We start from the raw sequence: 57,671 nt of genomic DNA, 5'->3' as shown, positions 1-57,671 counted from the left end.
GTACGGTATCGCTTGACCTGACGACTATTCCAAATACCGCTTTAGTGCCCAGCCGTTCAACACAACTGGATTATGGTCTTGATCTTGGCCTTATGAAGGGGAAATATTCGCTGACTTTTGATTATTATTATAAACAAAGTGATTTCCAGCTAAGTACCAGGAACCTTGCTAACCATAATGTTTTTACGAATATCAGTACCAATGAAACCAGCGTAGTTACCAAGGGTTACGAATTGGATTTAAGCTTTAGGCCATTAAATTCCGAAAGTAAGTGGAAATGGACTTTTTCCGTTAATGGATCAATCATAAGGGATTACCTAGCTGCGCTGCCAGATGAGGTACGCCAAATTATTACCAATGGCGGCGATCTGGGACAACCCATAGTAAACCGTTTGGGATCTAATTCGCTGTCTAATTTTTTGCTTAACTACAATGGTGTTTACAGTACAGATAAGGATGTGCCGGTAGATCCATTGACCGGCCTCCGTTACCGTGTTGGCGGAACCGCCAGTAAGGGCAGTTATTTCAGGGCGGGCGATCCGATCTGGACCGATTTGAATGGTGATTACATTCTGGATAACAATGATTTTGTAATTACCGGCAATTCGCAGCCAAGGTTTGTTGGCGGGTTTAGTTCTTATCTGCAGTATAAACAATTTTCTATGAACATCTCCATGTCGTATACCATTGGCAGGGATGTACTCAATAACGCCACTGCCAGCTTATTTCAAAACTATTCAAACCCACTAAGCCAGAATGCACTGGTGCCGATTTCGCAATATAATTTTTGGACTAGTCCTGGTGATGTAGCAACTTATCCAAACCCGTTTGACTACACCAGAAGCGCGCTGGTCAGGCCGTTTCAATATATACAAACACTGTTTCAGGAGGACGGATCCTATTTGAAAATCAACAGCATTACCTTGTCATATAACCTAAATCCGGCTTTTAGTAAAAAGTTCGGCATTACCTCCTGCAGGGTCTACGCTACCGGAAGCAACATCGCCACTTTCAGCAATTACAGCGGTCCAAGTGCTGAGCGTGTAGACGGATTGGGCAGGGATAATTCGGGTGGTTATCCGCTGAGCCGGAACTTTACATTTGGTTTAAACATTCAATTCTAACGGATATGAAAAAAGTAATTTGTCTGATCATTATTATACTCTTGTGCACAGGGCTGGAAGGTTGTAAGAAATTTTTGAACGTGGTGCCAATTGACAACCTTTCCGGGAATAATTTCTGGGAAACGAAAGCGGATGTTGAAGCTTTTACCGGCGGCATATATAACCTGCTTCGTAATGCGACAATGCGCGATAGCCGTTTTTTTGTCGCCACAGGCGACCTGCGCTGTGCTCCGGCCAATATAACCTCCGAACATTCTTCCGAATTATATGTGAGCTATCTTAGAAAGAACGATTTAAAAGGATTGCTTTCCAATACAAAATATCTCAAACCTACTGATACCTTTTGGGCAATCACCTTATGGACAAACTTTTTTAATGTTGTTCAAAATGCGAATATATTGTATGATCAGGTTGAGAAAATGCCGGAGTCGGTGCTTTCTGCTGAGGATAAAAAGAGTTATCAGGCAGAGGCCGTTTTCCTGCGCTGCATCAGTTATTTCTTTATGGTTCGCGTATTTGGCAATGTTCCTTATTATACGAATGCGTTTAATTCAGAAGCATTACCCCGCACCAATATGATAACGGTGCTTAAAAACTGCAATGATGAATTAGCTGCAGTTAAAAATGACCTGCCCTGGACTTATGCAGATATAGCAAAGGTTGCCGTACGTGCCATGCGGGGCAGTGTTATCGCCCTGATGATGCATATTAACATGTGGGAAGCTGGATTTGATCAGGCCAATCAGCTCGGATATTATACCACCGTTGCTGCACTTGGCGAAGAAATCATGACGCAGAGCGGTGGCGCTTATCAATTGTTGCCTTTGATCAATACATATGATATTTTCCGCGGAAATTCTAAAGAAGGATTATTTGAAATCGTTCAGCAAGCCAATTCCGCTGAACAGTTCCTGCCGAATGCCGTATATTCCAACTACGTACTGCTCAAACCCTATCAGCCTTTCTTAACTTCGACGATTTGGTATGATGCAGCCTTTATGGCCAGGGTATACCCGACCAATGTAACGGATAACCGGAAAACGCAATGGTTCGATGCAAACCTTTACGCTGCTGACGGAACCCAGCAGATGCTCAAGTTTGTAAATATTAAACAAGGTCCATCCACAGGTTCCCTTCAGGTAGGGAACCAGGTGGTCTTTAGATACGCCGATGTGGTACTGCTTCGTGCCGAAGCGCTGGCTAATCTGGGCCGCGATAACGACGCACTGCCGGTATTAAATCTGATAAGGCAAAGGGCCGGGGCACCGGATATTGCATCAAACGGAGATGCGCTGAAAAGCGATATCTACTACGAGCGTGTTCGCGAACTGATGGGAGAAGGCCATTACTTCTATGATCTGGTCAGAACCCGTAAGGCGATAGATGGTAATTTTACTTTTTCACCAATCACCGCTGACGGCTTTGCCCGTGGCGCATGGACCTGGCCGATAGATGTAACGGCTACGGCCAATAACCCCTTCATGACCCTTAATCAATATTGGAACTAAAAGAAATTCATATGAAGAAATATATCATTTATATCCCCGTTTTTCTGTTGATCGCTATAGTTGCCGTTTCTTCCTGCAAAAACAACAATTATTATATCGATTCAGGAGTAGGCAAAGCACAATATGAAGGCACCATTCTGACCTATCTGGCTGACAAACCAGCTTACTTTGATACGCTGTCGCGTGTTATTACGCTGGCCGGAATGCAGGATGTTTTTTCCAGGGATACGATCACCTTTTTTGCGCCACCAAGTTCTTGTATCTATAAGGCAGTTAAAAACCTCAATAAATACCTTTATGGCCGGGGGCAGGATACTGTAAAGCAACTCAATCAGATAGATCCGAAAGTATGGAAGGATATGTTATCGCTTTATATCGTAAAAGGGAAGTATTTACTTAAGGATATTCCGCAACTGGATACTACCCAGTTAAGTACTTTTGGCGGCCAGGGTTATATTAGCAACGGGGGCAGGCCAATGAATATCGGTGTTTTGTACAACGATGTAAACGGAGTAAAATATGCCGGATACCGTCAATTATACTATTCGTATATCACCGATTTTACCAATAAGATAGGTTCAATGGTCAATGTCCCGGTGGCATCTTCCGATATTCAGCCATATAACGGGGTGGTACATGTGCTGGTTTATCAAAGGCACGTATTTGGATTTCAAACCAACAATTTTATTCTGCAGGCCATTGCGGCTGGTATTAAGCCGCCATTGTAAACTGTAAGAGATAACCTAATGAATAAAAATATGAGAAAGCAACTAAAATATCCATTTTTCTTAACGGCAATTCTGATCAGCTCGCTGTTGGCAACTTGTAAGAAGTCAGCCATTATTGGTGAGGATCCCTATGCCGGAGGGAAGGCACCCTTAGGTGTAACTTTTGGAACCGCTTCACCATCACCTGCCTCAGGACCCGCAGGTAGCACCGTGGTTTTTCAGGTAAAAGGCTTGCTAAAATATGGGAGTAATTTCGACTTCTTGATCAGTAATCAAAAAACAACAATACTCAATGTAACCGATACCACCATAACGATTAAGGTTCCTACCGATATCAGTTCTGGAATATCTTCTATAAAGTTAGGCGGACAGGTGTTTTTCGGTCCGAGGTTTGCCATTACCGGAAATATTTCCATTGATGCAGGTTTTGGTGCCGGCAATGGCACTGATGGGCCGATTTATTCAGCTTATGAGTTCAATCAGGGCTATATGATACTGGGCTCATTTCTGCGCTATGAAGGATCATACTATCCGGGGATTGCCTTCGTGAACTCCCTGGGAGGCATCGGAAACTTGAATACGAGAGATGGAATGAATTTAGGCGGTTCACTTTTAAGCGTGGCACGTTTAGCAAGCGGGAAGTTTATCATTGCCGGAAATTATAACCTTTATTACAGAAAAGGCGGTATTGGTAATATTACCCGTATAAATTCAGACGGGTCTTTAGATGCAGTAACGGTCAATGTAATTAATCAGATACCCGAAATACCAAGTAACGGACTCGATACCGTTCCGGCGTTTAACGGTGCTTTCCGTGGTCAGCAAACCATCATCAAAACATTCGTAACCTCAGACAATAAAGTAATTGCAGTGGGTAATATCAATTCTTATACTACGATCGATTATACTAAATCTACGCGGCTGTCCAGGGCTTATACCTTTAAAAACATATTCACCGTGGCCCGTATGAATGAAAATGGTATACTGGATGAAACCTATAATTATGGCCCGACGAGTACCGGTGCCAATGCGCTGGTGAATGATGCCTTTATGCAGACTGACGGCAAAATTGTACTTGTTGGGAATTTTACAAAATTTAATGGTGTAAACGCCAATTATATTGTCAGGTTAGACAAAAACGGCCAGCCTGATGCCACTTACCAGACCGGGACAGGCGCCAATGGCAACATCAATACAGTCCAATACAATTCTACTTCGCGCAGGATCATGGTGACTGGCAATTTTACTACTTTCAATAACAAAGCCTGCCCGGGAATTGCCATGCTCATGGAGGACGGATCGCTTGATGCCAATTTTAAGTTCGGCGATGTCACCGGAGGGAATGTCAATTTTGCCCGATCGCTCAAGAACGGAAAGGTACTTGTTGCCGGAACGTTCGATCAGTATAATGGTGTATCGCGGCCTGGATTTTTATTACTCAATGCAGATGGTTCAGCGTTACAGACCTTTAATCACCTGGGTACTTTCTCCGGGCAGATCCAGCAGGTAATAGAAACGACTTCTACTATTGGTGCACCGGCGATTATCCTGTTGGGGTATATCCGGAAATTCGATGATAAAAACGTGAATAATATCGTTAAGGTGGAAATTAAAAATTAAAGATGATGAAAACTTCATATCAAAATTCGGCCGCATTAATGTTTAGATACATGACCTGTATCTGCAGTGCCGTACTGATGGTCTCCGTTCTATTGGCTTCATGCAAAAATGAAAACTTTCCGAATTTGCTCAAGTCAGAGTATGGCGGGACCCCAGCCAGCTATGGCCATGCCAAAGTGCTTTACATTATCATTGATGGTGCACGGGGCAATGCCATAAAAGCGATTACACCACCCAATTTATATAAGTTGACAACAAACGCACTTTATACCTATAACGCATTGGTGAATAATGGCACACAAACGGTAACCAATGCCAATTCCTGGGCAAATCAAATGACCGGGGTTGAAGGGGCAAAACATTTTGTGACTTCGGAAGACTTTGCGGGTAATAACCTAAGCAACTATCCTTCATTTATAACTTTGTTAAAAAAAACGAATAGTTCTTATAAAACCGCGGCATTTAGTGCTTCAGCAGCGTTTGCCGATCACTTTACGCAAGCGGCCGACATCCGTGAAACATTTGAAAACAACGATGGTAATGTTAAATCGGCAGTGGTGGCAGCATTAAAGAATGATAACCCGGATCTGGTATTGGCTCAATTCCATTCCGTGGAAACGGTGGCTGCTACCGTTGGTTATGAAAGCACCACGACGGCCTATGTCAATGCCATCAATCAGGTGGATGCGTATATCGGTGAAATTATGACCGCCCTGCAGAGCCGCCCTAATTATAACGCTGAAAATTGGCTGGTGGTGATCACCTCAAATAAGGGAGGGAAAGTGGCTGTTAATCTGCCGCCAAATTCGACAATTTATGATGATGCGATCCGGAATATATTCACGATCTATTACAGTTCAAAGTTCGCGACCAAGTATCTTCCACAGCCTGCTACAACCGCGGTAACCTTTGATAGTTATGCCGTACGCTATACCTATGCGAATAATAACTTTGTTAATGCAACGCTGGGCGATGTGAATCTGTACAATTTAGGAACCAATTTTTCTACAACGATCCAGTTCCTCATCAAAAACAGCTTTACGGGAAGTGCCGGTTATCCGACCGTGCTATCAAAACGGGCCGCCGATTTTAACGGATCAGCAGGCTGGATCATTTTTCTCAAAGGAAATGGTTATACGGTAAATACCTCTATTTCAGACGAGATCGCCGGTGGAAATGTAAGCGATAACCAATGGCATGTCATTACTGTTACGATGAGCCGATTGAATGGGGTAGCTACTGTAAAAACCTATACCGATGGTAAATTCAATAGTTCCGGAACCCGCACAACCTCTGAATCCATCGATAATGTGAGCCCTTTGCGTATCGGACGCATACCAACAAATGGCGATGCGAATCCGAATTTATTGATTTCAAACTTACAGATCTACAATGTGGCTATGCCGGATGCAGATATCACGAGGCTATCCTGCCAAACAAACATAACGGAAGCGCATCCTTATTATAAAAATCTGATCGGATACTGGCCTGGAGATGAATCAAGCGGGCTGGTGCTGAAAGAACGTACGGGAACTTATGGCACGACCGCAAATTTTAAGCTTAGCGGCCCTTATGTGTGGAATGAATTTAGCAATTACAGTGCAAATCTTTGTCCGCCCGTAACAGATGCCTTTTATCATGTCGTACCCAATGCGGTAGATGTTCCCTATCAGATCATGCAGTGGCTGGGTGTCAATATCGACGTTAGCTGGCAGCTTAGCGGCAGAGCGTTTTCACCGGTGTATTCAAATGTTAACCCCTAAAAATGATTCGTATGCAGTTTTTAAATCATAAACGGCGAATTAATCGCACAATCAAACCCATCGCCATCATCATGATCGGCCTGGTGACGGTATTTACTGCTTGTAAAAAAGGTGATAAGACTTTTGAAAATGGTTATGATGATTATTCCGGTAATCAGCCATCCGACTATTTTAAGAATGATTCACTTGGCGTTGACAAGAGTTTCTATGGACGTGCCCGGATTTTCCCAGGGCTGGTTAGTGATGCCCAGCGACGAATAGCAGATACAGTTATTACCTTAAACATGAAATATAGCTATGTTCCGGCCGCTACGCTGGGCGTAAATGCGGTACCGCAACCGATCTTCAGTACGGGTCTTTATGCGGCGCCTGGTGAGCTCATTGAGATCGATGTTCCCGAAAATATCCTTGGCCTAAACGTATATGTAGGTTCGCATCTCGATAATTTGACCGGACAGACCTCGACACGGCGCGACGCATTGATCAGTACGGTCAAAGCCCTGTTTCCTGGCGTTAATACGGTCCGCAATCTTTACGGTGGGTATATTTGGATTAAAGCCGCAAACAGTATCGCCAATCCGGTAACTTTTCATTTCAAAAGGGTGGTGGCAACGAGCGACTACATCTTAGGAACAACAACTGATGTTGCTGCCTGGCAACGCAAGGTAATGGCCTCGGGGGTTCCCTGGCTTGAACTCCGCTCGCAACATGTGGCTTTGTCTGTTTCGCGCGATTGGGTTTTGCAGGGAATCCAGAACGGCACGCTTAACAATATTGATCAAACGATGGCGGAATGGGACAAGGTTATGGTAGAAGACTATTATAAATGGTTAGGATGGACCGTCGGAAATGCCGATGCAACGCATCGTGCACCCGAACTTCCCGAACGAGCCGTAATGGATGTACAAATAGCAGGCAACTCGTTGATTCATAATGGTCAGCCGATTATGGCATTAACCTCTGCTAATATTTTCGACGAATGGGCTAACTACACCACATTATCATCTGGAAATTCTGTGATTACCAACCATGAATTGGGGAGAAATTATAAAATGTCCGCACCAAACTTTTGGTGGAAGTCTGTAGCAGAAAGTGAAACGGTGCAGAATTTTAACTTAATGAAAACAGCATCTCGAAACAATTTGCCTTTTCCCGCCCTGGCGTCTTTAGGCCCTAATAGCCTGAGCACAGTTGGGCCGGTTGCTTTGGCTTTTGCTAACCGCCCGGCAGGAAAATATATGGATAATGATCCGACCCTGGCAGGTGTAGGTACAACGTTCAGGTTGATGATGTTTCTTCAGATTTTCGCAAAATCTGTTAATCCGGCAACTGGTGAAAATGGATTAGGCTTAATTCCATATGTGACTGCCAGGGCACAAACCATCAATAACTGGTCAGTCGATGATCAGACCAAGCGAAATTTCTTTTTTACAGCGCTTTGTGATTATACCCAAAAAGATTATTCAAACTTTTTTGATGCCTGGGGCATCCCACTTAGTACGATCACCCGGGGTAATGTTCAGCAAAAATATCCGCTGTTGGCAGACCCCATCTGGACCTACGATCCGATTAAACAAGTATATGTGACAGATAACTACCCGGTCAGGACAAAACGTATTTACACCAACCGCAGTAACTGGATTATTACCGCAAGCGATAACGCTTCCCAGGAGGGATCAATTGCCGCCATGATAGACGGTATTCCGGAGACCTATTGGCATGCCTGTTATTCGGGTTGTACACCTTTGGCCAGTCCAGCCCCTGTTCCCCATGTGATCAATATCGACATGGGCAGCGTTTCCAAAATAAGCGGGTGTTTCATGGCCTCGCGCATGAGTGGCAGGCAGGTAACGCAGTTTGTGTTTTCTTACAGCAACGACAATATTAATTTCACTACTGTAGGCACTTTTCCGATGCTGAAAATAAACTACAATCAGGAGTTTACTTTCGCAACTGCTGTAAACGCCAGGTATGTCCGTTTTACAATAGATAAAAACAGTTATGACAACACGGCCTTCTCTGCTGTTGCAGAATTAGGAACATTTTATGATGGTAATTAATGCATTACGGCAATTAATCAAAGACATATGAACATGCAAAAAAAAATAAGGCTTAGCATTGTGGCTGCCGTGTTGCTGTTGGGCGCTTGTACGAAATACAATAATCCGGCTGCTAATTTTGAGTTGGACAAGAAAACATCCGATTCTGCTATTGTAAAAAAGGTTTTATTAATCAATATTGATGCCGCTCCAGGCTCGGAGGTTAAGGCCGTTATGCCAGCCACCATTGCATCCTTGCTGCCGAACAGTAAATATTCGTGGACTGGACTAAGCGATTTGCGTACGAATGATGCAACAACCTGGGCAAGTATGGCAACCGGTGTCAATATAGGGAAACATCAAATTACTGATGCCACATTCCAACCGACCAGAGATCCAAATAACCCTTCAATCAGCGCATCGTTTTATCCGACGTTTTTTTTTCGGATCCTGCAGTTAAGACCGCTATATAAGACCCTGTCGATCAGTAGCTGGTCTGCGCTGAATAGCAATCTAATGATCCATTCGGATGCGCAGATCACTCCCGCCAATGATAAAGCCGTTAAAGATTCGGCTGTTGTACATTTACAGAATGACAACCAGATTTTGACCGTTGTCGACTTTCGTGAGGTGGAAGCGGCGGGCCTGAATTCTGGTTTCTCGGCGACGAACCCTGAGTTTGCTAATGCCTTAAAAACAACGGATGGTTATATCGGCGAATTACTTGCAGCACTGAAAAAGCGCAAATCTTATAATAAAGAAAACTGGCTGATTATTATCACTTCAAATCACGGTGCAACAGGTAAAACTTTTGGTGGCTCTTCCGATCCGGAAAGAAACCTGTTCACATTATTTTACAATACGAAATATAAAGGCCTGGAACTAAAGGGGAAAACATTGAACTCACCCAGGTTTAAAAGTGATGTATCAGCCACACTTACAGGCGATCCAACCGGTCTTTATAACATCGGCAGCGGCTCCATGACCGTACAAATGAAAATGAAACTGAATCCTTTTTCCGATGGTACTTATAATGCCGGCGGTAGCTTTTACTTTATGTTAGGAAAAATGACGAATGGCGGTAAACGTGGATTTGGTTTGTTCAGGCAACGGCTGGCTTTATCGGTATATATGACCGATGATTCAAATCATGCCACCCAGCTGGATGTATCCAATACGCTAACTGATGGTTTGTGGCATTCAGTAATCATTACCATGACCACCGACCTTGCCAAACTCACACGGACCATTAAGCTCTATATGGATGGCGCCTTAACAGGATCACTGACAGACATTAGTCTGGGGACCGTTGCCACAATAACAGATACTTCTCCGTTGCAAATTGGCGGGAATAATGCTACTGATTTCAATCTGACTGACCTGCGAATTTACAAACGCATACTCAGCGATGGCGAGATCGCTAATGATGCCTGTTCGCTTGGCAATCCAAATTTAAACGGGTTAACAGGCTACTGGCCATTAACAGATGGTGGCACCACCCTGGCCAATGGCATTTCGGGCAATCCGGATTTTAAAGTAACGGGTCCGATTGCCTATTCTGTTACGGCAAATTCATTAAGGTGTAACCTGGGTGCAGATAACGTAAGTGTACAGAACGTCACGATCGCTCCACAGATATTTTACTGGCTGGGTATACCGATCGACCCTACCTGGGGATTAGAGGGTAGTATCTTTTTGTCAAATTTTGAAACAGAGTTGCAATAATTCAGACCTGACCAGTATACTGATTAGCAAAAATAATTTAGATTTTAAACAGCCGCTATTATTGTACACATGACCATATCTTCCATTCAAAGCAACCATTTCAGGAATCGCATATTTTGCCTTTTACCTATTTTAATATTTTTCGGGCTGCTAAATATTAACAGCCCGGCTTTTTCCCAAATCAATGATCATATATTTCCGCCCGCAGACGCCGCTAAAAAATTCATCAGTTTTGATGCTAAAGGTTTCCTGTTAAACGGAAAACGTACTTTCCTGGTTTCGGCAGGCATGGAGTATGCCCGTATCCCTCACGAACTTTGGTATGATCGCCTCCTTCGCTTGAAAAGAGGTGGCTTTAATTGTGTCGAAGTTTATACGTTTTGGAATTTTCATGAGCCCTTTGAAGGAAAGTTTGACTTTGCGGGAGACCGTGATCTCGAAAATTTTTTAAAAATATGTAAACAGCTTGACTTGTATGCCATTGTGCGGGTAGGGCCTTATTACTGTGGTGAGTGGGATAGTGGCGGTTATCCGATATGGCTACGTTTTAAGGATAACCTGCAAGTGCGTTCTCCAAATGCACCTTTCGAAAAATATATGGATCGGTTTCTTGATCATTTGATGCCTATCGTCAGCCGTCAGCAAATCCATCTTGGCGGCCCGGTTATATTGGTCCAACTGGAAAATGAGCATCCTTTATCCTGGGGAACCAATATACCGAATACCTATTTTAAACATCTGCAGGAAAAAGCATTAGCATTGGGCCTGCAGGTACCGTATTTTTTCAGCGGTCTCAATCATGGTGGCGACCCGGCCGGAAATAAGGTTTCACTGGACGACCCCAAACGACCAAGCCCTTGGTTTACCACCGAATTCTGGAGTGTTTGGTATGATCGTTATGGTTCTACTAAAGCCGACGCAGATACTTTTGGCAGACGAACCTGGAAAATTATTGCCCGCGGTGGCAATGGTTATAATTACTATATGGCCCATGGCGGTACCAATTTCGATTACAGCTTCAGTCACGAAGATGCGGCCTGTTATGATTATGGCGCTGCTGTAGGCCAAACCGGCGATTTGAGGCCTATTTATTATCAGTTTAAACGAAATGGTCTCTTTGCACGTAGTTTTGAACAGATCCTGGAGAACAGTACGGCCGGCCAGGTTCAACAACTCAAGGGTATTGGCAGCAGTTATACGATCAACTCACGCATAAGCACTGCGGGTACCATTTCATTTATCGACAATTATGGTAAAGGGATATTGCCTTATTCAGGTCAGGGACTGGTTGGTGCTAAAGGAAATTTTACAATCAATCTGGAGCCGGGTGAGATTTTGCCGGTTGTCCAAAATTTCAATCTGACAGACAAGGTAACCTTGCTGGGTGCCTATACACGGGTGCTGGGTATCGCCCGGAATGGAAAAACCACTACGCTTGTCGTATATGGTCGCCCAGGCTCACAAGGCTCCTTAAGTTTGCGCATAACAGGCCAAACCAAAAGTGTTGGCCACTTAAAACACCTTTCCAATGGAAAATTACATAATCTTCAGTTAAGCTATGGCAAAGATGCACCGCTTGTGCAGGATTTAATTACTGGTGGGCAAACGCTGCGCATATTGGCACTGAGCACCGAACTGGCAGACCGTTCGTGGTTTGTAGAAGAAAAAAAACAGCAATTTGTGGTGGTTGGGCCGGAATATGTAGCTGATTTTCATATTTCAACCAATCAAGCCATCACGCTAAACACCGAGTATTTCTGGAAGGAAAATAAAAAATTCCCGGTTTGGGTATTCGGCGATCAATTAAAAAAACATATCGTTCCCTCCAGAAATCTGATCTCCAGACCAAATGCAGTGCTTAATAATAACTGGTTAGCAAAATCGGCTTCAGCAGCAGCCTTACCTGATTTTGATGATCGCGAATGGCTGGCAAGCGATAAACCCCTTGAAATGGGAGCCGATAAAGATATTTCTGCCAATGCCTGGTACAGAACCCATATTAAAATCCAAAAAAGTGGCCGCTACAAACTCAACATCAGTAGCGGTGTTGGTCGCTACATTGTGTTCGTTGATGGTAAACGTGTTACAGCTGGTTATAGTGATCAACTTCAGTTTGATGTCGAAACCGGTGACCATATGCTTGCGATTTATGCCGCGCACGATGGCCGGGATAAGCTTTATAACTTTATTGGTTATCTCAGTGAGGTTGACAAGAAAGGCATTGCGGGCGAAGTCATTATGCATCGGGGGGCACCCGGACTCGTTGATAACTGGAAGATGGTTAAACTTGCCGGCGAACGCCATGACGAAAACCAGCCTGTTCCTGATTTTACAAATGCCGAAAGCTATAAAATTGGAGCTGATCCCTTCGGCCAAAAAGCCGGCTTCGCCTGGTTTCAGGCCATAATCCCTATAAAAGATGGTCGTGTGCCGACAGAATTCCGGTTTCGGAGTGTTGATGACAAGGCCGTTGTGTTTATTAACGGTAAGCCCGTAGCCCGGGCAGATGACTGGAATAAACCTTTTACAGCGGTTTATCAGGATGACGGTACCAATAAACCGATTGTGCTTTCCGTGTTCCTGGAGAACCATTATGGGGCCGGTGGCATCGATAAGCCGGTGGAAATTATTTATAATGATGACCTCAAATTAAAGGGTTGGAAAATGAAAGGCGGTCCTGGTGATATGCTTTCTGCTGATGGATGGTCAGTAATCGGATCAACAGAAAAATTTAACCGTCCTTACTTTTATAAAAATACTTTCCGGCTGGAAAAAACAAAGCCCAATAACCATCCCATGTGGCGCATTTCTTTTGAAGGATTAAGCCATGGGTTTATCTTTATTAATGGTCATAACATAGGAGGTTATCCGGAACGTGTACCCATTAACGGTCTTTATATCCCCGAATGCTGGTTGAAAGCAGGCGATAATACGGTAATTATTTATGATCAATATGGTAACCGGCCAGATGCTGTACGTATTACACCGGAAAGTGCCGCCAGCCGGGAAACCGCTACCATCAGGATCAAGTGACGTTTGTGAAAAAAATAATCTCCCTGACAAATGAAAATGTAAATGTGGTAGTTATGCAGTGGTGGTTGGTGATCTCGATGTGGTGGTGCTGGATATCAATAATAGAATTATTTTTTCGGACTGCATCTTGTTGATTGTCAGAAAAATGAATGTTAACGGCTAAAAAAGTCTCTATTTTTTTAAATAATTTTAAATCCTTTTTTTGGATTTGGGAAAAAGAATACTACATTTGCAATCCCAAAAGGGGGTGCCATAGCTCAGTCGGTAGAGCAAAGGACTGAAAATCCTTGTGTCCCTGGTTCGAATCCAGGTGGCACCACTTATAAAACAAAAGCCTTACAGAAATGTAAGGCTTTTTTGGTTTTTGAGTATGTTTATTTAGGTCTCTACATGATATTCATTGTGTTTTTCGGCTATTTCTTTAACCTTATCTAAAGCTTTTGGCCAGGTTTTTTCGAAATAATCTCTCCACTCATCGTTAATATCCATATCAATAAGGAGTTCTGTTTTGCCATCTTTTTCACTGAGGGTATAATTTTCCAGTGTTTCGCCCCAATCCCCGCTTAAGTCTTCCTTACCATCTTTTATTTCGCCCAGGTGTTGGATAGACATGTACCGGTTAGGGATATTTTCTTTAATAACCGCTACCATTCCATCTCCATTATTACCCAGAAACAAGGCCTTGCTTCCTTTTTTCCAATCTGTTTCTACTCGCGATCCTTCCATAAAAGCAGCTGTCCACTTAGGGTAGGTTTCCACGCCAAAAAGCGCATCCCAAACTTTTTCCGCTGTGGCGTTAATTGTGGTTTTAAATTCGATCTTTTTCATGGTTCTTAGATTTTTAAATCAAATAATTAAGTATAACAAATTTGCAGCGAATTTGATTGACTTAAGCGGTGCAAAGGCGACAATATGTGGGGGCAAAAGGACTATGACCCTGACATTGGTTTAATCTAATTATGTTAAAATTTATTAAATATCTCAGCGAAAAGTAATTTAATCGGTAGATTTACGTAATTGACCGATACATATGTTCAAGAGCACAATATTTTGAATTAAATTTAGTTTGTTGGTAGACAAAAGTTTCTTTCCGAACAACTTAACTATTGCCCAATACGTATATAAAAGATAATATTATCACAATTTAAATGAGAAATAAGATATTCCCTTACCTGGCTGCGCTGGGTTTTTTAAGCTTTGGGGTCATTACTGGCTGCAAAAAGAGTAACCCTGTGCCTGATGAGCCCGTATCTCCGCCAGTTGTGACAACGCCTAGCGGAACGCGGGAAGAATTGACTAAAGATTCTATTTTTTTATACGGTAAAGAACTTTATTACTGGAATACTTCGCTGCCAACCTATGAGGTGTTTAATCCGCGTGCATTTAGTTCGAATGAAGCTGAATTATATGCCATGACACAATATTCTTTGGATCCGGCAACGGGAAAACCATATGAATTTGTAAGCACTTCTTCTGGCGAGCCTAAATATTCGTTTTTCGATTATACGGCAGCTACATCGGGGAAAACAGGTGCACTTAAAGCTGATGTAAATGGCTCAGCCAATGATTACGGTTTTTCTGTTCAGTATCAGTATAATAGCACTACCGATTTAAGGGTAAAATATGTTTATCCTAACTCACCGGCAGCAGTACAGGGCTTAACACGTGGTTGTAGGATAACCAGTGTAAATGGAAGGACAGATCTGACCTATCCTGGTGCCGTTAATTTTTTAAATAATGCCATTTTTGGTACAAATGCAACGGTGACTTTGGCTTTTAATGATATTGATGGCAATCCAAAAACGGCTGTTATATCTAGCAGTTTGTATACGGTTAATCCAATATTGTTTACCCATGTTTATACGGTTGGCACCAAGAAAGTGGGTTACATTGTATTTAATAGCTTTACCAATAATGCCTCTACGGCCATAAATACAACCTTTTCTAATTTTGCAACCCAGGGGGTAAGTGAATTGATTATTGATTTACGCTATAACGGTGGTGGTTATGTTTCAACAGCTACCCAGATGATTAATTTAGCCGCACCAGCAGGAGAAACAGGGAATACGATGTTTACTTCTTATTACAATGCTTATCTGCAATCGATCACGAGTGCGCAGCGCAAAGCTTCCGTTTTGGCACACCAGCCATTGTTAGATGATGCAGGTAAATTACAAACCTTTACCACGGGGGTAAACGGAAAGTATGCCACTTATGCCGACTTAAATTATTCGCCTACAGCTGCTGATAATATTGAGAAATTTGCAAAATCAGGTAGTTTAAACTTAAACAGGGTTTATTTTATAGTAACCGGATCTACGGCATCTGCAAGCGAGTTAACCATTAACAGTTTGAAACCGGTAATGGATGTAAAGCTAATTGGCAGAACAACCTATGGTAAACCTGTTGGTTTCTTTCCGATCAGAATAGATAAGGTGGATATGTATATTCCCGAATTTGAAACCAAAAATAAACTCGGAGTTGGTGGCTATTATTCTGGTTTGACGGTTGATAAAGAATCAGCAGAAGATTTAAGCAAAGCGTGGGGAGATGAAACAGAAACTTTATTGGCTTATGCTTTGTTGTATGCCAAAAACGGGAATTTTGTGACTACAGCAGCTAAAACAGCTAGCTTAAGTACCACTACAACAGCACTGCCGCCAAAACTTTCGGTCGCAGAACTGAGGGCGCTGGATGAAAAACTGGATCCTAAAGGAATTAAGGGAATGATTATGACACCTGATAAAAGATTTTAATCAAGTTTTTAACGAAAATGCCCGCTTAACATGTTTGTTAAGCGGGCATTTTTATTTGTGGTGGTATTTACAATAATATTTTACTGCTGATATCTTTGTTAATGGTAATGTAACCTGGATATTTAACAGGCGTATTGCCGAGCATAAAGGTTGGCTTTATTTTAATGGTTAATAAACCTAGCTTTTCATCTTTTGAAGATGATCCTTTCTGAGCGGCTTTGATAATATCGTTAAAAACGTTTCCATTAGATACTAATCCATAAATATTGCTTACCAGCTGCACCGGAACAGTAACCGTTTGACCTTGTGCAATACTTACATTTTGATTAACGATGCCTTCTGCCAGATCGGTGTTATTAACCAATATTTTATATTCGAACTGGTTGATGGCTGCCAAATTGCCTGATGGGTTGGTTATTTCTAAATTCAGATTGGCCCTAAGTGGAATGTCTTTTCTTAGCAGGCCAAGGGCAACCCCCGGTAAACTGGTTAAGCTAAAACTTTGCTGGTCCATTAATTTTTTAACGTCTGTGCCTGCAATCGATACCTGTTGTACACCTGTAATTTTATAAGTGCAGTCTTCCAGGGCTTTTATCTGCTGGGCCTGCCTGTTTATTCCGCAACCGAAAAGGCCAACAGTTAATAGGCATACTAATAATCCATGTTTCATTTTATGTGTGTTAGGTGATTGTATAAGTACCCAAAAATTTGGATATTGATATACTGCAAACATAACGCCAAAATAATAAATCTATTTCAGAACGCTTAGGTTAATTCAAACTGATTGGTTTCAAAGTTTGGTTAATCGGGTAATTGTTTAAACCGGTTAACTGAAGATCAAATCATAACAATTTAACAGTCTATCAATTTAAACAATTAACCTAACCGCGCAAGAATTAACCTAAACCATTAACTTTACAAAAAAAAATAAAAAACATGGCCATTACCATCCGGAAGATAACTGCAGCAGATAATACGGCTACGGCTGAAATGATCAGGACGATTTTAAGAGAATTTAAAATAGATAAGCCGGGTACGGTTTATACTGATCCGACAACCGATGAGCTGTCTACAGTTTTCGAACACCCTCAATCGGCTTACTGGCTTGCCGAAGAGGATGGACTTATTATTGGCGGCTGTGGCATTTATCCAACCGGAGGTTTGCCGGATGGTTGTGTTGAGCTGGTTAAATTGTATACCTCGGCATCTTCACGCGGAAAAGGTATCGGCAAAATGCTCATGGAAAAAAGTATAGAATCGGCCCAGCATTTTGGCTATAATGAGATTTACCTGGAATCGTTTCCTGAACTTACCCGGGCAATTGCTATGTACGAAAAAGCAGGATTTAAAAAACTCGCTGCACCACTCGGTAATTCAGGGCATTTTGCCTGTAATGTTTGGATGCTGCTGGTGCTTTAGTTTTTCTGATGGTGTAATATCGTCGAAATGATAACTGTTTTTTATGGATATGGCTAATGGCGCAGAACCCTGTCCATTTTCCATCTTACATTTTCCATCATCATCACCTACTCTTTAAGATTTATTAATACTAAGGGAATATTGGGCCGCTAGCTTTGCTTTTTATAAAGCGGCATCCTTTGAGCAATTCATTACTTTCATCTTTACAGCACGGAAACCATCAGGCTATGGAAGAAATCTATCGTAGCTATTGGGAAGATGTTTTTGATATTGCCCTCAAAAAAACCGGAGATGAAGCCGTCGCACAGGATATTACGCAGGAAATTTTCATTTCCCTCTGGGAAAACCGGGCGGCAATTAACTTATCAGGAAGTCTGGGTGCTTACCTGCATGGTGCTGTAAAATACAAAGTGATTAATTATTTCAGGTCGGGGAGCGTTAAAGCGCAGCACCAAACTGCACTTATAACACTTATGGATGAACAACATACGGCTGCCGCAGATGATCAGCTGATTTTAAAAGAGCTGCATTTAGAAGTAGACGCAGCTATAGCGCTCTTGCCAGAGAAAATGCAACTGGTATTTTCAATGAGCCGGAAACAGGAAAAATCCATTAAAGAAATCGCCTCAGAACTTGATGTTTCTGTACAAACGGTAAAAAACCAGATCTCTGCTGCCCTGAAACTGCTGAAAAAAAGCCTTTCCTATATCCTGCTCATCGCGGCTTTGATTGGCTTAACATAAAGTTAATTTATAGATAACATTTTTGGTTAGTACCCATCTGCTTTTCAACTGACATGTATTTAAATGACAGAAGAACAGGCAAAGGAGCTGCTGCAGAAATATCTCGATAAGCAGGCAAATCCAAAAGAGCAAAAAATAGTTGAAGCATGGTATGACACGCTCAGTCAGGAAAATATTGAACTTAATGCAGAGCGGAAAACAGCAATAGGGGAGCAAATGTTCGTTCACCTTAAAGCCGCTATGTATAAAAAAACAGGCAAGGTATTCAAGCTTAGCCCTTTTATCAGGATTGCCGCTGCAGTGTTGGTTCTTATTACATTGGGTGTAACCATCTGGAAGCTCAGTGCGCCGGTAAAATTTATTGAAGATCAGCTTACCGTAATTACCGGAGCTGCAGAGCGAAAACGCATTACTTTATCAGATGGTTCGGTGGTTTTGTTGGGTTCTTCTGCAAAACTTAGTTACCCCAAAGTATTTGCCTCAAACAGCCGCCAGATCGAACTAAAAGAAGGTGAAGCTTTTTTTGATATTGTCCATCAGGCGAAAAGACCATTTACGGTACATACCGCATCAGGTATAAATATCAAGGTGCTGGGGACTTCATTTAAGGTGAAGTCTTACCAGGCCAGTAAACAGATCGAAGTTGCCGTAGTTACCGGAAAGGTTGCCGTGAGCAATAAAAAAGGAAATCTGGCCACGCTCATCAAAGATGAGTGTTTAACCTATGATAAAAATGCGGGCAGTGCAGCAATCAGTAAAATCAAAGCAGCTGCCTTTGTTGAACTTGCTTTTGACGGCGCAACTTTAGAACAGGTAATCAGTAAGCTTCAATACGTGTTCAGTATTAAAATTTTATTGGGGGATGCCGCTTTAGGCAAACTTAAAAGTACAGCTGTTTTTACCAGCAGGCAATCGCTGGAAGAGATTTTGGACATTATCTGCAGCCTCCACCACCTAAAATTCAATGCATCAAAAAATCATAAAACATTTAATATATACAGATGAGATAAAGGTATGATATAGCAATCATCTGCGGTACCGGTTAGATCGGTCATCGTAATCTTTCTTTCTGACCATAGGCGTCAGCATAATTAAAGCTTTACAAATAAATAAAATCAAACAAATTAAACAATGAAAACTACCTCCCATAAGAGGACACCAGCTCTTTATAAGATCATGAAATACTCATGTTTAACATTTTCAATCCTCTGCATATTTTGCAGCTCGATATTGGCTTCTGCTGGTATGGCGCAAAAGTTAGAGAAGACAACGGTTAGTATTACGATTAACAAAGGCCGTAAAATAACCGAAATTATCAAAGAAATCGAGTCGCGCACCGGATTAAGCTTTGTATACAATCCCGATCAGCTACAACAGAAAAATATGTTTGTAAGTGGCGATTTCACCACAGAACCCGTAAGGTCATTGCTGGATAGGCTGGGCTTGCAGGTTTTAGAAAAAGGCGGTTATGTCATATTAAATAATGCCGTTTTTAACAAACCCGACCGTATTATTACCGGGATAGTAAAAGACTCGACAGGTGTAACTTTACCGGGTGTTTCGGTTAAAGTACTGGGTACACAAAGCGGAACCATAACTGATGGTAATGGTGCTTACCGTATTGAGGTGGGCGCTGATGCTATACTTTCATTTTCGATGATCGGTTACCGTACCAAAGAAGTAAAAGTTGGCGAAAACCAGGTAATCAATATGGTGTTGAGCGAAGAACGTTCTACACTTGCCGATGTAGTGGTGGTAGGTTACGGTACGCAGAAAAAGGAAACCTTAACGGGTGCAATTACCATTGTGGGGCTGGATAAACTTTCTTCGCGCTCACTGAACAGTGTAGGAGAGGTGCTGGCAGGAAAATCACCCGGGGTAATTGTAACCAATGAGGGTGGCGATCCAACGGCTACACCACGCATCAACATTCGCGGTGCCGGAGGTATCAACGGAGAAAGTGTACTTTATGTAATTGATGGGTCTATTTTTCTGGGTGTGCCACAGCTTAACCCCAATGATATTGAATCGATTTCTGTGCTAAAGGACGGCGCGAGCGCAATTTATGGGGCAAGGGCATCAGGTGGGGTAATATTGATTACCACCAAAAAAGGTAAAAGCGGTAAAATGCAGATCAGTTTTGATGCCAAGTTAGGGCAACAAAGCGCATGGCGAAAACTAGAACCATTAAATGCTCAGCAACGGGCACAGGTAGCCGCCACTGCAGCCAAAAACGGAGGTACAACCATATTGCCTGCTTTTGATGCTTCGAAATATCCTGATGGGCAGGTTACCCGCACCAACTGGATGGACGAAGTTTTTAGAAATGGAATGGTACAGGATTACAATGCCGCTATAAACGGTGGCAGTGAAAAATCTAATTATTACCTAAGTTTCAATTACCGTAATGCCGAAGGCATCGTTTTAAACACCCAAACCAAACGCTACAATTTCAGGATCAATACCGAACATGAGGTAACCAACTGGTTAAAAGTAGGCGAAAACCTATCGTACAGCAGTACCAATGGAAATGGCGCCAATACCAGTAGCGATTATACCGGTGCTTTGCTTTCTGCGATTTATTATCCAACCAATGGAACGCCTTACAATGCCGATGGCAGTTTTGCAGGTTTACCGGGCGGGCAATATGCAGGCGATTATGGTGATATTGTGAACCCTGTTGCCGATTTACAACGCATCGATATCAATAACCCAGTAAATGTGTTGGTGGTTAATCCCTATGTTAATGTTAAATTGATCAAAGGTTTAACTTTTAGGTCTAATTTGAGTATCACCAAATCAGACGCTGCTTTTAAAAGCTTTACGCCCAAAAGACCTGAGGTGGGGAAACCGGTATTGAGCAATAGTTTGCAGGAAAGCAGCAGCCGCAGTAACGATTTTCTTGCCGAGCAGGTGTTAAGCTATAAAGCAACTTTTGGCAGTCATCAGCTCGATCTTACAGGTGGTTATTCTTTTCAGAAAACAAAAAGTAACAGCTTATCAGCTTCCGGAGCAGGTTTTGATGACGAATCGCCGCAATATAGGTATCTGGTAAATGCAACCGTGATACAGCCTTCGGTTAGCGGGATGTCTGAACAGGCACTTTCTTCATTGTTTGTTAGGGCCAACTATAACTATAAAGAAAAATACCTGCTCTCGTTAATCGGGCGCCGCGACGGATCATCGCTGCTCAGTAAAAATAACAGGACAAAAAATTACGGATCGGCTTCTGCAGGATGGGTAGTGAGCAAAGAAGACTTTCTTAAGGATGCTTCCTGGCTGAACGAACTGAAACTGAGAGGCAGCTATGGCATATTGGGCAATTTAGCATCGCTTAATGCTTCGGCAGTAAATCCATTATTAAGTGCTACCCAAAGTTATTTCGGGCAGACACCAACGCTACAAAATGGTTATGTACAGACTGTTCTGGCCAACAAAGATTTAACATGGGCAGAATCAAAACAAACAAACTTTGGTATTGATGTAGCTGTTCTGGGCAGATTAAGCCTGAATGCAGATTATTTTATCAAAGAAACCAATAAAATGATCCTGACGAGATCGTTGCCTGGAACAGCTGGTTTAAATACACAAACCATCAATGCCGGGATTGTAAAAGATAAAGGCATAGAATTGGGCTTAACTTACAATAGTGATAAAAACGCCGCATTTACTTATAGCGTAAACGCTACTTTAACCAAGGTTAACAACAAAGTGCAGGAGCTTGCTCCAGGATTAGAAAATATTGCAGTAGGTACCAATTTCCGTAACGAACTTGCTCCACTTACCATCAGGGTAGGGCAACCATTATACAGTTACTATGTGTTAAAAACTGATGGTATTTTCCAGAGTCAGGCTGAAGCTGATAATTATAAAAATGCGAAAGGAACTAAAATTCAGCCGAATGCAAAAGCGGGTGATTTTAAATTTGTTGATATCAATGGTGATGGATCTATTGATGGAAACGACCGTTATTTCGCAGGCAGCGCTTATCCCGATTTCACTTATGGCCTGAGCTTTAATGCGAGTTATAAAAATTTCGACATTAATATTTTTGCGCAGGGCGTACAGGGGAACAAATTGTTTAATGCCGTAAAACGTACCACGTATAGCGCCAGCGGTCCATCGTACAATAAATTGGTGGGTATCCTGGATGCCTGGTCGCCGGAGAATCCGGGTGGAAAAGTGCCGATCATTTCAACGAGCGATGCCAATGGAAACTTTAATGCTTCCGATTTTTATATCGAAGACGGTTCTTACCTGCGTATCCGTAATGTAACACTGGGTTACAGTTTGCCAAAATCGCTTGCCAATAAATTGAAAACAGGAGGGGTAAGGATTTATGCCACTGCAAATAACCTCTTTACCATTACAAATTATTCGGGTTTCGATCCGGAAATCGGAATGGACAATAACGGACTGGATGTTGGCCGTTATCCACAGGCAAGAAGCTTTATCCTTGGTTTAAGTGTAAATCTATAATCACCAATTATAACAATGAAAACGAATTTTAAATATATGGCATTTGCCGCCCTTGCTTTTTTCTCTTCTTGTACAAAAGAGCTTGATATTGTACCCGAAGGATCTCCATCGGCACAAAATTTCTGGAAAACTAAAGAAGATGCTATAAAAGCAGAAGCGGGCATGTACGAAAATTATAATGCTGAAGACTTTTATGGCCGTGGAATGTTCTGGTTTATCAATGCCAGCGATGATATGGTTACTGGGCGTAACAAACCAGAGGCCGATAACATTAAAAACTTTAACCGTACTTATGTGGGTGGAGGTTATACCGAAACCCAGTGGAGTATGCGTTATGCCATAATTAAACGCGCGAACGATATCATCATCAATGTGCCGGCCATCTCCATGGACGAAGCTTTGAAAAAACAGATCATCGGTGATGCTTATTTTAATGCTGGTTTGGTTTATTTCCAGTTGGCTGCCAACTATGGAAACGATAAAGCAGGAGTTCCAATTGTTACGCCAGAAAGCGATCCGTCTTTGCCTATTGCACGCGCAAAAAATGTAAACGAAAATTACGACTATATCATTTCACTTTTATTAAAGGCGGCTGATAACCTTCCATTGTTTTCGGCAATGAAACCTGCTGATTATGGCAAAGCACATAAAACCGCCGCATGGGCCTATCTGTCTAAAGTATACCTGTATAAAAAGGATTATGCCAATGCCGCAAAATATGCTGATATGGTTATTACCTCAGGTCAGCATGATTTGGTGAATACAGGTTTTGCCGATGTATTTAAAGCATCGAACAACTGGTCTAAAGAGTATATCTGGTCGGTAGTGTGTACACCAAGCGGTGGAGGTACAGGCTGGGGGAGCAAACTTCCAGGGGTAATGTTAACCAATAAAGCCTGGGGAATTTACAATGGCTGGGGTTATTACCTGCCAACCAAAGAGCTTTACGATTCATACGAAACAGGAGATCAGCGCCGTGAAGCCACTATTTTAAAACCTGGCGATAAATTTATGTTCTTTGGTGCCGAACGTAGTTTTACCAAAGATGCTGGAGCCACTTCAAATTATCAGTTTAAAAAATATATGGAGCCATTTTCTTACGCCAACCCTATCCCAACGCATGTGAATCCGAACGGAGATAATGGTACTACCGATTTAAATGTGCCTTTAATGCGTTATGCAGAAGTATTGTTAATCAAAGCAGAAGCGGCCATCAACTTAAGCGGAGCTGGTGCAGGCGATACTGAACTGAACAAAATCAGGCTTCGTGCGGGATTGGGTACTAAAACCGGAATGACAATAGATGACCTTAAACGTGAGCGCCGCAACGAACTTGCGGGAGAATGGGCCGACCGCCATAGAGATTTGGTAAGGTGGGGCGATGCGCAGGCAGCTTATGCAAAACCTTTGCATGATTTTGATGGAAGTGTGATCTGGCCGGCCAGAACCTTCAATCCACAGGTACACGATGTATGGGCAGTACCACAAAGAGAAATTGATAACAGTGCAGGCGTAATTAAACAAAACGCAGGATGGTAAATAAAATATGGATAAACTTTGCAGCACTGGTGATGTTACTGGCGCTGCAGAGCGCATCTGCGCAAATTAAAATGAACCCCAATCGCGGGCATAGCCATAACGATTACAAACAGGACATCCCTCTTCTAACAGCGTATTATGCCGGAATGGGCGCTATAGAAGCAGATGTTTTTTACCGCGACGGGGAGTTGTTCGTTGCTCATGAAAGCAGCGAAATCAGGTCCGGTAAAACCTTAAAGAAGCTATACATCGACCCGCTCGTGGCTTTTTTTAAGGAAAACGCAAACCATCCTTATCCCGATCCAAAACAAAAACTGCAACTGGTAATCGATATCAAAGCAGATTACCAGCATGTAATTGCAAAATTATTGACTGACCTTAAAGGTCTTGAGCCTGTTTTCGATCAACAGGTCAACCCATCAGCAATTAAAATTGTATTGAGCGGAGATGTTCCGCCTGCCGAAAAGTTTGCAGATTATCCATCAATCATCAGTTTTGATGGCCGGCCGGGAAATAACTATACCAGCGATCAACTGCAGCACATTGGTATGATCAGTGATGATATTTCGCATTACTCGGTATGGAATGGAAAAGGAACCCCAACGCCAACCGACCTGGAGAAGATAAAAGCCGTAATTGCCAAGGTGCATGCCCAGGGTAAACCTTTCCGCTTTTGGGCAACCAAAGATAGTCCGAACAGCTGGAAAGAACTGGAACACATGGGTGTTGATTGGATTGGCACCGATCATCCGGCATTGTTGAAAGATTTTTATCAGAACAGGGCCAAACTGGAGTACATAAATGATAAAGGTTATACACCTTACCAGCCAACCTATAAAAGCGATGCACTAAAAACAAAAGTTAAAAATGTTATCCTTTTAATTGGCGATGGCATGGGGCTGGCCCAGATACAGGCCGGCTTGAGCGCCAATTTTGGTCAATCCAATGTGATTCAGATCAGGCATATCGGTTTTTCACGTACAGAGGCTTCCAATTCAGATTTTACTGATTCTGCTGCTGGTGCAACGGCTATGGCCACAGGTCATAAAACCAATAACCGCTATATCAGTGTCGATTCTACCGGTAAATTACTGGCGGCTATTCCAGATGTTTTAGCAACCTATGGTATTAAAAGCGGAATCATCAGCAGTGGAGATATTACCGATGCAACGCCTGCAGCATTTTACGCCCATCAGGTTGAGCGTACCATGACCCACGAAATTGCAGCCGATTTTCTGAATGGTCATGTTGATGTTCTGGTAGGATCTAAACGTAAAAGTTTTACCGAAAATCCAGATCAAAAGCTAATGAACAAAATTTTGGCTAAAGGTTATGTTTTTCAGCAAAACTTAAAAAGCTTTGTTGCATCAAATGCGGATAAGCAAGTGGTACTTTTAGACGATTCTGCTACGCGAAAAATACTGGAAGGAAGGGGAGAGATGTTGAAGACTTCGTTCTTAAAAACAATTGAATTGCTTTCGAAAAATAAAAAAGGATTTTTCATGATGGCTGAAGGCGCACAGATTGATCATGGCGGGCATGCCAACGATCTGCCTTTTGCAGTAACCGAACAGCAGGATTTCGACCGTTTGGTTGGCGAAGCCTTAAAGTTTGCCGATCAGGATGGCGAAACATTAGTTGTGGTAACTGCCGATCATGAAACCGGTGGACTGTCGCTCCTGGATGCCTCTTATAGAAAAGGAACAGTCCGTGGTCATTTCAGTACAGATGATCATACCAATATTATGGTGCCTGTATTTGCCTATGGCCCAGGCTCAGATGCTTTTATGGGTGTGTACCCCAACAATCAGATTTTTCATAAAATCATCCAGGCTTATCGCTTAGCAAAATGATAGTGAATTAAAGGATCAAATAAATCCTGACAAAGACCTTGTTTTGCAGCAAGCTCGAAGATGCTGTCATCGTTTGTATTTGTTGAAGATTAAACTTTAATTCGGAGATACTCTCCTCAAGTAGTCGTCATTTTGGGCGAGGTGCAACGAAGTCGAGGAATCTATATAGATTTCTCCATTCCACTGCGCTTCAGTCGAGATGACGACGTTTTTTATTGAAGTTGTCATCCCGAGCCTGTCGAAGGACAAATATTAATTTGTTCTCGATTATAAAAGGTCTTCGACAAGCTCAGGCTGACAGTATTATAATTACATACATTTATTATTTAATTTTTCCCAACCCTGTTTTCTTCATCAGCTGTTCCGGTGTTTCTGCTGCGGGCCGTTTTAATTTTCATGTTCCCGAATTTGTAGGTGAAACTTAAATTTACCCTACGGCTTTCCCATTCGTTTTGCCAATAGGTTTTAATGTTATTGTATTCCAGATTGGCCCTGAATTTATTCGTATTAAAAATATCGTTTATTTTTAAAGCCAGTGTGGCGTTTTTGTTCCAGAATGATTTTTTAACACCAATATTTAACTGATAACTCTCCAAACTGCGGAACAGGCCCGAAACAGAAGGAGAATCGTAATAAGCATAGGTAGTTATGCTGTAGTTTTTAGGCAGGGTGAAGGTATTATCCATCATTACCGACCAGTTCCACGAGAAAGCATTATAACCATTGCCCTGCACAGCCGATTCGGTTCGGTTAAATCCGGCTGAAACTTCGGTATTGTTGTTCCACCATTTGGTAATGTCGAATGGGCTCCCGGTAGCCATATAAAAATTAGTGGTGCGGTTCAGGTTTTCTGACCTGGAGATACTTTCTTTTGTGCTATTGTTCTGGTAAACCACTTCCGATATCGATCCATCACTAACCGAATAACTCAATGTGAGTACCCTGAAGTTTTTAATCGAGTAATTAAATTCAAGACTATTGGCATAGGATGGTTGTAATAATGGATTTCCCTGAATGGCAGTATAGGGATCGGTATAAAAAGTAAAGGGATTTAAACTGCTGTATGAAGGCCTGTTGATGCTTTTGCGGTAAGCAGCGGTAACGAGATTGTTTGAATCGATTTTGAAGGAAACAAAAAGTGTTGGAAAAAGCTTCCAGTATTTTCTGTCTATCAACGTATTGGTTCCTGACGAACGGCCATCGCCCAGGGTCTGTTCTGCCCGTAAACCTGCTTTGATCTGTATATTTTTAAAGCTTTGATCAAAGGAAAGATAAGCGGCATTAATGTTTTCATTGTATAAAAAGGGGTTGGTTCTGCGCGGATCGTTAATCCAGCCGGCGGTTTTTAGCGAGTCGAAACGCACATCGCTCTGGGATTTTACCCAGCTGCTCTTCCAGCCGGTTTCCATTTTTAATGTTTTGGAAAAATTTAAGCTATAATCGGCCTTGATTGAATAGATAGAGACTTTACCCATGCCCTCATTGCGCAGGTCGATTGGATTGCCAATCAGCTGGTCATTTGCATCAAGGTAGTTGTTGGTAAAGGTTTCGTTTTTGCTGTTATCGTATTGAACATAATCCGCATCAAAACCCAGTTCGCCACCCAATGTATCGGTTTTAAAACGGTAGTTTAAGTTTAGCGCATGGTTTTTTTCGGTATTGCTTTGTGGATTGAACATTGATGTGCCGCCCATTTTTGCTCCTGTTGCGCTATAGTTTACCGAGTTACTGTTTACTTTGGTTTCTGCGGGTGCAGTAAAGCCTTTTACCATTATGCCTAAAGTATGTTTTTCATTCATAAAATAATCGGCGCCCGTTGAATAATTTAAACTCTTGGTTACCGGATGCCAGAAATTAAGCTGGTTATATTGTTCATCGCCAATGGTCCGGTTTAAAGTCAGCCTGTTGTATGAGTTATAGTGCCCGGCATTTAAGCGTACATAGGTGCTTACTTTACCGATGTTATAATTCAGGTTGGTGCCGGCGTAAACTTTTTCATAACGGCCATAACCACCGCCAAGATTCATGTTTCCGTTAAAACCCTGCATTTTGTTTCTTTTCAGTTTAATGTTGATGATCCCTGCAGTACCGGCGGCATCGAAAGAAGATGGCGGATTAGAAATCAGCTCAATTTTACTCAATACTGAGCCAGGCAAGGATTTAAGGTAAGTGGTTAATTCCATCCCCGTCATATAACTCATCTTGCCATCAATCATTACATTGATTCCTTTTTTGCCTTTCAGCACAATGTTATCGTCTTTATCCAGTTTTACCCCCGGAGACCTGCTGATGACCTCCAGTGCATTGTCGCCGGCGGTATTCATCTGTTCTACATTTACAATTACCCGGTCTGCTTTTTGATCAATTACCGGCATTTTCGATACAATGTTTACTTCTTTCAGGTTATTGGAACGGTCGGTTAATATAATTGAAGGAACTTTAACGGCCACATCTTTCACTTCAAAAGCTGAAGATTGGTTTTTCTGGTAGCCCATCATCAATGCTTTAATCAGGTAGCGGCCAGATTTAACATTGGTGAATTCGTAAATTCCCTGTTGATTGGTGGCCTGTAATGCAACTGAGGCCGAATCGGGTAAGTGAATTAATGCGACCGAAGCATAATCAAGTGCTTTATTGCTTTTATCGGTAATGGTTCCCGACACCTTAATGGTTTGAGTATAAGCAGATTTAAAGCTAAAAATAAGCAAAGCGAAAAGCGCAGATTTAAATAAAAGGTTCATCATCTTGTTTGTTTTATAATTGACGATTCAAAGATGTAGAGGTTGCATCAGCCTAAAAATTATATAATCCCAACCCCCTGAAATATTATCCCAATCCATTTTCGGATAATAAATGGTGTTGATCCTTAAAATGTACAGGTTGGGATAATTTTTTGAAGGTTTGGAATAAGAAAATAGGCAGTTAAAAAAGCTTTGTATAGTTTTAGGCCATGAAAACAATAAAAATCGTTTCTATCCATATTCTTTGCTGGGTACTTGTTCTAGGTTATTTTTATGGAGGCTATTTAATTGATGGCACAACTTTTACTAAGGCTGCTTTGAGTATCTCTATGAATTTTATACAATTGATAGAGTTCTACATTTGTTATGTATGGGTGTATCCGCGATTTTTGAAAAGAAATAAATTGCCTCAGTTAATTGCAGGCATTTTGTTTACGATAGCAGTTTTTATCTCACTTCGTTATTTAATAGAAGAGGTCCTTTATCTAAAATGGCTTGGTTTTCATAATTATAATGATGGCGTAACGGCTTGGGCTTATATATCGGATAACATTTATTGGAGTATTGCCTTTATTGTGGTGCCTGCTGCGGTTTATGGTATTGAGCAGAGCTTTAAATCGGAACAGGTTAACCGAAAACTTAAAGAAGAAGTGGTGAAAGCCGAGCTTTCATTTTTGAAATCTCAGATCAATCCACACTTTTTGTATAACACCTTAAATTATGTTTACTCTTTGGCTATTCCAGTTTCCGATCAACTGGCCAATGCGATTTTACGCTTGTCTGATTTGATGCGCTATACCCTAAACGATAGTCCTGATGGTAAAGTGAGTTTAGACAAGGAAGTAGAATACCTGGAGAGTTATGTGGCATTATTTAAGATGCGCTTTGAACCGAAATTTTATGTCGATTTTACAACCGAAGGCATTACCGGTCAAAAAATTGCTTCCCTGATATTGATTCCTTTTGTCGAAAATGCTTTTAAACATGGGGTGGTAAATGACGAGGCACAGCCTGTACGCATTAAACTTAAGGTGCAAAACAAACGTTTAAGTTTCGAGGTAAGTAATAAGATCAGTCATGCACAGAAAGATCATTCGAGTGGCGTAGGTATGGTAAATATCCACCGCAGGTTGGATTTGATTTATCCGGAAAAACATGAATTGTTGATTTCGAATAATGGCAATACCTATAAAAGCACGTTAATTTTAAATCTGTAATGGATAATTTGTATCATTGAAAACTATTCAAATGTTAATTCACGCTAATCGCCAACCCCTAAACGCCCATTATGATCCGTTGCCTTGCTGTTGATGATGAATCTTACGCCTCAGATATTATTGCTGCTTTTATCAATAAAACGCCCTTTTTAGAATTGGTTGGCACCACTACCAATGCTTTTGAAGCACTTAACCTGGTGCAGGAGGGTAAAGTTGATCTTGTTTTTTTAGATATACAGATGCCAGAGCTAACCGGGATTCAGTTTTTGAAAATCTGTGGTGGTAAATGCAAGGTAATCCTAACTACCGCTTATCCCGAATACGCCCTGGAAGGTTTCGATCTTGATGTGGTAGATTATCTGCTTAAACCCATCTCATACGAGCGTTTTTACAAGGCAGCCACTAAAGCGCAGCAGATTTTAATGCCTGTAGCACCCGTTCAACAAGAAATTGTAATGCAGCAGGTAACGCAGGGAAATGATTTTATTTTCATCAAAGGCGATACCAAGAACAAGTTTATCAAGGTTAATTATGTAGATATTTTATATATAGAGGGACTGAAAAACTATGTTTCGGTTTATACGGCTTCGCAAAGGGTTGTTACTTACCAGGCACTGCGCGAATTGGAAACCGAATTGCCTCAGCCACCTTTTTACCGCATCCATAAATCGTATATCATCTCGATCGAAAAAATTAAAATGATTGATGGGAATACCGTTTACATTAACGATCAGGCAATTCCAATTGGCGAAACCTATAAAGAAGAGTTTTTTAAAGTGGTGAGGGAAGGGAAGAAGAACGGTTAATGGTTGAAGAGTGATTGCTAAATTGTTTAATTGTTGGGATTCATCTTTATTTGATCATTTTCTAATTGTGCTTAATTCCTTAATGGTGAAAATCTTTGCGTATTTTCTTTAACCATTAAGCAGTTAAGAGTATTAAGGCGGGGTTGATTAATTTGTTAATGGTTTGATTGTTAAATCATTTTCTAAATGTTCTTAATTCCTTAATGGTGAAAATCTTACTGCATATTTTCTTTAACCATTAAGCAGTTAAGAGTATTAAGGCGGGTTTGATTAATTTGTTAATGGTTTGATTGTTAAATCATTTTCTAATTGTGCTTAATTCCTTAATGGTGAAAATCTTACTGCATATTTCTTTAGCCATTAAGCAGTTAAGAGTATTAAGGTGGGGTTGATTAATTTGTTAATGGATTGATTGTTAAATTCTTGGTGTTTCTCATCGGTTAACCATATCGACTGGTTTTTAACAATTCAACAATAAAGCAATTCAACAATTTATACAGTTAACCGATTAACCTTACAGTGTGCATAAATTCTCCGAATTATTTATCCCGTTTTTTTTAAGTTTGCTGCATAAAGATTAAACCAACATCATCATGCAAGAAACGAATTCGCTAAACCAGGTTGCAGAATTTCACACCACCTTTAAACACCCTATTTTAGAAAGTCCGGTTATTCCTTCAAAACAGAGGGCCAATTTGCGTATTTCGCTTTTAGCTGAAGAACTGAAAGAATTACAGGAAGCCGTAGAAAATGATGATCTGGTAGAAGTAGCCGATGCACTTTGCGATTTGCAGTATGTTTTGGCCGGTGCCATTCACGAGTTTGGCTTAGGCGGAAAATTTAAGACTTTATTTGATGAAGTTCACCGCTCTAACATGAGCAAAGCCTGCAAAACCATAGAAGAAGCAGAACAAACCATCCAGTTTTACTTAGCTAAAGACCAGACCGAATCTTATTACAAAGAAATCGACGGACTGTTTTTGGTGTTCCGGAAATCTGACGACAAGACTTTAAAGTCGATCAACTATTCGCCAGCTGATTTAAAATCACATTTGGTTTAACTCCTAAATAAGCTCGAATTGAAAAGGCTAAAACAGATTGTAAGCGAGCTTAAATTAACACAGGCAGCACCTGATGCAGCTTTAATGCGTGAGTTTATTTTTTACTCACCCAAAATGCCATTACGCCTGCATCAGGAACAGTTGATAGCAGCATCAAAACAATTTAGTCTTGAGGTTTTTGATACCTATTTTACCCATGCCGAAGTAACCATTAACTGCTTTAGCTGGGGAAACGGAAAACGTAAAGTATTACTTACGCACGGCTGGGCCTCAAAAGCTTTAGACTTTTATGAGTTGATTACTGAACTCCTGAAAGTAGATGACCTGGAAATTATAGCTTTTGATGCACCCGGTAACGGAAGTTCAATCTCTGAATTCTCCAACCTGATGTTATATGCCGATTCGGTAAAATCCATTGCCTTAAATTATGCGCAGCCCGACGTGCTGATTGGGCACTCCCTTGGCGGTATGGCTAATGTAATTGCTTTGCAGGAACTCGGCTATAGTCCAGATCTGCTCATTAGCATCGCACCGTTAATCAGGCTGAAAGAAAACTTCGAGCAGAGTCTCGATTCGGTCAACATCAGCCCAAAGGATCAGGATATCTTTTTTAGCAACTTTGTCAAAGAGTTCCCTGTTGCTGCAAGCCACTTTAACCTGACTGAATTATATCAGTTAAACGCCGAAATTGATCATTTCCTGGCGTTCGATCCGGCTGATCACATTTCTCCCTATGCATTTCTAAAAGAATTCATGGATAAATATCCTGCAATCCAGGCAAAATCTTTCGAAGATGTGGGGCATTATAAAATCCTCAGATCGGCTGAGGTAATTGAAGATATTGTGGATAGAATTTCTGCACTTCCAATGTTATAAATCGTGCCGGGCGGTAACATTTTACGCCATAAATGACAGCCTGTCCCGACTTTTCTTATCGTGTAGACACATCTCTGTTAATTTACATTTGTTTTTAGTTCCTTTGTCTAAGGCGATCGTCATGCTGAACTTGTTTCAGCATCGCAATCGGGTTTATTTAATCCAGGCTGGTACAGGGAACAGGCTTTTGTTAACTAAACCCGACAGTAGCGGGCATCCCGATTATTTTCAATCGGGATAAAGCGAATGGCGGGACTACAGCACCTGTGAAATGCTGCCCTTTCTTTTCCTAAAAAAAAGACTGATACTGGATAACCTGAACTAGATAATTAGAACTTTAAGAGCTTAATAAGTGTCAGATGGTAACATCTAAAACTACGGAAAAGAACGGATATCTGTTTTTATACCTGATAACTTCTAATCTCCGTCTCCCGACTTACCAATTCCATCTTCCATTATACATCTTACATCTTCCATCGCTCATATTATTTCTCATCCATAACAGTGCATAACAGTTAAAATTACTGTATATTCTATTTTAGAGCAACCAAATATTATTAATAGAGCATGCAAGCAATTTTAGGCGTAATTTTTCATTTCTTCGGCGGGTTTGCCTCCGGAAGTTTTTATATCCCTTACAAAAAAGTTAAAGGCTGGGCCTGGGAAAGTTACTGGATTGTTGGGGGAATCTTCTCCTGGTTAATCGTTCCACCACTTGCTGCTTTTTTAACCATCCCGAATTTTACGGCAATTATCACCAGTACAAACGGTAGTATTTTATGGCTAACCTATTTTTTTGGTGTGCTTTGGGGTATCGGCGGCTTAACCTATGGATTGGGCGTTCGTTATCTGGGCGTATCGTTAGGGAGTAGTATCATTTTAGGGCTTTGCATGGTTCTGGGTTCCATCCTGCCATCTATCTACTTCGATTTTTTCCCTCAGGCAGGTAAAGATACTTTTACCATGTTTCTACATACCGATTGGGGTCGCATGGTATTGCTGGGGCTTTTAGTCTGCGTTGTGGGTATTATCATCTGCGGTAAGGCAGGTATGATGAAAGAGAAGGAAATGAAAACCGGTATTACCGATCCGCACGGCATGGAGGTAAAAACAGAATATAAGTTTGGACTCGGTTTATTTGTGGGTATTGTATCGGGTGTTTTAAGTGCCTGTTTCAATTTCGGCATCGAAGCCGGGAAACCAATGGCCGATGCAGCTAACGCGATCTGGAAAGCAGCAAATCCTGCTGAACCGGGTAATTTCTTGTTCCAGAACAACGTTACTTATGTAATTGTGCTTTGGGGAGGTTTAACCACCAACTTTATCTGGTGTATGGTATTAAATGCGCGAAACAAAACATTTGGTGATTATACAAACGCGGCAAAACCGCTATTAAAAAACTATATTTTTTCTGCACTGGCAGGTACCACCTGGTTTTTACAGTTCTTTTTCTACGGTATGGGCGAAAGTAAAATGGGTAATGGCGCCAGTTCGTGGATTCTGCATATGGCCTTTATCATCCTCATTGCCAACGTATGGGGACTGGTATTAAAAGAGTGGAAAGGGGTATCCAGAAAAACTTTGATTACTGTGTTGGCGGGTATTTTAACCATCATCATTTCGGTACTCATTGTGGGTTATGGTAATAGAATAAAAGGATAATAATAAAAATTTAAATAGAATATAAGAATGTCAATCGATACGAAAAGTTATAAGCACGTAAGCTATCTGTGGGATGAAGAGGAAGCCGCAAAACTGGCTGGAGATGAAGTTGCCCTTTTGATTTATCGCTCTAATTTATTGGGTGCAGATTTACGCTTAACCAATTATGGAGGTGGAAATACCTCGTGTAAAGTATTGGAAAAGGATCCGCTTACCGGTTTAGAAACCGAAGTCATGTGGGTAAAAGGCTCAGGTGGCGATTTAGGCACTTTAAAGAAAAGCGGCCTTGCAGCATTATATGTTGATCGTTTACGTAGTTTGAAAAATATTTACCGTGGGGTAGAACATGAGGATGAAATGGTTGAATTGTTTAACCACTGCATTTTCGATTTGAGCTCTAAGGCACCATCAATCGATACGCCTTTGCATGGTTTTTTACCGTTTGCGCATATTGATCACTTGCATCCGGATGCAGCCATTGCCATCGCTGCGGCTAAAGACGGTAAAAAAATTACGGAAGAATTATTTGGCGGCACAATTGGCTGGGTAGAATGGAAAAAACCAGGTTTCGAGCTGGGCTTGCAGTTAAAGCAATGTTTGGATGAAAATCCAGGCATCCGCGGTATTATGTTAGGCTCACACGGTTTGTTTACCTGGGGAGATACGGCCTACGAAAGTTACCTGAATACCTTAGAAGTAATCGAAATCTGTTCGGATTACCTCAACCAGAATTATGGTAAAAAAGGTCCTGTTTTTGGTGGACAAAAAATTGAAAGTGCTGCTGCAGATCAACGTAAAAAACAAGCGGCTGCTTTAGCACCTGTTTTGCGTGGTTTATGCTCTTCTAAACAACACATGATCGGTCATTTTACTGATGATGCGCGTGTGCTGGAATTCATCAATTCTAATGATTTGGATCGCCTGGCCCCAATGGGAACCAGTTGTCCCGATCACTTTTTAAGAACTAAAATCAGTCCGCTGGTTTTAACTTTAACCAGCGATGCCGACTTATCGGATGTTAAAGCGCTAAAAGAAACATTGGAGCCTGCTTTTGAAGCGTACAGGGCAATGTATACCGCTTATTATGAAGCCTGTAAACATCCAAACAGTCCGGCCATTCGCGATACCAACCCGGTTGTTATTCTGTATCCCGGAATAGGAATGTTTACTTTCTCTAAAGATAAACAAACCGCCAGGGTTGCGGCAGAATTCTATATCAATGCCATTAATGTGATGAAAGGTGCTGAGGCGGTTTCAGCATATACTTCATTGCCACATCAGGAAGCTTTTAATATCGAATATTGGTTGTTGGAAGAAGCAAAATTACAGCGTATGCCTAAGCCAAAACCTTTAACCGGTAAAATTGCGTTGATTACGGGTAGTGCCGGTGGAATTGGTAAAGCGATTGCTAAAAAGTTTGTTGCTGAGGGCGGTGTGGTCATCTTAAACGATATGAATGCCGAGCGTTTAGAAGAAGCAGCTAAAGAATTCGCAGGTCTGTTCGGTAAGGATTCTTACAGCACGGCAGTTTTAAATGTAACCAGCGAAGAAGATATTAAACAAGCTTTCGATTCGGCTGCTTTGGCTTTTGGCGGGGTAGATATTATTGTAAACAATGCCGGCCTATCGATTTCTAAAACCATTGCCGATCATACTGAAAAGGATTGGGATTTGTTATATGATGTTTTGGTAAAAGGCCAGTTCTTTATTACCCAGGCTGCAACAAATACGATGCAAAAGCAGGATATTGGAGGCGATATCATTAATATTGTAAGTAAGAACGCCTTGGTAAGCGGACCAAATAATGCTGGTTATGGCAGTGCAAAAGCAGCTCAGTTACATTTAAGCAGGTTAAACGCAGCCGAATTGGGTGCCGATAACATCCGCGTAAATGTGGTTAACCCGGACGCGGTGATCAGCGATAGCAATATCTGGGCTGGCGGTTGGGCCGAAGGCCGTGCAAAAGCCTATGGTATTACCGTTGCAGAGCTACCGGCTTATTATGCAAAACGTACTTTGTTAAATCAGATTATACTACCGGATGATATTGCCAATGCCTGTTTCGCCTTTGTTGGTGGCTTGCTGCACAAATCAACCGGAAATGTCTTAAATGTTGATGGCGGTGTAGCCATGGCATTTGTAAGATAATATAAATCCGTGGCTGGTGCCCGCACAGACCGATATGACGATTGGTGCGCTGTGAAGACACAGACCACGGAGATTAAAAATAGTTTTAGTGCGTTATTCCCTAGGCTTGTGTCCCCACAGGCTGGGAATAACTTTTAAAAAAATAATCATTCTCTTTGTGAAGAGGATGGAAGTGGATGGCGATTGTGTCGCCAAAATGATTAACCTAAGAAAAACCAAATATTCTCATGAATATCGAGCAGAACCAAATAGAAAAGCATAACGACTCCCTTTTAACCTCGCATCAGCGCAAACTTTCTTTCTTAAAGGAAGATTGGGCACACGTTGATCTGGAAAGCGTAATCCAGAAACTGGTCGATTTTCAGATTGCCATTCCAAGCTGGGCATTGGGTACCGGCGGAACACGTTTTGGCCGTTTTGCCATTACCGGCGGCGAACCGCGTACCATTGAAGAAAAAATTGAAGATGTAGGTTTACTTCATGCCCTTAATGGTGCAAGTGGTGCCATTTCGCTTCACATTCCCTGGGATATCCCTCAAAATGCAGAAGCTTTAAAAACGCTGGCCGCTGGCTATGGTTTAAAGTTCGATGCCATGAACTCAAATACTTTTCAGGATCAGAAAGGTGCTGCACACAGTTATAAATTTGGTTCTTTGCAGAATGTAAATAAAGATATCCGCAAGCAAGCGATTGAACATAATATCGAAGTAATTAAACATGGTATTGCATTGGGATCTGATGCCTTAACCGTTTGGCTTGCCGATGGTTCTTGTTTCCCTGGTCAGCTTAATTTCCGTAAAGCCTTCGAAAATACTTTAGAAAGCCTTCAGGAGATTTATTCAGCCCTGCCGGAAGATTGGAAAATGTTTGTCGAATACAAAGCCTTCGAACCTAACTTTTATTCAACTACGGTTGGCGATTGGGGACAATCATTGTTGTACGCAAGTAAACTGGGTAAAAAAGCCTATACTTTGGTCGATTTGGGGCACCATCTGCCTAATGCAAATATCGAGCAGATTGTGGCTTTATTGTTAATGGAAGGAAAATTGGGTGGTTTCCACTTCAACGATTCTAAATACGGAGATGATGATTTAACCGCCGGAAGCATTAAACCTTACCAATTGTTTTTGATTTTTAATGAACTGGTAGAAGGTATGGATGCAAAAGGAATGAACCATGCAAAAGATTTAGGCTGGATGATCGATGCTTCGCACAATGTGAAAGATCCGCTAGAGGATTTATTACAATCGGTAGAAGCGATTATGATCGCCTATGCACAGGCATTACTGGTGGATAGAAAAGCATTAAACGAAGCACAAAATAACAACGATGTAGCCAAAGCGCAGGAAATTTTACAACATACTTTCCGTAGCGATTTAAGGGCTTTAGTCGCCGAAGCCAGGTTAAGAGCTGGAGCAGCCTTATCACCAATCGCCTTATACCGTGGTTTAGAAGTTAGAAATCAATTAGTTAATCACCGCGGAAATACTGTTGCCACAGGTTTGTAAATAGAGAAATAGAAATGCCAAAACCTGTTATTGCCATATTTGATGTTGGGAAAACGAATAAAAAACTGTTTCTGATTGACGAAAACTACAGTATCGTTTACGAGCGGTCTGCACGTTTTGTTGAAACAGTTGATGAAGATGGCGAACCATGCGAAAATCTCGAAAGCCTGCGTTCATCAGTTTACGATTCCCTGCATCAGGTTTTGCAGTTGAAAGAGTTCGATGTCAGGGCCATTAATTTCTCTACTTATGGGGCCAGTTTTGTTTATCTGGATGAAAATGGCAATCCGCTTACACCGCTTTATAATTATTTAAAAGAATATCCTGAGGCGCTTAAAAAAGCCTTTTATGCAGAATATGGCGGTGAGGAGAAGATTTCGTTAGAAACCGCCTCACCAATTTTGGGTAGTTTAAATTCGGGTATGCAATTGTATCGCCTGAAGAACGAAAAGCCAGAAATATTTAAAAAAGTGAAGTGGGCTTTACACCTCCCTCAATATTTAAGTTATCTGATCACGGGTAAGGCAGTTGCCGATATTACCAGTATCGGGTGCCATACCCAGCTTTGGGATTTCAACAAAAGTGAATACCACAACTGGGTTAAAACCGAAAAAATCGATGAGAAATTTGGCACATTTACCCCTGCCGATTCCAGCCTGAAAACTAATTTCGAAGGCAGTAGTGTAAAAGTTGGTGTTGGCCTGCACGATAGTTCAGCCGCATTGATTCCCTATCTGGCCAATTTTAATACGCCATTTGTACTCATCTCAACCGGAACCTGGTGCATTAGTTTAAATCCTTTTAACCAGGAACCTTTAACGGCCGAAGAACTTAAACAAGATTGCCTGTGTTACATGCATTTTAAGGGCAAAGCGGTTAAAGCTTCACGTATTTTTGCAGGTTACGAACACGAGGTGCAGCTAAAACGCATTGCCGAACATTTCGATCGTGCGGCCTATCTGTTTAAACATTTGAAGTTTAACCCTTCAATGATTTTGAAACTGGCGAATAAAATTCCTGAAAACCGACAAGAACAACAGGGTTTTTCAGCAAGTTCTGCCTTTCCGGAGCGTGATTTAAATCTCTTTCAAACAGCAGAGGAAGCCTATCATCAATTGATTTTTGATTTGATCAAACAGCAGATTTATTCGTTAAAGCTGATCCTGAACACTGGCGTGAAAAGGATTTTTGTAGATGGCGGTTTTGGCAAAAATGCAATTTACATGCACTTGTTGGCTACCTCTATTCCAGATATTGAAGTTTACGCCTCTTCGGTTTCGCAGGCTACGGCCATAGGCACAGCTTTGGCCATAAATGATGCCTGGAATGAAAACCCTGCACCAACGGATATGATCCAGTTAAAATACTATTCTGCCATACAACGTACAATAGAACTTTAGGAATTTCCGTATATTAGAATTTCCTATATCAATACAACCATTTTGAAACCAGAAGATTTAATCCCCTATCTCAACGTCGATGAGTATTCGTCGACGCCGAAATACAAGCAGTTAACCAACGCCATTTTGGCTGCAATTGAAAGTGGTAAGCTTCTGAAAAATAGCTTGTTGCCTTCGATAAACGAGCTGAGTTTCAGTCTGGAAATGTCGAGGGATACTGCCGAAAAAGGTTACCGCAACCTCCGGAAACTCGGGGTGGTTGATTCTGTACCGGGCAAGGGTTATTTTATTATTAATACCGATTTCTCGCGCAAACTCAAGGTTTGCCTGCTTTTTAATAAGCTCAGTACACACAAAAAGATCATTTACGATTCCTTCACCAAAACCTTAGGAGAGCGTGCCGCAATCGATTTTTATATTTACAATAACGACTTTGCGCTGTTTAAAAAAATGATCGTGGCCAAACGTGATGATTATTCGCACTTTGTGATTATCCCACATTTTTTGGAAGGGGGCGAAAATGCGCACGAAATTATCAATACCATCCCTAAAGAAAAACTGGTGATCCTTGATAAATTGCTGCCGGGGGTAACAGGTGATTATGCTGCGGCTTACGAAAACTTTGCGCAGGATATTTACGCCGCTTTAGAACAGGCTTTAGACCGACTTTCGCATTACCGCACGCTGAAAATTATCTTTCCAAAAAACAGTTATTTTCCGCACGAAATACTCACTGGTTTTTACCGGTTCTGCCAGCAATATGCTTTCGACCATAAAGTAATCCACAATATCAAAGATGAAGAAATTAATCCGGGTGAGGTGTACATTAACCTGATGGAAGATGACCTGGTAACACTCATTGAACGATTGATTGCCCAAAAACTTAAAATCGGGAAAGATGTTGGCGTAATTTCTTATAACGAAACGCCTTTAAAAAGGATTATTTTAGATGGGATTACAACAATCTCGACTGATTTTAGCGAATTAGGTGCCCAGGCGGCAGAGTTTATTCTCAATGGAAAAACCGAGAAGGTAGCAGTGCCTTTTTATTTGAATTTGCGTAAATCACTTTAGTACGCTGTTAGTTCGTCATCTCGACTGAAGCGTGGCGAAATGGAGAGATCTATCGAGACAGATTTCTCGGCTGCGTTGCACTCCGCTCGAAATGACGATTCTCTTGATTAATTGTGCATAAAAACCTAAAAAGGAGTTTTAGCCAAAACTTATTAATGATTACTTTTATCACTTAGCTATTTTCTTTTAAATGAGTGAACAGGTAACCGCACATCAGGTATCAGAGCATAATCCTTACGATTATATTTTAAAGGATTTTAACCTGAAAAATCTTAGCCAGATTGTTATCCTTAAACATTTAAGCGGACTCATTCATACTGATGTTAAAGGCTTTTATCAGCTTTTTCCAGAGCAGATTGAAATCGATTTTGCGGCCTTTAGCGATGAAGCTTCTGGCTTACCTTTTCCGATTGTTCAGGTACAGCAAAACGATAATTCAGTAAAGCTTTCTTGCCGTTGTACCACACCGAAACATAAACTCTGCGAACACCAGGCAAGGGTTTTGTATAATATCCTTCAGCGTCAGGATCTGCTCATATTTTTCGATAGTAACCTGCGGAAGCAAAAGCTTAGTAAAATTGCAATCGATTACGGATTGGAAAAAGAAGCGAATCTTGATTTGCTGTTTAATCTCCGCTACGAAAACGGCCAGTTAGATATCCGCCCTAAAATGGATGCCCTCCAGCCATTCCATAAAGAAGCTCAACAAAATTTACAGGAACTTTTATTGCCGGCAACTAAAGGTAATACAAAAGTACAGGCCAAAAACGATCGGGGTAAAATGATCCTGGTTTTTGGACAACACCGTTATTACAACAATTTAACGGTAGAATTATTTGAGGCCGAAACGACTAAAAGCGGCAAAGTTAAAAACCCGGTAAAAGGCATTAATCCTGCAGATCTGCTTTTTAAAACCAACGATAATGATCTGCTCAAGTTTTATAGCGGTATCACCACTTTTCAACAGAATTACAATAACGATCAAAGCGAAGCGGAGATAGAGGCCTTGAAGGCGATCGTTAAAAATCCGCTACAGATTCCTTTTTACCTGCAGGACAGTAAACAGTCTGCCGCTATTCAGGCCTCAACCATTACAGCCGTTGATGTGCACTTGCTGGAAGTAGACCTGCGTCTTTCTGTAAACCAACGCGATGATTATTATGAGATTACAGGTCGGTTGATCATCGAAGGGAAATCATACGAACTGGATAACCTGGTGTTGGTACACCAGTATTTTGTTAAACTTAAAGATCAGCTGTATTTAATTGGCAGACTCGATTTTCTACGCGTAATCGGGTTTTTCAAAAAACAGAGCAACCGGTTAATCCTGCACAAAACAAAATACCCCGAATTTCAAAAAGTTATTTTGGTGCCGCTAGAAGGCAGTATCCATGTCGATTATTCTTACTTAAAGCCTGCTACCAAAAGCCAGATTGAAGAAAAAGGTTTCGATCTCGAAAATGAGCAATTGATTTATCTGTCAGAATCTGAAGATTATATTCTCCTTACACCGGTAATGCGCTATGGGAATTTAGAAATACCTGTGCTGTCTAAAAAGCAAATCCAGGCGCAGGATAAACTGGGTAATCTCTTTACCTTACACCGCGACGAAAATGCCGAGCTGCAGTTTATCGGAAATGTGCTGAAACAGCATCCTTTTTTCTACGATCAGGAAACCAACGATTCTTTTTACCTGCATCGTAAACGCTTTCTGGAAGAAGCCTGGTTCCTCGAAGCTTTTGAAGCATGGCGGAATAAAGGCATACATATTTTAGGTTTCAACCAGCTCAAAAACAATAAATTAAGTGAATTTCAGGCTAAAATTAATATCGAGGTTTTAAGTGGAACAGATTGGTTCGAAACCAAAGTAAAAGTGAAGTTTGGCAAGCAGCAGGTTGCGCTAAAACATTTACATAAATCGATCAGGAACAAAAGTAAGTTTGTGACACTTGATGACGGAACACAGGGCATACTGCCACACGAATGGATCGAAAAATTTGCTGCTTATTTTAATGCGGGAGAAGTTACCGAAGAGGCCATTCTTACGCCAAAAATTAAATTTGCTTCCATCAATGAACTTTATGAAGATGCATTATTGGATGGGGATGTAAAAAACGAGTTGAAACTATATAAGCAGAAATTCGAAGGTACAGACTCAATCCAGGAGGTTGAAGTACCAAAAGGTTTAACCGCCACTTTACGCCATTACCAAAAGGATGGTTTAAACTGGCTCAACTTTTTGGATGATTTTAATTTCGGTTCCTGCCTGGCAGATGATATGGGATTGGGTAAAACCATTCAGGTTTTGGCTTTCATTTTATCACAGCGCGAAAAAGTAAAATACAATACCAATCTGGTGGTGGTTCCGGCTTCATTAATCTTTAACTGGAAGGCCGAAGTAGATAAATTTGCACCTTCCATAAAGGTAAAAACCATTTATGCCGGCGAAAGGACCAAAACGACTGACACTTTCGATGATTACGAAATCATTTTAACCTCTTACGGAACACTGCTTTCTGATATCCGTTTTTTGAAAGATTATCGCTTTAACTATATCTTTTTGGATGAATCGCAGTTGATCAAAAACCCGGATTCGCAACGTTATAAAGCGGTAAGGATGCTGCAATCGAGAAATAAAGTAACCATGACGGGAACGCCTATTGAGAACAATACTTTTGATTTATACGGGCAGTTGTCGTTCGCTTGTCCGGGCTTATTTGGCAGTAAACAGCAGTTTGCCGATTTATATTCAACCCCGATTGATCAGTTTAAGGATAGTAGAAGGGCAGAAGAGCTTCAGCAAAAAATCAGGCCGTTTATTCTCCGCAGAACGAAAGAACAGGTGGCGAAAGAACTTCCCGATAAAACAGAAATTGTACTGTATTGCGAAATGGGAACGGAGCAGCGCGAAGTGTACGAGGCCAATAAAAAGGAAATCCAGGATTTTATTCTGGGTAAACAGGAAGATGAGCTACCTAAAAGCTCGATGCATGTGCTGAAAAGCATTACCACCTTACGGCAAATCTGTAATTCGGCCGCATTATTGGCCGATGGAAAATCATATTTACAGGCTTCCTCAAAAATTGATGTGCTGATGGAGCAGATTGAAAGTAAGGCTGGCAACCATAAAATCCTCGTTTTTTCTCAGTTTGTAACCATGCTCGATCTGATTAAAAAACAATTGGAAAGCCGAGGCATTAAATACGAATACCTTACCGGGCAAACCCGTAAAAGGGCAGAAGTGGTTAGCTCTTTTCAACAAAATGCTGATATTCCTGTTTTTCTGATCAGTTTAAAGGCCGGTGGAACCGGATTGAACCTTACCGAAGCCGATTATGTTTACCTGGTCGACCCATGGTGGAACCCCGCGGTAGAAAACCAGGCCATAGATCGGGCATATCGTATTGGTCAGCATAAAAATGTGATGGCTGTACGTTTAATCTGCCCTGATACGATCGAGGAGAAAATTATGAAGCTTCAGGCCACCAAAAAGGATTTGGTTAAGGATCTGATCCAAACGGATGGAAGTTTATTCAAAAATTTAACCAAAAAAGAGTTGTTGGGGTTGTTGAGTTAAATTTATCCATATTGTCATCCTGAGCCTGTCGAAGGATATTCGGCTTAATTAAAATGGTGTTATAGACCCTGAAATAAATTACCTTCGGTGAGCTCGCTAAGGCTCGGTTCAGGGTGACGAATTGGGTTTAGATTTCTAAATCCTCACCTCAAACTCATACCCCAAAAATTCAGGTACATGCAAACTCTCTACAATTTTCCAATCTTTCTTTTCCGCGATAAATTCAGGTGTTGCAAGCCCTGTGCTTTTAGCCGCGTTGACATAAAATTCCATTTTTGCAGGATGGTTTGGCGAGCAGGCATTGTAGGTTCGGCCGAATGCCTGTTTTTCTAAAAGTTTAACTGCAATTCCAACGGCATCTGTCTGGTGAATTAAGTTTACTGGTGCTAAACCATTCGGAACATTACTTTTTCCTGCAAAGAATCTCCCCGGATTGCGGTCAGGACCAATCAAACCTGCAAAGCGGATCACGGTGCTCTTTTCAGGAAACAGCTCCTTAAATAAAATTTCTGCGGCTAAAACGACTCTTCCTGAATCAGTATCGGGATGGGTTTCGCTGGTTTCATTTACGATCTTATTTTTATCAGCATAAACACTCGTCGAACTGATCAACACCACCTGTTTCGATTTATCTTTCACTGCAGCCAAAATTGAATGGATCTTTTTGGGATAATCATGGAGTTCAGTTGAATTTCGCTTTGGTGGAATGCAGATAAATAAGGTGTCCGCCTCAAAAAAAACTGGATCAGCTACAATCGTTTCAGTCGTAAAGTTGACTAAAAACGGCTGGATATTTTCGGCCTGCAGTATCACTAACTTCTCCTGGCTTGTGGTAGAACCGTTAACGGTGTAATTTAACCCGATCAGTTTTTTGGCTAAAGCCAACCCGAACCAACCACAGCCTAGAATAGATATGGTTTTATGCGTTGTATTATCTGAAATCATTTGCCCTAAAGATAAATAGTTGGCTTTATAATTTACGCCGATTATTGTCAATTCTGCTTTTTATACATGGTTTTCGATAGCTTTAAAATACCATCATAATACGCTGTGGGTTTGAAGTTAAATGCTTTTTCAAATTTTGTAGAATCGAAATGGTAATCATGATCGTACTGGTAATACATTTCTACCGTGCCGGCAACTACCTTTTTAAATAGACCTACCAGGCGTAGCATCAGTTTATTAATGATCATGTATTGAGGCTTGGTTTCATAAATCTTTGCCGCCATTTCTATAAAAACTTTCCCTTTTAAAGGAGCCGCAGTAGGTAAGTGCCATATCTGGTTGCCAGAATCGGGTGTTTGTCCTAATAGATATAAAGCTTTCCCCGCATCTTCAACGTAAGTAAAACTGTGTAGTGTATTTGGGTCTCCTATCCATTGAGCTTTATTGTTTTTGGCAAACTTATCGAGTACCATCATATCAAAAAAGCTGTTCATCGACTCTGCTCCGTAAAAATCTGCTGCGCGGGCAATGGTTACATTTATTTTACCCGCTTTACTTTCATTCATTAATTGTTCGGCTATTTTTGCTCTTACTTTTCCCTTTAAACTACATGGCTGGTAAGGCGTATTTTCTGTCATTGGGCCATTTACCAGCCCATACATGTAAACATTATCGAAAAATATTAGCCTTGCGCCGGTACGTTTAGTTAAGTTAATTACATTTTGAATAATAACCGGCCACTGTTGTTGCCATATTTCGGCATCGTAAGTCAAACCGGCGCAAAGGTATATAACTTTCGAACCTTCGGCCGCTGCGAAAAGTTCAGCTTCATTTAATAAATCGGCCTTAACCCAGCTTGCATTTGGGTTGCTTGTAGAAATTGGTTTTCGGCTAACCAATCTAATGGTTTCGTTCGTATTGCTTAATTCTCTGGTCAGTGCGTTTGCTGTTGGTCCGCCGGCGCCAAGTATAGTATGCATATCTTTGTTTTTTGATTAGTTCAAAGTTATGCGCCATGGAACCGTGAAAACGTTAACAAAAGATAAGGTTTGAATTTAATCCTTTAAAATGAGTGTGCGTTTACGGATACGCGAGAGCGAGACAGGGGTGATGCCTAAAAAATTGGCGATAAAGTGCTGTGGAACACGCTGGAAAATATCTTTTGCCGTTTTTTCAAGTGTGGTATATCGCTCTTCAGGGCTTTGGGTAACAAAGGCGGTAACGCGGTCTTCATAACAGCAGATGTAATATTCTGCAACCAGACGGCCAAACCTTTCCATTTTAAGTGCCAACATGGGATGGTTCAACATTTTCTGAAGATCGGCGTAAGCAATAAGAACGAGTTCAGTTTCTTCTAAGGCCTGAATAAAATTTGTACTGGGTATTCTTTTTACAAAGCTTTTATAGGCACTTACCAGCTCGTTTTCAAAACAAAAATAACCCGTAATTTCTTGTCCGTCTTTAACATGATAATGCCTAACCGCACCCTGGATAATAAAGCCAATATAATCGCATACTTTTCCTTCCACTACAAAATGATCCTTCTTCTTTAAGGTAGAAAAACTCAGGTACTGACTTAAGATTTCCCATTCACTTTCTTCGAAGGTTACAAATTGAGCTAAACCGGTTCTAAAAGCATTGATTTTAAATTGTTTATCCATACCAATAATTAAATCCGGCTTAAAGATACAGATTAATCAAGAATGGTGTTATCCTTTGCCCAGATTATAGCAAGCCCTGCAACGTGGCTCATAACTTTCCTTTTCGCCCAGTAAAACGGTGGCTTCATCGGCAACGGTCCGGTAACTGTAAAGGGCAGGGTTTCCACAGCAAACACAAACCGCATTTACTTTGGTAACATGTTCGGCAATGGCCATTAATGCAGGCATAGGGCCAAAGGGTTTGCCCGTGAAATCCATATCCAGGCCTGCAACAATCACACGTATACCTTTAAGGGCCAGTTTATTGCAAACATCAGGAAGTTCATCGTCAAAAAACTGCGCTTCATCTATGCCCACCACCTGCGTATTGGTGCCGAGTAATAAAATGGCCGAAGCACTATCCACAGGGGTAGAGTTTATCGAGTTTAAATCGTGCGATACCACAGCAGTTTCGTGGTAACGGGTATCGGTACGCGGTTTAAAAATTTCGACATTCAGTTTAGCAATCTGGGCTCTTTTTAACCTGCGGATCAGTTCTTCCGTTTTACCCGAAAACATAGAGCCACATACCACTTCTATACTTCCCGAAAATTCGCCCCTTCTTCTAAAATTTTGTTCGCTAAATAACATGCCTGTTTTTTTATTCCCCTATGTCCGTGCTATAATTTTTAAACCGAACAAATATGAGAATTATGTGTTATTTTTGAACACATAGTTACCAACATAAATCGACTAAAAATTCGTTTTAATTTTATGATGAACCAACAAGATATTTTCAGAAAGATCGGCAGCATTTTAACAGAATTAAATGAGCAATATCAGTTTTTAGCTCAAAACCCTCAGCAATTAAACGATTTGGAGCTGGAGCTTTTTCTGGCTAATGCCCATTTCCTTTCCGATCATGTTAATATCGTCAAAAAATTAAACACCATAACCGAAGATAAACCGGCTGAACCAGGAAACCATGCTTTGCTGGCCGAACAAAATACCATTATATTGCCTGAAGCTGAAAAAAGTTATGTGGAGGACGATGAGTGTTTTGATCCACAGGAACTGGAAGAAGTAGCTACCGCCCAGGAAGAGGAAGAACGAGTGGATGTAAAGCCAGAGCAGGAAGTGCTGGATGATGAAATTATTGAAGAAGAAAAAGCGGCTTCGCTTTTGAATAAAGATTTCTTTAAACCCGACCAGGATGACCATACTTTTGAATTTGTACTCGGCAAACACGATGAAAACGATCAGTTTGATTACGAAGCAAAATCTGTTGAAGAAATTTTCGATCGCCCCTTAAGCAAAGAAGAAGCAGAAATTTTAGCGCGTAAAAAGATAATTCACGAAAAAGAAGATGCTTTATCTGTTCAGGAAGAGGTGCTGCCGACTGAAGAAGATGAAATTGGCCCGGAGCCTTTCTTAATTCCGCAGGAAGAAGAGGAAGAACCTTTAGTAATTGCCGAAGAAGAACCTGTTGCAGTTGTTAAAGAAGTGGAACCGGTTGCTGTGCCAAGTGAGCCTATTGAGGCACTGAAAGATGTGAAACTGGATGATCCCATTATTTCGCCACCTGTTGAACAGGAACGCCCTTTGTTTAGACCAGAAGCTGTTCCGGTAAAACCTGCTCCACAGCCTGAAGCGGCTAAACCTGCGCCAAGTTTAAACGATTTGCTGGCCAAAACAAATGGAAAAAGCGATGAGCCTGTAAAAGCACCTATTGCCGATTTAAAACAGGCAATTAGTTTAAATGAAAAGTTACTTTTTATTAAAGATCTTTTTAATGGCTATAATCTGGCTTATTCGGAAGTTATTGATATCATCAATAAAATGAGCAGCTTCGAAGCCGCAGATAGCTACCTGCAGAATAATTATGCCGCTAAAAATAACTGGGCTAACAAACAAGCCACTGTCGATCAGTTTTACGAGTTATTGAACCGTAGGTTTAGTAAGTAGGCGCATGGCGTAAGGCGACTTGCGGCTGGCGTTACACTGCGCATCGTCATACGGAACTTGTTTTACTGCGTAGCTTTCCGCTTCGCTACAGGTCAGTATCCATCATGCTATTGCCCATTGAGGCGTCATTCCCGCGCAGGCGGGAATCTTAAAGCCATTATCGTCCTCGTTTGTAACGAGGATGCACGAGATTAGCATTTGTAATGCCTTTGAAAAATCTATTCAGGATGACGCGTCTCTTTTGATATATCTACGTACGAGATTAGCATTTGTAATGCCTTTGAAAAATCTATTCAGGATGATGCGTCTCTTTTGATATATCGACTCCAGACTAAAGACTTTCGACTGAGGACTAAATAAATCCCATCCGGTTAGAATCCAGCTTTAAGAAGATAAACAGTAAGATGGTAAAACTCCAAAGTGAAGAGCCACCATAACTAATTAAGGGCAGGGGGATTCCGATTACCGGAATAATGCCAATGGTCATGCCGATATTAATAAACACATGAAAAAAGAGGATACAGGCTACGCTATAGCCATACACCCTGGAGAAGGTAGATCGCTGCCTTTCTGCCAAATTAACCAATCGGAGTAGCAGGAACATGTATAAACCTATCACCACCGAACAGCCCATAAATCCCCATTCTTCACCAATGGTAGAGAAGATAAAGTCGGTGCTTTGCTCTGGTACATAACCATATTTAGTTTGCGTACCCTGTAAAAATCCACGACCGGTTCCCTGGCCCGAGCCTATGGCAATCTGCGATTGAATTACATTATAACCCGCACCTTTATTATCGGTTTTAAGCCCTAACATTAATTCGATACGGCTGCGTTGGTGGGGTGCTAAAACTTTTTCGTAGGCAATTTTGATTAAAAACAGATAGCCAATAGCGAAAACGGTTACCAATACCGTAGAGAAGATTATTTTTTGTTTCCTTCTGTTATTGTAAATAAAGAGGCCGGCAATGGTGGTAATAATGATGATTAAGATATAGGTTGGTACTAAGAAATCGGCAATAAAGAGCACAATCATTCCCAAAAATATCAATAGAAAGTATCCTGATAAGCCCTCGCGGTATAACGGGAACATAAATGCAAGAAACACCAATGCCGAACCCGTATCGGGCTGAAGCATGATTAACAATAGTGGTGCACCAACGATTAATCCCGCAATCATGATTGATTTAATATCACGGAATTTGGGGTTAAATGCCCCAACATACCTTGCCAGAAGCAATGCCGTGCCGAACTTGGCAAATTCGGCCGGTTGAAGTTTAAAAGAGCCTATGGCAATCCATGCCTGGTTTCCGGCTACTTTATTTCCGATCAGCAATACGGCCATCAATAAGAGCAATGTACCGCCATAAATAAAGGGCGAGAAGACATTGAAAAGCCTACCATCAAATAATAAGATCGATAAGCCTAAAATTAAACCGGTGATGATATAAATTAACTGCTTGCCGTAAAGCGTGCTAAAACCAAACACGGCAGTTTGCTCGGGTGGAACGGAAGCATAAATGTTGACAAAACCAATAGCGCATAAAGCGATATAGATTAAAACAGTAATCCAATCTACATTAAAGAAAAAACGGTTTCCCTGTTGCTGCTGCATTTTATTTCTGGATTACAGGTTTATCGATGATTACTGATTTTAATTCTTTGGGCTTTGTGGTAACCGTTTGTTTTATGGTTGCCGATTTAATTCTCAAACTATCTTTTATCCGCTTGGTAGAATCTGCTTTTTTAAGCAACAAACTATCGGCTTTCGTTAATTTGATTTTTTTGGTTTTGTCGATCAATAAAGGAAGCAGGTTTTGATTTTTCATCCATTCTACCTGAGCGGCTCTTCCACCACTTACACTACCTTTCAGGTATTTTTCGATCATGTAACTGGCAATTGGTGCGGCATAAGTACTGCCATAACCTGCATTTTCTACAATTACAGCGATGGCAATTTTCGGATTATCCCTTGGGGCAAAACCTATGAATACGGAGTGGTTTTTGCCATGTGGATTTTGTACCGTTCCTGTTTTTCCGCAGAGTACCACATCCGGAATTCGTGAGAGTATGGCGGTTCCCCAGCTGGTGTTTACCGCATCCTGCATACCATCAATTACCGGCTCAAAATGTCTGGCATCTACACCTACATAATTTTTAACCACATATTCTTTTTTAACCAGGTTTTTATCGCCGATACCTTTAATTAAGTGCGGTTTGATGTAGTAACCACGGTTGGCAATAATTGCCATAGCATTTGCCATCTGCAATGGAGTAGCAGTAATTTCACCCTGGCCAATAGCCTGCGAGATGACGTTGGTATAACCCCATCTTTTACCATAAACTTTATCGTAATGATCTGCGGTATAAAAATAGCCCTTTCTTTCATAAGGCATATCGATGTCCAGTTTTGATCCGAAACCAAATTTAGCTACTTTATCGCGCCATTCCTGATAAGTTTGTCTTTGGTTTTTCATCCCGTTTTTGGTGATTAACTTTTGAAAAACATAACAAAAATAAGTATTGCAGGAACGGGCAATACCCCTTCTCAGCGAAATGGAACCATCAAAGTGTTCGCATTTAATTTTCCTGTTTCCAGCCTGATAATAGTGTGGACAAAAGAATGTGGTGTTGGGATCGATTACACCCTCCTGCAATCCGATTAGCGCATCAACGGGTTTAAAAGAAGATCCTGGGGGATAGTAACCCATTATTGGCCTTACTAAAGAAGGACGATATGGATTACCCACAATAAATTCCATGTAGTTGTTCCCCTGGTTTCTACCGACCAAAAGATTTGGATCATACCCCGGGCTGCTGACCAGTGAAAGAATTTCTCCCGAAGCAGGTTCGATCGCTACAATTGCACCAACCTTATTCATCATCAGCTCTTCACCAAGTTTTTGAATCCGCATATCAATCCCTGAGATCAACCTTTCTCCAGAAACCGCGTTAACATCATATTTACCATCGGCATAACTTCCCTGTGGGGTGTTGTGCGCATCGTATACCGTATTAATTACGCCCTTTTCGCCTCTTAAAGTTTCTTCATAAGAAAACTCTAAACCACTTTTGCCCTTATAATCGCCAGGTTTATAAAAGCCTTCAGATTTTTCAATATCAACGGGACTTACTTCTTTTACATAACCAAATAACTGTCCGCCAACGCTATCGGGATAATGCCTGATGGTTCTGTCCTGTGTTCTAAATCCAGGGAAACGGTAAAGTGTCTCCTGTAAACGGGCATAACTTTGCACCGAAATCTGTTTAAGGAAAGGGGTAGCCTGATAACTCGATTTTCCCCTTGCTTTTTTTAGGTTTTTCCGGACATCCTCAAAAGTAATGTCCAAAGCCTGAGCAAGCGCGAGGGTATCAAAAGGTTTTACTTCGTTTGGCGTAACCATGAGGTCGTATACAGGTTCATTCTGTACAATCACCTTCATATTCCTGTCTAGAATGGCACCACGGGCAGGGTACTTGTATATTTTTCTTAAAACGTTACTTTCTGCAGAAACGAAAGCTGCATCGCTAATAATCTGGATATAAAATAACTTCCCTAATAAAATCAGGGCGATTACAATAAATAATCCTTGAACGATATATTTTCGGTTAAATAATTGATCCATTAGCGTGGTGTTCTTCTATAGAATATAAACTCTACCAATAAAATAATAAGCAGTGTAAAGATACAACTTAAGCCGCATCTCATTAAGGTATAACCAATTTCGGTTAGCCTAAATGTTTCTAAAAAGAACAGCACCAGGTGGTGTGCAACAACGCAAAGAAAAGCATAAAGTGAAAACCATTGAAAACCCATATAACTTAACGATGGTTCGGGGTCATCAATTGCGTCGCGGTTTAAACTTATTGAAATAAAAGAAATTCTTACAAAAGCCAATACCACACAGGCTGTAGCGTGTACGCCCATGGTATCGTAAAAAGCATCAAGCGTTAAACCTGTTCCAAAAGCCAGTAAATACAACAGGATGTTGGGCATGCCGAAGGGCAGCAGGAGTAAAAATAATACGTAAATGAATGGCGTAGAAAGATCATAGAAGCCCATATTCTTGAGCAGGAATATCTGCACAAAAAGTAGTAAAAACCACCTGATGACATTTAAAATAATGATTCTACTATTCATTCGGTTTAGCGATGCTTTCTAAAGCTTTTTGCTCTTCAGCTTTTTTATCTTTAACCACATATACATATTGCAATGTGCTAAAATCTGTAAATAAATTCAATTCTCCCGATAAGAAATTATCGTTGGTTGCCACATTGGGTTTGGTAATCCGGCCTACTAAGATGCCTGCAGGAAATGCGGAAAACCCAGAAGTGACCACTGTATCGCCAGCGAACATTTTAATGTGGTTAGGCACGCCTTTAATAAACGCCTTTTTGATGTCGAAATTTCCATCGCCCCATACCAGGGACCCTAATGCATTGTTTTTCTTTAATACCACACTAATGCGGGCATCTTTATGCAGCAGGGATTGAATCGTGGCCAGATGTTCAGAAACATCACGGACAAGACCGACAACCCCCCTTTGTGGGGCAATTACAGCCATGTCTTTTTTAATCCCATCCAAAGAACCTTTGTTAATGGTGATGATGTTATTGCGCAACGTAATAGAATTTTTTATCACTTTGGCCGCCAGGTACGTATATTGTTGGTTGGTAACCGTATCGATCACTTTAACATCTTTGGCCGTATCTACCGTTGTTAATGCCAGTAACTGGCTTTTAAGCTTAGCGTTTTCTGCAGCAAGGCTATCGTTAACCATACCCAGGTTTAAATATCGTTTAAAAACATTTAACCTTTCGTATGCAGTACCCACTACCTCATTGCTTGAGTTTAAGGTTACACTACGCTGATAGGAATTGTTTTTCACCGTTAGGTAAATCCCAACGATAAAAAAGATGATAAATAAGAAAAATGCGTTGTATCTGCTGATGAAAATCCAAAGGTTACGCATATTTTGATGTAAAATGGAAGATGGGAAATGTAAAATGGATTAATACCTCATCCATCTTACATCTTCCATTTTCTGTGGGTTATTGCATTAAGAATTTATATCCGCCAATGTTTTTAAGGGCGATGCCAGTTCCACGAACTACCGCACGAAGCGGATCTTCTGCAACGTGAACAGGTAATTTTGTTTTAGCCGCTACACGCTTATCTAAACCTCTCAACAATGCACCACCACCGGTTAAATAAATACCAGTCTGGTAAATATCAGCCGAAAGTTCCGGAGGGGTAATCTCTAAAGCTTTTAAAATCGCTTCTTCAATTTTAGAGATCGACTTATCTAAACAATGTGCAATTTCGGTATAGGAAACAGTAATTTGTTTGGGTACACCGGTCATTAAATCGCGACCTTGAACCGCGAAATCAGCAGGAGCATCCTGTAATTCAGGCAAAGCAGCACCTACTTCAATTTTGATTTTTTCAGCCGTACGGTCGCCAATCATGATGTTGTGTTGACGGCGGATGTAGTTTACAATATCAGAGTCGAAGTTATCTCCCGCAACGCGGATCGATTGATCGCAAACGATACCTGATAAAGCGATAACCGCAATTTCAGTAGTACCACCACCGATATCGATAATCATATTACCCATTGGCTCTTCTACATCAATCCCGATACCTACGGCAGCTGCCATTGGTTCGTGGATTAAGTATACTTCTTTTGCACCGGCAATTTCGGCAGAATCGCGCACCGCACGTTTTTCTACTTCAGTAATACCCGATGGAATACAGATTACCATACGTAAAGAAGGGAACATCCAGCCTTTACCGCCATTAAGCATGCGGATCATCCCTTTAATCATCGCCTCAGCAGCGTTGAAATCGGCAATTACACCATCTTTTAATGGGCGAACGGTTTTAATATTATCGTGGGTTTTACCCTCCATTTGCATTGCCTGACGACCTATAGCAATGACTTTGTTTGTAGTACGATCAAAAGCAACGATAGATGGTTCATCTACAACTACTTTATCGTTATGTATAATCAGGGTATTCGCAGTGCCTAAATCGATGGCAACTTCTTGCGTAAACCAGTTAAATAATCCCATGTATAAGGTATGTTTTCTTTATTTTATCAAATCTATACTATTCCTAATGTAAAAATAGCTTTTTTATTGTTTTAAGTTTTATTTTCTTCAGTTATTAAATTGTTTTTAAGGCAATTAAAATATTAACAAAATAAAACTAATAATTTTAGGGTCAGATGTAAACCTTTTTACCTTTAAGCCCTCAACCTTCTACTTGAATAACTAGTGTTTAAAGTGTCTTACCCCTGTGGTTACCATTGCAATACCTTTTTCGTTTGCTTTTGCAACTGAATCAGCATCTTTAATCGATCCGCCTGGTTGCAGAACAGCTGAAATTCCGGCTTCGGCAGCAATTTCAACACAATCAGGGAAAGGAAAGAAAGCATCAGAAGCCATTGCAGCACCTTTAACGCTGAATCCGAAAGCCGCTGCTTTTTCAATCGCTTGTCTTAAGGCATCAACACGCGAAGTTTGACCAACACCACTTGCAATTAAAACATCATCCTTAACCAACACAATGGTGTTCGATTTAGTATGTTTTACAATTTTATTGGCAAAGAATAGGTCTTTTAGTTCTTGTGCAGTAGGTGCTTTATCGGTAACGGTTGTCATTTGCTCCGGACCTTCGATAATTAAATCTTTATCCTGCTCAATTACACCGTTTAATAATGTTTTAAATTGTTTTTTGCTCAATTCAACTTCGTTGCGTTGTAAAATAACGCGGTTTTTCTTTTTGCTGAATAACTCAATTGCTTCTGCCTGGTAAGATGGGGCAATTAAAACTTCAAAAAAGAGGTTGTTGATTTCCTGAGCCGTTTCTAAGTCTACCGCAACATTGGTAATCAATACACCACCAAAAGCAGAAACAGGATCGCAGGCCAATGCATCAATCCAGGCTTGTTTAACAGTAGGGCGCGAAGCAATACCACAAGCATTTGTATGTTTTAAAATCGCAAAAGTTGGATCTTCAAATTCGTCAATCAAAGCAACAGCAGCGTCCACATCAACCAGGTTGTTGTATGATAATTCTTTACCGTTTAATTTGGTAAACATGGCATCTAAATCGCCATAAAATACACCACCCTGATGAGGATTTTCGCCATAGCGTAAAGTTTTAGCTTCCGTTACACTTTGTTTGAAAACATCAAGAGGCTCTTCTGTATTGAAATAATTAAAAATTGCAGTATCGTAGTGAGAAGAAGTATGGAAAGCTGTTTTAGCGAACGATTTACGTTGTGCTAAAGTCGTTTCGCCATTTTGTGCTTCTAATTGGGCTTGTAAAGTAGGGTAGTCGTTTTTTGATGCGATAATTACGACATCGTTAAAGTTTTTCGCAGCGGCACGGATTAAGGAAATACCACCGATATCGATTTTCTCGATAATTTCTTCTGGTGTTCCGCCTGCTTTTACGGTTTCTTCAAATGGATATAAGTCAACAATAACCAAATCAATTTCAGGGATTTCATATTCAGCAATCTGCTCCTGGTCGCCAGCTAATGCTCTACGGTTTAAAATTCCGCCAAATACTTTTGGGTGTAAAGTTTTAACACGTCCGCCTAAAATAGATGGATAACCGGTTAAATCTTCAACCGCTGTTACCGGAAGATTTAAATCTTTGATGAATTGTTCTGTTCCACCGGTAGAAAATAACTGCACCCCTTGTGCGGCTAACAATTTTACCAATGGCTCCAAACCATCTTTATAATATACTGAGATTAAAGCGTTTTTGATTTTAATGGATTGACTCATTCTACTGAAAATTTTGAGCCGCAAAGGTAGTAAAACAGGATTGTTTTTTAATGAGATTTACCGATCAATATTAAATTTTATTCTACTATATATAATAAGGCAGATCCATTTGCCAGCTTCGCTGTTTTAAAGTGGATTTAAAAAGCCTTATTAATCAGTTGTAGGTGTAATTTATTTGCTGATTTTTTTTACAATGGTTTCTACCACACGCGGATAGTGCTGGTGCTCGAGCTGCTGGCCCTTAAACTTGACCATTTCCAGGTTGTCGTTTTTGTCGATTCTGTAACGCGCCTGATAGATGTATTCGCCTTCATCGTAGTTTTCGTTAACATAATGAATGGTGATGCCGCCTTCTGTTTCGCCTGCAGCCATTACCGCGAGATGCACATGGTCGCCATACATTCCTTTTCCTCCAAATTTTGGAAGGATTGCAGGGTGGATGTTTACAATTCTGCCCGGGTAAGCGTGGATTAGGCTTTTAGGTATTAACCAAAGAAAACCTGCCAGTACAATGAAATCGATCTCCAGGTTTTTAAGCAGGTCTACCACTTCATCCGTTTTGTAGAACTCGTTCTTGTCGAAAATATGAGTGGGTATTTCGAAATTATCAGCTCTTTGTAATACATAGGCATCGGCGTTGTTGGTCAATACCAAAGCTATTTCTATTTCATTACTCCGTTTAAAATGCTCCATCAGTTTTTGGGCATTGGAGCCAGAACCTGATGCAAAGATGGCTATTCGTTTTTTCACTCAAAAATCGTTTTGCCCAAAAATAGTATTTTTAAGCCTGTTTTCTTAATCGAAAAGAAATTTTATTCAATTAAGTTAAAGTATTATTAATGAATAATTTTAACGTATTTTTGCAGTTCGGAAATGGGGGTTCAATTTTAATGAAAAAAAAGTTGAAAGTGTTTTGTAA

The 57,671-nt window shown here is 41.0% G+C and carries 40 protein-coding genes and 1 tRNA gene (1 of these 41 running past the window's edge); 27 read left to right on the top strand and 14 right to left on the bottom strand.

From position 1 onward, the window contains the following. The 9 genes from AC07YT_RS08060 to AC07YT_RS08020 form a co-directional block, all read left to right on the top strand. Positions 1–1,124, top strand: the 3' portion of a protein-coding gene (locus AC07YT_RS08060; RefSeq protein WP_086545094.1) for a SusC/RagA family TonB-linked outer membrane protein. 2,023 nt of this gene lie to the left of the window's left edge; 1,124 of the gene's 3,147 nt are visible here — the last part of the coding sequence; the start codon falls outside the window, past its left edge; its stop codon occupies positions 1,122–1,124. A gap of 5 nt (positions 1,125–1,129) precedes the next feature. After that, positions 1,130–2,632 (top strand): RagB/SusD family nutrient uptake outer membrane protein, encoded by a 1,503-nt coding sequence (locus AC07YT_RS08055; RefSeq protein WP_086545095.1) that lies wholly within the window; start codon positions 1,130–1,132, stop codon positions 2,630–2,632. Positions 2,633–2,643: 11 nt separating this feature from the next. After that, a complete protein-coding gene (locus AC07YT_RS08050) occupies positions 2,644–3,360 on the top strand; it encodes a fasciclin domain-containing protein (protein ID WP_086545096.1) in 717 nt (238 codons plus the stop codon). A gap of 30 nt (positions 3,361–3,390) precedes the next feature. After that, the gene (locus AC07YT_RS08045; protein WP_494945265.1) at positions 3,391–4,980 is read left to right on the top strand and encodes a DUF5008 domain-containing protein; all 1,590 of its coding nucleotides are present in this window, start codon (positions 3,391–3,393) and stop codon (positions 4,978–4,980) included. Between the two features lie 2 nt (positions 4,981–4,982). Further along, positions 4,983–6,743 (top strand): DUF4983 domain-containing protein, encoded by a 1,761-nt coding sequence (locus tag AC07YT_RS08040; protein WP_086545098.1) that lies wholly within the window; start codon positions 4,983–4,985, stop codon positions 6,741–6,743. A 71-nt stretch (positions 6,744–6,814) separates the two neighbouring features. After that, positions 6,815–8,803, top strand: a complete 1,989-nt coding sequence (locus tag AC07YT_RS08035; RefSeq protein WP_494945264.1) for a discoidin domain-containing protein — start codon at positions 6,815–6,817, stop codon at positions 8,801–8,803. A 33-nt stretch (positions 8,804–8,836) separates the two neighbouring features. Further along, entirely contained in the window at positions 8,837–10,507 is a 1,671-nt protein-coding gene (locus AC07YT_RS08030; protein ID WP_494945263.1) for a LamG-like jellyroll fold domain-containing protein, read from the top strand. A 69-nt stretch (positions 10,508–10,576) separates the two neighbouring features. Further along, positions 10,577–13,540 carry a beta-galactosidase gene (locus tag AC07YT_RS08025; protein ID WP_086545101.1) on the top strand — a complete coding sequence of 988 codons (2,964 nt, stop codon included), beginning with the start codon at positions 10,577–10,579 and terminating at the stop codon, positions 13,538–13,540. A gap of 246 nt (positions 13,541–13,786) precedes the next feature. Then, positions 13,787–13,859: transfer RNA gene (locus AC07YT_RS08020), tRNA-Phe, on the top strand. A gap of 59 nt (positions 13,860–13,918) precedes the next feature. On the opposite strand, the gene AC07YT_RS08015 is transcribed toward AC07YT_RS08020, so the two are convergent. Next, positions 13,919–14,368: an SRPBCC family protein gene (locus AC07YT_RS08015; protein WP_086545102.1), complete on the bottom strand. Its 450-nt coding sequence runs from the start codon at positions 14,366–14,368 to the stop codon at positions 13,919–13,921. A gap of 320 nt (positions 14,369–14,688) precedes the next feature. On the opposite strand from AC07YT_RS08015, the gene AC07YT_RS08010 reads away from it, so the two are divergent. After that, positions 14,689–16,296, top strand: a complete 1,608-nt coding sequence (locus AC07YT_RS08010; protein WP_086545103.1) for a S41 family peptidase — start codon at positions 14,689–14,691, stop codon at positions 16,294–16,296. A gap of 67 nt (positions 16,297–16,363) precedes the next feature. Here AC07YT_RS08010 and AC07YT_RS08005 read toward each other — a convergent pair whose 3' ends face one another. Further along, positions 16,364–16,966, bottom strand: coding sequence for a hypothetical protein (locus AC07YT_RS08005; protein ID WP_086549243.1), 603 nt, complete (start codon positions 16,964–16,966; stop codon positions 16,364–16,366). Between the two features lie 266 nt (positions 16,967–17,232). Between AC07YT_RS08005 and AC07YT_RS08000 the strand changes: the two genes are divergently transcribed. The 6 genes from AC07YT_RS08000 (at position 17,233) to AC07YT_RS07975 (ending at position 26,329) form a co-directional block, all read left to right on the top strand. Continuing rightward, positions 17,233–17,715 carry a GNAT family N-acetyltransferase gene (locus AC07YT_RS08000; protein WP_086545104.1) on the top strand — a complete coding sequence of 161 codons (483 nt, stop codon included), beginning with the start codon at positions 17,233–17,235 and terminating at the stop codon, positions 17,713–17,715. A gap of 227 nt (positions 17,716–17,942) precedes the next feature. Beyond that, the gene (locus AC07YT_RS07995) at positions 17,943–18,458 is read left to right on the top strand and encodes an RNA polymerase sigma-70 factor (RefSeq protein WP_086545105.1); all 516 of its coding nucleotides are present in this window, start codon (positions 17,943–17,945) and stop codon (positions 18,456–18,458) included. Between the two features lie 63 nt (positions 18,459–18,521). Beyond that, the gene (locus AC07YT_RS07990) at positions 18,522–19,463 is read left to right on the top strand and encodes a FecR family protein (protein WP_086545106.1); all 942 of its coding nucleotides are present in this window, start codon (positions 18,522–18,524) and stop codon (positions 19,461–19,463) included. A gap of 171 nt (positions 19,464–19,634) precedes the next feature. Then, positions 19,635–22,937 (top strand): SusC/RagA family TonB-linked outer membrane protein, encoded by a 3,303-nt coding sequence (locus AC07YT_RS07985; RefSeq protein ID WP_494945262.1) that lies wholly within the window; start codon positions 19,635–19,637, stop codon positions 22,935–22,937. Between the two features lie 15 nt (positions 22,938–22,952). Then, a complete protein-coding gene (locus tag AC07YT_RS07980; protein ID WP_086545107.1) occupies positions 22,953–24,476 on the top strand; it encodes a RagB/SusD family nutrient uptake outer membrane protein in 1,524 nt (507 codons plus the stop codon). Continuing rightward, complete coding sequence (locus AC07YT_RS07975; RefSeq protein ID WP_494945261.1) at positions 24,470–26,329, top strand: alkaline phosphatase; 1,860 nt, start codon at positions 24,470–24,472, stop codon at positions 26,327–26,329. The genes AC07YT_RS07980 and AC07YT_RS07975 overlap by 7 nt, the downstream gene beginning before the upstream one ends. A 326-nt stretch (positions 26,330–26,655) precedes the next feature. Here AC07YT_RS07975 and AC07YT_RS07970 read toward each other — a convergent pair whose 3' ends face one another. Next, on the bottom strand, positions 26,656–29,073 hold the full coding sequence (locus AC07YT_RS07970; RefSeq protein ID WP_086545108.1) for an outer membrane beta-barrel family protein: 2,418 nt from the start codon (positions 29,071–29,073) through the stop codon (positions 26,656–26,658). A 206-nt stretch (positions 29,074–29,279) separates the two neighbouring features. Here AC07YT_RS07970 and AC07YT_RS07965 point away from each other — a divergent pair, with 206 nt between their 5' ends. From AC07YT_RS07965 to AC07YT_RS07920, 10 genes are all read left to right on the top strand, one after another. Beyond that, positions 29,280–30,287 (top strand): sensor histidine kinase, encoded by a 1,008-nt coding sequence (locus AC07YT_RS07965; RefSeq protein WP_086545109.1) that lies wholly within the window; start codon positions 29,280–29,282, stop codon positions 30,285–30,287. A 71-nt stretch (positions 30,288–30,358) separates the two neighbouring features. Further along, the gene (locus tag AC07YT_RS07960) at positions 30,359–31,093 is read left to right on the top strand and encodes a LytR/AlgR family response regulator transcription factor (RefSeq protein WP_086545110.1); all 735 of its coding nucleotides are present in this window, start codon (positions 30,359–30,361) and stop codon (positions 31,091–31,093) included. Between the two features lie 593 nt (positions 31,094–31,686). Continuing rightward, the gene (locus AC07YT_RS07955; protein WP_086545111.1) at positions 31,687–32,154 is read left to right on the top strand and encodes a pyrophosphohydrolase domain-containing protein; all 468 of its coding nucleotides are present in this window, start codon (positions 31,687–31,689) and stop codon (positions 32,152–32,154) included. Between the two features lie 18 nt (positions 32,155–32,172). Then, complete coding sequence (locus AC07YT_RS07950) at positions 32,173–33,030, top strand: alpha/beta fold hydrolase (RefSeq protein ID WP_086545112.1); 858 nt, start codon at positions 32,173–32,175, stop codon at positions 33,028–33,030. 567 nt (positions 33,031–33,597) lie between these two features. Next, positions 33,598–34,692: an L-rhamnose/proton symporter RhaT gene (gene rhaT / locus AC07YT_RS07945; RefSeq protein ID WP_086545113.1), complete on the top strand. Its 1,095-nt coding sequence runs from the start codon at positions 33,598–33,600 to the stop codon at positions 34,690–34,692. 27 nt (positions 34,693–34,719) lie between these two features. Beyond that, positions 34,720–36,840: a bifunctional aldolase/short-chain dehydrogenase gene (locus AC07YT_RS07940; protein ID WP_086545114.1), complete on the top strand. Its 2,121-nt coding sequence runs from the start codon at positions 34,720–34,722 to the stop codon at positions 36,838–36,840. Positions 36,841–37,067: 227 nt separating this feature from the next. Further along, entirely contained in the window at positions 37,068–38,348 is a 1,281-nt protein-coding gene (locus tag AC07YT_RS07935) for a sugar isomerase (protein ID WP_086545115.1), read from the top strand. A gap of 14 nt (positions 38,349–38,362) precedes the next feature. Next, the gene (locus AC07YT_RS07930; protein WP_086545116.1) at positions 38,363–39,748 is read left to right on the top strand and encodes an FGGY-family carbohydrate kinase; all 1,386 of its coding nucleotides are present in this window, start codon (positions 38,363–38,365) and stop codon (positions 39,746–39,748) included. 42 nt (positions 39,749–39,790) lie between these two features. After that, positions 39,791–40,822 (top strand): GntR family transcriptional regulator, encoded by a 1,032-nt coding sequence (locus AC07YT_RS07925; protein WP_086545117.1) that lies wholly within the window; start codon positions 39,791–39,793, stop codon positions 40,820–40,822. Positions 40,823–41,012: 190 nt separating this feature from the next. Next, positions 41,013–44,399 carry a DEAD/DEAH box helicase gene (locus AC07YT_RS07920; RefSeq protein WP_086545118.1) on the top strand — a complete coding sequence of 1,129 codons (3,387 nt, stop codon included), beginning with the start codon at positions 41,013–41,015 and terminating at the stop codon, positions 44,397–44,399. Positions 44,400–44,534: 135 nt separating this feature from the next. Here AC07YT_RS07920 and AC07YT_RS07915 read toward each other — a convergent pair whose 3' ends face one another. The 4 genes from AC07YT_RS07915 to AC07YT_RS07900 form a co-directional block, all read right to left on the bottom strand. Next, positions 44,535–45,344: an SDR family oxidoreductase gene (locus AC07YT_RS07915; protein WP_086549246.1), complete on the bottom strand. Its 810-nt coding sequence runs from the start codon at positions 45,342–45,344 to the stop codon at positions 44,535–44,537. Positions 45,345–45,391: 47 nt separating this feature from the next. Next, the gene (locus AC07YT_RS07910) at positions 45,392–46,324 is read right to left on the bottom strand and encodes an NAD-dependent epimerase/dehydratase family protein (protein ID WP_086545119.1); all 933 of its coding nucleotides are present in this window, start codon (positions 46,322–46,324) and stop codon (positions 45,392–45,394) included. 75 nt (positions 46,325–46,399) lie between these two features. Next, complete coding sequence (locus AC07YT_RS07905; protein ID WP_086545120.1) at positions 46,400–47,005, bottom strand: Crp/Fnr family transcriptional regulator; 606 nt, start codon at positions 47,003–47,005, stop codon at positions 46,400–46,402. Between the two features lie 48 nt (positions 47,006–47,053). Further along, positions 47,054–47,635, bottom strand: a complete 582-nt coding sequence (locus AC07YT_RS07900; RefSeq protein ID WP_051691820.1) for a thymidine kinase — start codon at positions 47,633–47,635, stop codon at positions 47,054–47,056. Between the two features lie 123 nt (positions 47,636–47,758). Here AC07YT_RS07900 and AC07YT_RS07895 point away from each other — a divergent pair, with 123 nt between their 5' ends. Beyond that, positions 47,759–48,949, top strand: coding sequence for a DUF8457 domain-containing protein (locus tag AC07YT_RS07895; RefSeq protein ID WP_086545121.1), 1,191 nt, complete (start codon positions 47,759–47,761; stop codon positions 48,947–48,949). A gap of 352 nt (positions 48,950–49,301) precedes the next feature. Here the strand turns inward: AC07YT_RS07895 and rodA are convergent, their stop codons facing one another. The 7 genes from rodA to purN all read right to left on the bottom strand — a co-directional run bounded on the left by rodA (position 49,302) and on the right by purN (position 57,502). Further along, the gene (rodA, locus tag AC07YT_RS07890) at positions 49,302–50,564 is read right to left on the bottom strand and encodes a rod shape-determining protein RodA (RefSeq protein ID WP_086545122.1); all 1,263 of its coding nucleotides are present in this window, start codon (positions 50,562–50,564) and stop codon (positions 49,302–49,304) included. 1 nt (position 50,565) lies between these two features. Further along, entirely contained in the window at positions 50,566–52,575 is a 2,010-nt protein-coding gene (mrdA, locus tag AC07YT_RS07885) for a penicillin-binding protein 2 (RefSeq protein ID WP_086545123.1), read from the bottom strand. Continuing rightward, positions 52,575–53,090, bottom strand: a complete 516-nt coding sequence (locus AC07YT_RS07880) for a rod shape-determining protein MreD (protein ID WP_086545124.1) — start codon at positions 53,088–53,090, stop codon at positions 52,575–52,577. Before AC07YT_RS07880 ends, mrdA begins: the two co-directional genes overlap by 1 nt. Continuing rightward, positions 53,083–53,922, bottom strand: a complete 840-nt coding sequence (gene mreC / locus AC07YT_RS07875; RefSeq protein WP_086545125.1) for a rod shape-determining protein MreC — start codon at positions 53,920–53,922, stop codon at positions 53,083–53,085. Before mreC ends, AC07YT_RS07880 begins: the two co-directional genes overlap by 8 nt. A gap of 79 nt (positions 53,923–54,001) precedes the next feature. Further along, a complete protein-coding gene (locus tag AC07YT_RS07870) occupies positions 54,002–55,024 on the bottom strand; it encodes a rod shape-determining protein (RefSeq protein ID WP_010601761.1) in 1,023 nt (340 codons plus the stop codon). 201 nt (positions 55,025–55,225) lie between these two features. After that, positions 55,226–56,752 carry a bifunctional phosphoribosylaminoimidazolecarboxamide formyltransferase/IMP cyclohydrolase gene (gene purH / locus AC07YT_RS07865; protein ID WP_086545126.1) on the bottom strand — a complete coding sequence of 509 codons (1,527 nt, stop codon included), beginning with the start codon at positions 56,750–56,752 and terminating at the stop codon, positions 55,226–55,228. Positions 56,753–56,923: 171 nt separating this feature from the next. Next, entirely contained in the window at positions 56,924–57,502 is a 579-nt protein-coding gene (gene purN / locus AC07YT_RS07860; protein WP_086545127.1) for a phosphoribosylglycinamide formyltransferase, read from the bottom strand. Positions 57,503–57,671 lie beyond the last annotated feature (169 nt).

The organism is Pedobacter sp. GW460-11-11-14-TSB4 (assembly GCF_059423705.1).
This window is presented reverse-complemented; position numbering and strand designations above follow the sequence as displayed.

Bases quoted from the DNA above. Each gene is read 5' to 3' on its own strand.
- AC07YT_RS08055 (WP_086545095.1), top strand. From the start codon at position 1,130: ATGAAAAAAGTAATTTGTCTGATCATTATTATACTCTTGTGCACAGGG.
- AC07YT_RS08050 (WP_086545096.1), top strand. From the start codon at position 2,644: ATGAAGAAATATATCATTTATATCCCCGTTTTTCTGTTGATCGCTATA.
- AC07YT_RS08045 (WP_494945265.1), top strand. From the start codon at position 3,391: ATGAGAAAGCAACTAAAATATCCATTTTTCTTAACGGCAATTCTGATC.
- AC07YT_RS08040 (WP_086545098.1), top strand. From the start codon at position 4,983: ATGATGAAAACTTCATATCAAAATTCGGCCGCATTAATGTTTAGATAC.
- AC07YT_RS08035 (WP_494945264.1), top strand. From the start codon at position 6,815: ATGATCGGCCTGGTGACGGTATTTACTGCTTGTAAAAAAGGTGATAAG.
- AC07YT_RS08030 (WP_494945263.1), top strand. From the start codon at position 8,837: ATGCAAAAAAAAATAAGGCTTAGCATTGTGGCTGCCGTGTTGCTGTTG.
- AC07YT_RS08025 (WP_086545101.1), top strand. From the start codon at position 10,577: ATGACCATATCTTCCATTCAAAGCAACCATTTCAGGAATCGCATATTT.
- AC07YT_RS08015 (WP_086545102.1), bottom strand. From the start codon at position 14,368: ATGAAAAAGATCGAATTTAAAACCACAATTAACGCCACAGCGGAAAAA.
- AC07YT_RS08010 (WP_086545103.1), top strand. From the start codon at position 14,689: ATGAGAAATAAGATATTCCCTTACCTGGCTGCGCTGGGTTTTTTAAGC.
- AC07YT_RS08005 (WP_086549243.1), bottom strand. From the start codon at position 16,966: ATGAAACATGGATTATTAGTATGCCTATTAACTGTTGGCCTTTTCGGT.
- AC07YT_RS08000 (WP_086545104.1), top strand. From the start codon at position 17,233: ATGGCCATTACCATCCGGAAGATAACTGCAGCAGATAATACGGCTACG.
- AC07YT_RS07995 (WP_086545105.1), top strand. From the start codon at position 17,943: ATGGAAGAAATCTATCGTAGCTATTGGGAAGATGTTTTTGATATTGCC.
- AC07YT_RS07990 (WP_086545106.1), top strand. From the start codon at position 18,522: ATGACAGAAGAACAGGCAAAGGAGCTGCTGCAGAAATATCTCGATAAG.
- AC07YT_RS07985 (WP_494945262.1), top strand. From the start codon at position 19,635: ATGAAATACTCATGTTTAACATTTTCAATCCTCTGCATATTTTGCAGC.
- AC07YT_RS07980 (WP_086545107.1), top strand. From the start codon at position 22,953: ATGAAAACGAATTTTAAATATATGGCATTTGCCGCCCTTGCTTTTTTC.
- AC07YT_RS07975 (WP_494945261.1), top strand. From the start codon at position 24,470: ATGGTAAATAAAATATGGATAAACTTTGCAGCACTGGTGATGTTACTG.
- AC07YT_RS07970 (WP_086545108.1), bottom strand. From the start codon at position 29,073: ATGATGAACCTTTTATTTAAATCTGCGCTTTTCGCTTTGCTTATTTTT.
- AC07YT_RS07965 (WP_086545109.1), top strand. From the start codon at position 29,280: ATGAAAACAATAAAAATCGTTTCTATCCATATTCTTTGCTGGGTACTT.
- AC07YT_RS07960 (WP_086545110.1), top strand. From the start codon at position 30,359: ATGATCCGTTGCCTTGCTGTTGATGATGAATCTTACGCCTCAGATATT.
- AC07YT_RS07955 (WP_086545111.1), top strand. From the start codon at position 31,687: ATGCAAGAAACGAATTCGCTAAACCAGGTTGCAGAATTTCACACCACC.
- rhaT (WP_086545113.1), top strand. From the start codon at position 33,598: ATGCAAGCAATTTTAGGCGTAATTTTTCATTTCTTCGGCGGGTTTGCC.
- AC07YT_RS07940 (WP_086545114.1), top strand. From the start codon at position 34,720: ATGTCAATCGATACGAAAAGTTATAAGCACGTAAGCTATCTGTGGGAT.
- AC07YT_RS07935 (WP_086545115.1), top strand. From the start codon at position 37,068: ATGAATATCGAGCAGAACCAAATAGAAAAGCATAACGACTCCCTTTTA.
- AC07YT_RS07930 (WP_086545116.1), top strand. From the start codon at position 38,363: ATGCCAAAACCTGTTATTGCCATATTTGATGTTGGGAAAACGAATAAA.
- AC07YT_RS07920 (WP_086545118.1), top strand. From the start codon at position 41,013: ATGAGTGAACAGGTAACCGCACATCAGGTATCAGAGCATAATCCTTAC.
- AC07YT_RS07915 (WP_086549246.1), bottom strand. From the start codon at position 45,344: ATGATTTCAGATAATACAACGCATAAAACCATATCTATTCTAGGCTGT.
- AC07YT_RS07910 (WP_086545119.1), bottom strand. From the start codon at position 46,324: ATGCATACTATACTTGGCGCCGGCGGACCAACAGCAAACGCACTGACC.
- AC07YT_RS07905 (WP_086545120.1), bottom strand. From the start codon at position 47,005: ATGGATAAACAATTTAAAATCAATGCTTTTAGAACCGGTTTAGCTCAA.
- AC07YT_RS07900 (WP_051691820.1), bottom strand. From the start codon at position 47,635: ATGTTATTTAGCGAACAAAATTTTAGAAGAAGGGGCGAATTTTCGGGA.
- AC07YT_RS07895 (WP_086545121.1), top strand. From the start codon at position 47,759: ATGATGAACCAACAAGATATTTTCAGAAAGATCGGCAGCATTTTAACA.
- rodA (WP_086545122.1), bottom strand. From the start codon at position 50,564: ATGCAGCAGCAACAGGGAAACCGTTTTTTCTTTAATGTAGATTGGATT.
- mrdA (WP_086545123.1), bottom strand. From the start codon at position 52,575: ATGGATCAATTATTTAACCGAAAATATATCGTTCAAGGATTATTTATT.
- AC07YT_RS07880 (WP_086545124.1), bottom strand. From the start codon at position 53,090: ATGAATAGTAGAATCATTATTTTAAATGTCATCAGGTGGTTTTTACTA.
- mreC (WP_086545125.1), bottom strand. From the start codon at position 53,922: ATGCGTAACCTTTGGATTTTCATCAGCAGATACAACGCATTTTTCTTA.
- AC07YT_RS07870 (WP_010601761.1), bottom strand. From the start codon at position 55,024: ATGGGATTATTTAACTGGTTTACGCAAGAAGTTGCCATCGATTTAGGC.
- purH (WP_086545126.1), bottom strand. From the start codon at position 56,752: ATGAGTCAATCCATTAAAATCAAAAACGCTTTAATCTCAGTATATTAT.